Raw genomic sequence first — 51,078 nt, forward strand, 5'->3', positions numbered from 1 at the left:
ATCAGTCCACTGGCGGAGCCAGATTTGAAAGCACTGAAGCACGGCGGCATCGCGCTCAGAGAGCGATCCCATGCACAGAAATTCGATCCACCCTTGCATCACCATGAGGTAACGACGGTAACTGGTCACGTCACCCTCTTCCACCGTGCGCCCCAGTAGCCCTTTCGACGAGGCGTCGTAAGTTTCGATTAGCGAACCTCTGATCTGCTCGGCGACGTGAATTAGGGATGTCTCGTACAGCGCGCCCCGGAGCGTCAAATAGGCATCGTTGAGTTGCTGAGTAAGCCGTTCCGTTGCATCCCCACCCGACACAATGCCTCTAAACGACGCTACTGACTGCCGAAATGCATCCGCCGATTCAAGGATTGCTGGGTTTTTGAGAGCCTGACGCTTAAGCAGGATCCCACTTGAGATCGACAACTCCAATGAACGGATGGATACCATCGCATCGACACACAAGCCATCTTCAAGATCGTGCGCCAACGCGTCGAGGTAGGAGACGGTCTCGCCAAGTTCATAAACCGGCAGTCGCGTACATTCCATCCTGATGAAGGTAACGCTCTCGAGTATCAACACAGCGTTGTCGCGTCGACACGCCATTAGTTGCACGGCGGCTGAATCGAGTAGGCGACGCAACGTTTGCGGCGGTACCCAGGACATCGCCGCCTCACAATCGAGGAGTGCCATGACGATTCGAAGGTCGCCACTCGCGGACAATGTGCAGGTCATCGGCGACAACGCCGCAAGATTAGGCAGTCCGCGCTGTGGCAGTTCCTGTGACACTCGAACGGCACATTTGTAGAGGTTCGCAAATTCAGTCAGCGCGTAGCATTCGTCTGCATATCCCACATTTCGTGACCGCCAGATTGCCGCGAGCAGAGAGGGTGACTCCACTATGCCGTTAGCAAGCTGTATCCACCTCGTCGACATCGGTTGTTCGGTGCGTGCGAGCAGCCGGTCCTTGGCTTCTCTAGCGATCGGCAGGCGACGCAACTCGGAAAGAAGATCGACACAGCCTTGCTCCAGCGAGCCATCAGATACCAGCACTTCATCGGTGAATACAAGCGCGCAGTCATCGGGTAACACAAGCTCTCGGCGAAGTTCGCTCTGAATAGATCGCAGCATCGTGGAGTCGCCGAGAATGCACGTGCCACGGTCAAATACAACGCAGTCTGCTCCGGTCGGCATGCATCGCGTGTCCATGCGCACACAGGTAATTGCCTGCTGGCGGAACATGATACCCGCGTGTTCCTCCGCACTGCCTTCATCAACTATCACCACCGCCACAGTGGCCTGCTCCCACGCGTTGAGCGCAAGATACCGGCGCCAAGCGCCCATGAGATCCGGTGCCACTAATGCTCGGCCCGAGGATCGGGCGCCGAGCATCAACAAACCAGCTTCCACTGCCTCGTAGCGCCCGATCAACGTTTCACGGCACGCATTGGTCAACACATAACGGTCGCGAAAGGCTTCGTCCTGAGACGCAGGCCGCACCTGTAGTAGGTGCAACCTTAGGACCGTCGTCGCGCGCAGATGGCATCCCCGCCAGAGCCTGAGGTCGGAGCACGCCGGACGCAAGGCCAGGGTCGTCGCCTGCGGGCCGGTATTCTGAGCGCTGGAGAAACCGAAGCCAAGCGTATGTGCTACGTTCATCAATTGCAGGTTTCTCGGCATGACGGTAGTCACGGACACAAATCCAAGTGTCGTCTCAATGCCCCATTCGCAATCGATCGCTACGAAGTCGAACGTTTGCATCAGCTCGTTGCACACCGCCTCCATGTGATCAAGAACGGCCGTGTCCAGATATGGCGAATGACCGTGGTCGACATCGTCGCAGACATCGATCTCCAGCAAAGGCTGCACGAAGCATGGAATGGCCTCGACATTGTCGTAATACCCCGACAGGGCCAACTGGCGTCGTGCATGTTCGGTTGACCCACTCATGGCCACAGCGGCAATGCTTTTTATCAGCTCCTGTGCCCCGTGACATATCAGGCTTTCGTAGCCGCCGGCATTGACGTGATCCGTCAAGTCCTCGTTACCAGCACTTCGCACGATCCAGGGTGCGGGACCACAAACCTCCTCCACACTTTGCACCAGCCGCGGAAAAGTTTTGTTCAACTCGGCTGCATAGATCGATACCGCGTCATCCCTCTGTACCAGGCCACCCGCCACTGTCAACAATGGGGCGATCGGAAAGATGGGCAGGACAAGGTTCGCCAGGGACTCGATCTTGCGAATATGCAGCAGTCGTTCCACCTTGGGTCCATAGAGCTGTTCTTCGTTAGTAGTCATGGTTTAGCACGCAGGATTTGATGAATGGGGTGGTACAGCGTGGAAATGGGCTGAACGCGTTCAAAAAGCCGCGCACTTTCATTTGGGGTCACCCAGGAATCCGCTGCTCTGGTGAGCCCACAACCTCGCGTAAAGACCTCCTTGCGAAAGCAGAGTCGTATGGTCGCCCTGTTCGACGACACGCCCCTCATCAAGCACGATCAAACGGTCCATCGCCGCGATTGTGGACAGCCGGTGTGCAATCGCGATCACAGTCTTTCCTTCCATTAACCGGTAAAGGCTTTGCTGGATTACGGCTTCGACTTCGGAATCAAGTGCACTGGTGGCCTCGTCAAGCAGCAAGATCGGTGCGTCCTTCAGCATCACCCTCGCAATGGCAATACGCTGACGCTGTCCGCCCGAGAGCTTGACACCGCGCTCACCGACATGCGCCTCGTAACCGCATCGCTTACTTGCATCGCCGAGATTGCGGATAAAAATGTGAGCCTCTGCGCGCCGGGCCGCCGCCTCAATCTGTGCCGACGTCGCATCGGGTCTGCCGTAAGAAATATTGTCGGAAACCGACCGATGCAGCAGCGAGACGTCCTGCGTGACTATGCCGATTTGGCTGCGCAACGAATCCTGCGTAACGTTTGCGACGTTCTGCCCATCGATCAGGATGCGACCGTTTTCTAGATCATGGAAGCGCAGCAGCAAGTTCAATAACGTAGACTTGCCAGCCCCCGATCGACCAACCAGACCAATCTTTTCACCAGGCATGACCTTGAGGTCCAGATCGTCGATCACGCGTCGACCATTCTCAGCGTAGCGGAAACTCACTCGTTCAAAGCATACCTCTCCACACGTTGCTATAAGCTCGACGGAGTCAGGTGCATCGAGAACGGCAGGTGGAATCGACAGTGTCTTCATGCCGTCCTGCACTGTGCCAACGTTCTCGAATAGGCTGGTCATCTCCCACATAAGCCATTGCGACATGGACTGCAGGCGCAACGCCATTGCGGTGCCAGCGGCAACGGCGCCCACACCTACCACACCTTGCGACCATAACCATAACGCGGTTCCTGTCGTGCCAATCATCAGCCCTATGCTAAGGAGATGGTTGACAATCTCAAAGGCACTCACTAGCCGCATCTCGCCGTAACCAGTGCGCATGAATTCGCACATCGCCTCTTGCGCGAACCCTGCCTCACGCTGCGTGTGCGAGAACAGTTTGACTGTGGCGATGTTGGTATAGGCATCGGTCACGCGTCCAATCAATAGCGTGCGCGCGTCAGCCTGCTCCTTACCGAACTTACCAAGGCGAGGCACGAAATAGCACAACACAGCAACGAAGAGGATGAGCCACACCAAGAAAGGCCAAATCAATTGCACGTCAAGCACGCTAACCAGGATGACCATAGTCGTTACGTATACACTCATAGCGACCAAAACGTCCGCCAGTACGAAAATGGTTTCACGCACTGCAAGTGAAGTTTGCATTACCTTGGCGGTAAGACGACCTGCGAATTCATCCTGATAGAAGGATATGCTTTGCCCCAACATTAGCCTGTGGAAGTTCCACCGCAGCCGCATGGGTAAGTTCACCGTGAGTGTCTGATGTTTGACAACGGTCTGAAGTGCTACGACTGCGATGCTGGCCACCATAACCGCTACTAGCCATAGTAATGTTTCACCCCGCTCGGCCCACAGGCGCGATGGCACCTGGAGGCTGAGCCAGTCGACGATGCGTCCGAACATAGCAATCAGCAGTACATCTAACGCCGACATTATCATTGTGAGTACTGCCATAGCGGCGATCTTGCCGCGTACACCTTGCGTGCAAGCCCATAGAAAGGCGAAGAATCCCCGGGGTGGCGGTGATGGCTCAGTAGCAGGGAATGGGTAGAGTAATTTTTCAAAAAAACCGAGCAAAATATAGCCTCACTGACGGTCCACGACTGATGCCAAACTTCCGACCGAATGGCGGCCATTGCTGTGGCACAGAGGACAATGCAATAAATGCGTTGCTACGCGTCCGCTCAAGTACGCGGGTTGTTGCCTATCAACCTGGCTACCTTTTCGAAGGCAGCAGCCACATGTTCTATCGCGTTCGTATTGGCCAACAGCATGCGATGAGGTAAAGCGATGCAGGACTTGGAAAACTCTTGCGCTATGGGCAACTGATAACGGGATGGATCGACCGCATCGGTGAATGCCTTTCCCAGTCCGAACCGGTTTCGCGAGAAGGGCTTATAGAGTCGATTCTGGTTAAGCGCGCTGTACATCGCCTTACATGGCAACCTAATTTCCGCAGACAGCGCCGCGGCGAACTGCTCAGAGCCTTGTGCCTCGACAATCCATTGTGGCAATCGCACCACATAGGTGTAATACGATCGTTCCGTGGTGCGAGGGGCAGTAGCTTGTGGCAGGAAACCAAGAGAATCCAGGAAGCTGTCCAGAACTGCGGCATTACAACGCCTATGCGCCAATTGCTCGTCCAACGCCTCCAGTTGCGCCACCAAAATGGCGGCATGAAATTCCGAGAGACAATGGTTACTGCCCATGATCTCTGCACTCTCGACCAACGCCATCTCATCCATTCCAGGCGGTTTCGCCGAAATCGTTCGTCCGTCGGCCCGCAGATGTGCTAGACGGCGAGCGAGGATCACATCATCAGTAATCACCGCCCCACCCTCTCCACTCGTTAGCAGCTTGCTATGCTGCATCGAAAAGGTACCTGCCGCTCCGAAGCAACCAACATGACGTCCGGAATACCGGGCGCCATGTGCCTGAGCGCAATCTTCAATCAACGGAATGGAGTGCGCTTGGGCGATACCCACCAGGCGATCCAGATCTGCGACTGCTGATCCTAGATGAACCACAGTGATTGCGCGTGTACGCGATGTGATTGCGCGCTCTAGTGCCACTGGATCAAGGCACCCAGAATCGGGCTCTACATCGGTCAGGACCGGGATAGCATTGATTCCAAGTACTGCGGACGCTGATGCGACCCAGCTGACGCCTGGCACAATCACCTCGTCATACGCGCCAACCTCGCAAGCCTCCAACGCCATGCTCAAACTGGCGGTGCCAGTCGAGGTTGGAACGCAATATCCGGCGCCAGTGTAATCGGCAAACGCCTTTCCGAAACGCTCCTCCCAGGACGGCTGACCACGATATTGACCACTGATGGACCACCGGTGGCTACCTAGCACGGCATTGATATTGCGCCTGGTGTTTTCAGTGCACTGGGGCCAATTGGGCCAATTCCCGTCGTGGACCGTAGCCCCACCGTAAATCGCTAGTTTTTCCAACATAGATACCTCCATCAATCAGGACCAATTCAGCCTGTCCCAGAAAGCCACTGGATGATGCCAGCGGTTGTTCCGGATCAGTTCTTTCGCTAGAACGGATTCAATTTGTGCGACGCCATAGGCGCTCCGCATATCTTGTTGTGCCGGTGCCGACACGGCTGGCATGTAGCAACATCTCAGCAACGATGGATGCACTGGTCTGTGAACGGTAGCCCCACATGTCCTCGTACTTGCTTCTCAAAACAGGTTCGATATCAGCCGTAATGGCAGGCGTTAGACCTTGAACAGCAAGCTGTCTTTCGAGCTCGAGGAGCGGCAAGCTTGCGCTGTAGGGAACATCCTCGTAGTAAAGGACTTCGACGTGATGCAACGCATCTGCGGCAATTCGTACAATCTGATGATCGACATGTCCGCCAAGACCGCACGGAGCAAGCACAACTTGAGGCTCCCGAAACGCCACGGCGTTAAGAATCAGATTCACAACGTCGCCAGTCCTCGGATCATCGTTTGCTACCATGCTGAGTTCCGTCGCTTCGTCATATCCCATAACAAAGCTGTCCGGACAGGACAGTCTTTCGTAATCCATCCGCCGGCGGGCACAATAAGCACGATCCTCCCTCTCCCGATCTGTCGATATCGCCTCAGTGGATTTATCGCGCGAAGCCCAAGGTAGTGCCCATCCACTGAGGCTAAAGACGGTCATGAGACGGAGATCCGCTTGCATGGAAAGCCGCGCGACGATTCCACCTATGGAGTAAGCAACATCATCTGCGTGCGGTGATAGCAGCAAGATTCTCCTGCCCATCATCGACTCCGGAAATGGCAAGATCATCGCTCCTCCTTGATCCAACGAATCGCTTCCTCAAAGGGAACGACATCGTTGGCTCCGTCTATCATGCGGAACGACGCCTTGAAGCGCCGCTGGCGGCTAACCGACGCGCTCTCGTCCCTTCCGAACTGTCGCGACGTGTTAGTGAGCGCTACCTCGAAACGTTTGATCAGCTCGTCAAACACGTCGCTGGTCGCGAGTGAGACAGCTTGATTGTCCCCTTCATATAGAAGAAGGCCCGCCATGGCACAATTCGTGTACAGGGCGTGATCCAGGGCCTCGGAAGCACCCACGATTTGAAGCATTGGACCATCGCCGTAAATCATGATCGGCAACTCCCTGCTTCGCACGATATTACGCAGTTCCGCCGCCAGAGCGCCTCCACACTGGACCAATCGCTGATAGCCGTCGTGACGGTCCATGTAGTCCATAGTGGCTAACGCTGCAACGATCGGGATCGTGTCAAAGTAGGCGGTGTAGGTAAATTCCTTAGCCGCAGCCATCACATCTGATCGGCCCACCAGGCACGACAGTCGGTGGCCGTTTGCCAATCCTTTTGCGAAGGTGTACAGATCTGCATGGAAGCCGACCGTTCTTGGAAATTGCGAGGCTCGCACCGCACGGTAGCCCTGCTTAACGTCATCGCAGCACAGAAGTACCCCCTCATGCCTAGTGATCTGTGCTAGCCGACTAAGTGTCTCCGGTTGCAGGTGGACGTAGTCGGGCGACAAAATAACCAAGGCCATTTGTCCGCGATGCTGCTCAAGCACCTGCTCCAGAAGTTCCGGCACAAAGTAGAAGTCAATGACTCCACTCGCATTGGCTTCCAGCAAATTATTGCTTCTGGCCCAGTAGTCGCCCCAACCGTGATAACCCGCACTCGCTATGACGTGCCGTCCAGTGAATTGCCGCGCAACCTGCACGGCGGCCCGGCAAGCTTCTGTTCCGGTGCTGAACAGAGCAAGCCGTGCGTCCTCGATTCCGACGTCCTGGATAATCCGGTTTGTGAGCGCCTCATGTAGATTGCTCCAGCAGGTCACCGATGCCTGCCCGCTTTGTAAATGGTGCGTAATCGCTGAGTTCACTGCAGGGTGATGGTGTCCTAGCGTGACGCTACCTTTACCGTTCATCAGATCGATATACTGCTTGCCGTCCGAGAGCGTCACCGTCGCACCACTGGAGCAAACAGCACGCAGCCTGGGCTGTGCGGTATAGATGTCGGTAACGATGGAGTGAGGTCTGTCCATGTCATTTCCATTGAGGTGTGTCGATCTCGGCCAACTCGGAAGTCGTCCTTATCAATTGATGGAAATCTTCGTAGAGGGTGGCCCTTCCACGTGCGCTGAGTATTCTCACGCTGCGCACCCGAGCTTCGGCAATCATCAGCGCAGCTAGCGACAGACTCTCCCGAACGCTCGACCAATCAAGACCACACAGTGATGCGAGCTGCCCAGCGTCTTTGATCGCTAAGCGGTTTTCGAGAGCGAAAGCCGCCAACTCCAGCTCAGGAAAGCTGATGTCGCCCCAGTTCGTTTCCAGTTGAAAACGATGAAGACTTCCGTGTCGGTCAATCTGCCAATGCCACCCCCCACAGCTATAACGAAGTGATGAACGGAACACCCTGCCCGCCAATCCCGGCCAAGGTACCGGCTCCGATAAAAATGCACCCAGCGTCTTAGATATCACCTGTAGTGGATCGCAACCGCAGCACTGTCGCATGGTATCTATCATTGTCGACCAGCGCGGACCAAGGGCCATCACCACAGGGCTATGGTACGTAAGCGCGATGGTTTGCCTTGAATTGGCAACCAGCCAATTCGCCGCTTGAAGCAGTAAGTTGGCTCTTCTAGGCTGGCTCGCGGTATGAAAAAACTCCTGGAATGATCGTGTGGGTCCTAGATCGACCGTAATGGCATAACCGTCAACTAGCCAAGCCCTACGTGTGGAGCCAACCTTTCGCACGCGCTCGAATTCCGCACGACCGAATACACCTTCACCGATGAAACGAAGATGTAACAGCACATCACCATTAGGCCGAAGAATTTCGATTGGCGTCTTGCGTGGGTTAACCAATGGACGGCGCCCATTCAGGACTCGTGGATCATTCCATGGGAGCCAGCCATGACTGATCCCGTATCGCACTTCACCTTGTGGGCACCGAAACTGCAGTCGAGCTTCGGCAGGGAGCGAAGGTATGCCCTCTGTGTTCCGTAGTCGTGCGATGAATTCATGGTGTTCACCGGGTAGCAAGCATTCCCAAAGCCGCGGATCACAGGAATCGCGCATCAGGAACGTCGATGGGTATGACGGCGTCGGGGGCACCACGTAGCCTTGCCAAAGCTTTCCGACACTCGAAAACCATAGGTCGATGCCAGGGTCGCGCAAACTAGCCGCTACACGCTCCATCGTAGCCCCGGTATCCGGCCGATCGTCCACCACCAAAATTACAGGTGCGATACGGTGCTCCAACCATGTCCGAACGGTTTCCAAACCATCCAACGTTGCACATTGTTCTAGAGGTCGCACCGTACACCACTGCACATCGGTAACACCCAATCCGGTCAGTACAGCTTTCCAGAGTGGAGCGAGATATGTGCCACCAGTGCGGACTCCAACAATTAGAATGGCCCGATCAAGGCGCACCTGCTCGGTCAATCGACCAGCATCACCGGCGATCCTTTCGAGATCAGCAAGGTCGTAGCCGCAACACTCCGGCATCGGCAGGTGGAGGACTTTGCTCAGAAAGTCGGGCGAAGTGTTTACGTGGAGCGCGACATTGGTAGAAGCGTAGCGAACGATGGATTCGGACGTATTCGCTGTCCGCCCTAACGTCACCTGTGCGGCGCTATCGGCTTCGCATTCGGCTCGGCGAAGATTCTCTTCGAGTTCCTCCGTCGTCGTATCATCCCGCACACCGTTCAGCTTCCCCAGAGCGAGCAGGTCGGCCCAGAATTGCACACTGGCGCAGGCCACCAGATATCGATCCATGGTTTCGGGGGTCGCTGCGTCACGCAAGCGACTCAGTATTTGCCCAACGTCGATGCGTATTAGCCCCACAGGTCCCGCTTGGGTAGGCTGGCTAACAAGAAAGTTGTCCATAGTTATCGCTCGTACCGAGATCCATGGGCGCGTCGATTGCGAAATACCGACGTAGTTAGACTTTTCACTGACGATTTTCTTCGATGGCGATATCCTTGATCCCCGTTAAGCAATCTTCAATGCAAGACTGAATTAGCGAGCCGTCGACCAAAACTAAAGGTCTAACAACTGGTCCGGCTGGGACCCCCAGGCCATCAAGAAGGATCATGGCAACCTGGTCAGGACGAGCGCCAACATAACCTCGCTTGTTGTCCGTGCGCAGCAGCGCCATCACCGCGGAGATCGTAACCCCCGGCGGCAACTGAACCGTCAGTCCATTGCGTTTGAGTAGACGATGATGAAGACTACGGTCTGCTTCGCTCAGTCGCCCTAGACGACTTGCAACTTCCGCCGCCACAATCATTCCGAGGCCGACGGCTTCACCATGCGGAACCCTACCCTCCGCAGCAAGTTCGATTGCGTGGCCGACCGTGTGGCCATACTCGAATACAATGGCCTCTTTTCGCTCGCATTTGTCTGCCTTCATGACCTTTTGCTTTGCAAGCAAACCAGCCTCAACAATGGCCATGAGTTCACTATCGGTATAATTTGCGTCCGGTTTCAATCCTCTTTCGAGCAGGGGGATGTTCTCGACGGCCACGATCAATGCGTTTTTAATAATCTCGTACATGCCTGACCGGATTTGCGTCACCGGCAACGTCCGCAGAAAGTTTAAATCGATCAGAACAGATGTGGGTTTGTGAAAACAGCCCAGCAGATTTTTGCCTACAGTAAGATTTACTGCCTGCTTGAGCGAAGCTATTGAATCCGCCGCCGCAATCAACGTAGTAGGCACATGTACGAGGCGAATGCCGCGAAACAACAACGCGGCTGTCAGTCCCGCGAGATTCCCGATGACCCCGCCACCTACTGCGACAATCACGCTGGCCCGATCAATGCCCGCCTGGACCATTTCTTTAGCAAGATGTTCAACGGTTTCCAAGGATTTGAATGATTCACCGTTGTCGACGACCCAGAGGCTGGCAATGGCTTGAGTCGAAAGCTGCTCGCACAATGCACCTGCATGTAACTGACTAACTGTTCGATCCGTAATCAGGTGGTAGCTTGAGGCGTCGAGCTCAAGCAAGTTCGAGAGAATTTCATCCGAGCATCGAACGCCAATCCGCACGGGATAGCACTCATCTTCAAACTGCAGTCGTAAGTTTCGCATAAGGTTCTCCCAGCTAAATAAGTGCTTCGTCAGCAACATGGCGCACATGGGCACCAAGATACCCAACACGACCACAAAAAATACTTCAAATTCGCCCAACTATCGAACAAATGACATCACAGAGCGGCGAACTGCCGACCACATATAACTAAACGAGGCGCACATAAAAATAAGGCTTAATACAAAAACCTCAACGATTAAAATTCACCGAATTCAACATGCCACTGAACACTTAGGTCGAGCACGTAGTTTCGGTTGCTGCAACGTCAATAAAAGCGGCGATTGCGTGTTAGATTTCAGTAAATTTTCGGCTTGTGCAACATCTAAAAACCGCACAAAAAACTCAAAAGGAATAGTCCTACAGATTTTCTGGAAAAGTACTGCAGATCTATCTGATTAACAATAACACCTGAAGTTATCGTTTTTCTGCGCCGATTTTATCTGCTAGGGTCTTCTGTCTGCGCAAACAGCATGCTGAGCTTTCAAGGATCACTTCATTCCAAGTGCAATCATCTAGGAACTCAATGTTGGAGAGCCACAAAACTACAGTACTTGTTGTAAGTCGAGAATCATTCCCTCCATAGGGGTACGGAATATTTGCACATCTCCCTACTAACCACGCCAGAGGACGGTCCATAACAATGACATCTACATTAGAGCAGTACATTGAAGAGCGCCCGTTCGGCACATCTCATATGCATGGGCTGCGGTCAAATACCCTGCTAGATGATCCTTTCGATGTTGTAATCGTTGGTAGTGGGGCCGCTGGTGCAGTAGCTGCAGATACTTTCGTTCGAGCCGGGCTTCGTACCCTCATGCTGGAGGAAGGTTCGAGACTCAAAGCCAGTGCAAGGAATGCGGACGTTGATGCACAAGCCGAGCTCGCATTGGCTGGCAATACCGCGCAAGGATGGAGCACGGGGGGATGGCCATGGAGCACACGCAATCTTGGTGGAGGCACGGTTTTCTACGGTGGAGCCTCGTTCCGGTATACCGACTTCGATTTCGATCCCAGCGAGCGCATCCGTGTCGAGGGATTACCGGTGAAGTGGCCCATTGTAGCTTCCGATCTCGCGCCTTTTTACAGCGAGATGGAGTCTATTCTTTCCATCGACCACACAGGGTTCGAATGTAGGCGAAGACAGCCTCCGAACACGTTGAGCCTGCCCGCGGAACATCTTTGGGAAGGGGCGGTCCGGCTCGGTCTATCCCCCCGTCCGACTCCAATAGCGATCGACCGCAGCCGGTGCGACAACTGCTCCTTATGTATCACTGCACAGTGCACGCGCGGCGCCAAGCGCGATATGGTGGACTCCCTACTCGGTCCCTTGGCCAATATGCCCAACCTGTTGCTGCTGACCGGTGTGAAGGCCGTGGCGCTAACGCAGGAAAAGTGCAACTGCGCCAGCGCGGTAAACTGCCTAGACACGACCACGGGTCAGATTCGTTCAATCCGTGGGCACCGTTTTGTGCTGGCCTGCAATGCAATTCAAACGGCAGCGCTACTGCTGCGCTCGATCACACCTCACGCGCCAAGGGGACTTGGCAATGACCACGATATAGTCGGGCGAGGTCTTTGCATGAAACTCAGTGAGTATTCGCAAGGCGTGGTGCATACAAGCCGGCAGCGAATCGACGATCATCCAATAGGATATCGGGGGCCGTTCTCGACGGTCTGCACACTTGGCCACTATCTGGACGAGCGCTGTCCGACTGGTGTTGGAGGACTGATCTACGAAGCCAAGCACGACGACTGGAGTCTTCTGCAGGGCGATGGACTGATTTTACGTGTAGAAACCATTCTTGCTGACCATCCATCTCTCGGGAATCGGATCCGTCTCTCCAGTAGTACGGACTCTTGGGGCCTGCCGCGGCTGATGATCGATTACACGACAAACCCGCAGGACTTGGCACGCCTAGCCTATATGGTGGAGCGCTCAGCCGACTGGCTCAAGGCCGCCGGCGCGCGGGATATCCAACATGAAGCCTCAAATTTTGCAATGGGCAGCACTCACCTGCATGGCACCTGCCGCGCGGGTGACGACCCGCGAACGTCAGTGGTGGATCGGGATGGAAAAATCCACTCAATAGATAACGTCTACGTTGCGGATGGAAGCTATATGCCCTATCCCGGGGGGGTGAACCCCACTCTGACGATCCAGGCCAATGCCTTGAGGATTTCTCGACAGATCGCCCGCGACGCGACGTGTCATTCAAGCGCCTCGTGAAAGCTGCAACCCTCCGCTAATTCAAAACCAGGGAGCGACCAAACTCATGACACTCCATTTCATTCGCCAACTCGTCATTCACACGATCTGCAATGTGGTCGGTGAGACCCCGGAAGATGTAACGGCCCTAAACAAGGTTGAATTGAATACGCGCGACTGGGAGCAGGTATTTAGCCGGCTTGAAGCAACGCTCGATATCCAGACCGATAAGTTGGCTTCGACCGAGCGAACGATCTCCATCGGCACGTTGGCACGTGAGCTACACACCAAAATAACGGACGACATCGTCATTTGACTGATACCTGATCGGGTTCGCCGTGAGTCCTGATGCGCATGTCGCTTGCCGGTCCCTCTCCCCTGCTCCAATTCATTCAACAGAGGCCTTTTTCGTATGAAAGTCTTGAAGTTGACGCCCTTTTTCCATCATCCGGATGTTGAAGCGTGGCCAGCAGCGTACGACTCGGTAGGCGGCATGCAGGTTCAGACTTGGAGACAAGCAGTTTGGCTCGCTCAGGAAGGTATCCATCAACATGTTATGACCATCGGCTTCCCCGGACTGCCCAAGCTTCGACAATTACAGCCGTTTCTGTGGGTAGAGCGCATGCTATTACCCATGCCGAGGATACGATCCGAATTCAGCGGTTTGATAGGACTGACGCAGTCGTGGGCTGTAGCAACACTGTTTGCACTGTTCAAAAAAAGGCGCAAACATGATTTTGATGTGGTTCATACGCACCTTGACGGACAAATACCGGCGCTGTTGGTGGCTTGTTTAGCACCTCGACTGTTGAGACTGCCACTGATTCTGACGGTGCACTGCTCTCGCCTTGCGGTCTATACACCGCACTCCTGGCTGGACATGCTTCAACACCGTTTGGCTCGGTGGCTCGAACGCAAAGCCGTGAGCAAAGCTTTTGCGGTGATCGCCCTGACCAAACGAACTGCCTCCCAACTCTCTCGTGATGCTCGTCGTATTGAGATCATTCCTGACGTGGTCGATACCGCGCAGTTCGCGCGCCCCCCACAAGAAGGCATAACGGCATTCCGGAAACGTCATAATCTACGGCGGCAAACTGTCGGCTTTGTCGGCCGTATCGCGAAAGAAAAGGGATGGCAGCACCTCATTCCACTCGCTCAGGCATTGCGCGAGCAGGAATGCGAGTTGCTAATCGTTGGCGACGGGACACAACGGGAACGACTGCGGCACGCCATAAACAAGGCCGGACTGCAGGATTGGGTGACGGTTACAGGTTTCATCCCCAATCATGAAGTACCTTTGGCGATGGCGGCTTGCCGCCTGATCGTGATGCCTTCAGCGTATGAGGAGTTCGGGGGAGCCAGCATCGAAGCGCTGGCTACTGGTGTCCCGGTAGTCGCTTTTGCCGTAGGCGGCCTTCCGGAAATTCTACGCGGCATTACACCGGACCTACTGATTGCACCGGAGAACACGCCTGCGCTGATTGCACGAGCACAGGCTGTGCTGGCCGGGCACCATTCGCAGAGTATCGATTCGGCTCGATTACGAACCTACGTTGAACAACGTTATGCCCCATCCGCAATGGGTGCCAAAATCCTGAATCTATACAGGTCAGCGCTAATCAACTCTAAAAACCCCGTCAGACCGTCAGCCCCCTAATGCAGCACTGCCTGGTATCGATAAAGACTCACCAAACGAAAAAAACACGCACCACGGAGTACTCTCAATGTCGCTGATTCACCTTCCCAATACCGTTTCAGCACCGGAAGTAGTGCAGTGCTTGCGAAAGCACGGCTACGCCATCATTGACAAACTCGTGCCCGGCACCGCTATGGATCGAATTGCCGAGGAGCTCGAACCCTACACCGCAATGACGCCCTTCGGGCCGGACAGCATTCTCGGCAGAAGGACCAAACGCACTGGTGGCCTAATTGCGCGATCTGTTCGGGTGCGTGAGTTGATCCTTAATCCAACTATTATCGAGACGACACAACGCTTTCTCTCTCACGCTACAACATTCCAAATCCATTGCACGCAAGTCGTGTCCATTCACCCTGGGGCAAGCGCACAGACATTGCATCAAGATGAAGTGGCCTGGGACATGTTCCCCTTTCCCGACGACTATCACGTGCAATGCAACACACTATGGGCCATGACCGACTATTCCGAGAAGATGGGCGCCACTCGCATCGTCCCCGGCAGTCACCGAGCGGGGCGCAGCGTTGAGTTTGAGATTGCGGCCAGCTTTCCTGCGGAAATGGAAAAAGGCTCAGTACTCGTCTACGACGGAAAGGTTTACCACGGCGGCGGAGCCAATCGGTCCGACCGGGTCCGGTCAGCCATCAACCTGACTTACGCCCTTGGATGGCTTCGGCAAGAGGAGAACCAGTTCCTTTCTTGTCCGTTAGAGATCGCCCGTACTCTTCCGGACGAGTTGCTGCGACTTATGGGCTATCAGTGTGGAGCATTCGCCTTGGGCTACGTCCACGGGTTTGAGGATCCGATGACGGTGTTGGGACGTAGTCAACCTGGCAAACTCGTCGGCGCTGAATTGATGTTGAAATCCGAGCAGAACAAAGATCGCCAGTCTTTCCTGCGTAATGCAAAATTCGATTGAGGAACGCCAGGAAAGCAAATATTGGCGTCCGTAGTTGTGCTAATAGATTCAAATTCGTCCCGCGGGCGGATTACGCACAGCCATGCGCGTAGGGACAAGATTCTACGTCTTGAAGCTCCTATCGAGCAGGGAATGGTCACTGCCTCATTGATGCTATAAAAAATGCACGTCCGTAGCCGCTGGCGAAGCCTGCTGCTACAAGATTTGCGAGGCAACTACTCAAGGATTAACCTGATACCCCTTGCCCTGCAGGCAACTGGTGTAGGCAGTCGATGTTGTAGCAGCGTTTTCGTTGCGCTGTGCCCGACGCTCCTGACGCTGGCGTGACCCACCGACCACCATGCCCGCCGCAGCGGTCTGTTTGGCCCGGTCCTGGCGATAGTCCTGCTGCCGGTCGCTGTCCACGCGATCATAAATCTCATCGTGCTGATTGCCACGCACCTGCGCAGCCGTCGCCCCGGCGGCGGCACCGGCCACGGCGCCCTTGACCCGGCCACCCGAAGGCGTGGACGTCGAAGCCGTCTGACTGGCGGCGATGTTATTGCACTCGGAAATATCGGCTTGAGTCTGCTGCGAAGTCTGGCCCTTGAGCGGCACCACCGATTGGGCCCATCCCTGGGCGCTCAGAACCGACAAAACCAGGCACAGGCCGACGGGCGGAAACCTTTTCATGATGTCCTCCGAAATGAGCGTGATTCACCCTGAATCAGTGTAGTTCAGCCCTCCTCCCGAGCCTCCATCACCAGGCTGTTTCCGACCCGACGCACCGGCACGGTCTCAAGCTTCGCGCCCTTGCACGGCCCATCGACGCAATGCCCGTCCTCGAAACGGAACATCGCGCTGTGATGGGCGCACATCAACACCTTGCCGCGATAGGTGCAGAACTCCTGCGGACGAAAGTCCAGCGGCACGGAAAAATGCGGGCAACGGTTGATGTACACCCATGCCTGGTCACCCTGGCGCACCGCTACCAGCCCGGCGGGATGCAACTGCTGGTGTTGCGGCAAGCCCAGGGCGCCACCGTCGGCGATGTCGTCCAGTTGGCAGAGGGTAATCGTGCTCATGGTCAGCCACGCATTTCCGGGTTGCCCAGGCTCCAGTTCCACGGCCGAATCTGGATATTGGCGAACAATCCGGCCTGAACGTACGGATCGTCCTGAAGAAAGGCCTCCACCTCCGGCAGGCTGCCGGCCTCGATCACCAGCAAGGTGCCGTTCATCGCCACTGCGGCATCGTCCAGGGTCGGGCCGCCAAAGCGCACCACCACCCGATGGCTGTCATTGGCGCGCAAATGCGCCTGGTGGCTGGGGCGCAGACGCTGGCGCAGGCTCAACGAATCAGGGTGATCGGTGGCGAATACCGCAAAGTACTGGGCCATGATTCACGCCTTTTCCATGACGAATTCGTAGCACGCGCGCTTGAACGGCACATCCATGCCCAACCGGGCGGACACCTCGTCGTGGCGGGCACAGTCCTCGTAGATCACCTGCAGCGATTGCTTGACGCCAAACACCGCGTCCGACGCCAGATACGGGTCATCGTGGTTGAACAGGTGCGTGACCAGCTTGCGATAGCCCGGTACATCGATCATGAAATGCAGGTGCGCCGGCCGCCAGGCATGCCGGTTGGCCGCATCGAGCATGCGCCCCACCGGTCCGTCGGTGGGTATCGGGTAGGCCACCGGGACAATCGTGCGGATGGCGAAACAACCGTCGGCATCGGTGCGATACCGTCCGCGCAGGTTGCCGAACGGCTGTTCGGTGTCCTGGCCGGAATACATGCCGTTCTCGGCGGTCTGCCAGACGTCGAGCACCGCGCCGGCCAGGGCGTTGCCGTTGACGTCCACCACCCGTCCGCGCACCAGCGCCGTCTCGCCCGGGGTGAAGGCCATGTTCTCGCCGAATTCGCGATCCGGCATGCCGTCGATGTAGAACGGTCCGAACACCGTGGTTTCGGTGGCCGTGGCGCTGTGGCGATGGTTGATCGCATCGACCAGCATCGACACGCCCAAGGTATCGGACAGCAGGATGAATTCCTGGCGCACCAGGCCGTCACACGTGTGGCCGGTGTCGGTCAGAAAGCGGATGCCTTCGAACCACTCCTGCTCGGTCAGCTCCACTTCGCTGACGAACGCATGCAGATGCCGGGTCAGGCTCTGCATGATCTGTTTGTAGCGCGCATTCGGCGCGCCATCGAAGCTGTTCACGGCTTGCTCGGAAATCAGGGCTTCGGTGGCTTTGTCTTGATCGGTCATTGTTGTTATTCCGATAAAAGTTGTTGAGTGCGTCAGGCTGGTGCCTGGCCCTTCAACGCACGGTTGAGCAGTGCTTCGATCGGCGCCTGCTCGAACGGCCGCGGATTGTAGTACGGGCTGGCGCAGGCAATTTGAGCCGCTTCAGCCGGGCCGTTTGCAGGAAAACCAATATCCTCCAGTGCCAGGGGAATGCCCAGCTTCTGGTTCAGTGCATACAGCAAGGCGCCGACTTCACTGGCCTCGCTGCCGCCCAGCGCCCGCGCCGCCCGCTGCAAGGGGCCGGCTGCCGCCTCACGGTTGTAATGCGCGGCGTGGGGCAAGACGATCGCGTGGGCCTGGGCATGGGGCAGATTGAAGGTGCCGCCCAGGGTGTGGCACAGCTTGTGGTGCAAGGCCATGCCCACCGAACCCAGGCAGATGCCCGCCAGCCAGGCGCCGTACAGCGCCTGGGCGCGAGCGTCCGGGTCTTCGGGATTGTCGACCACCCCCGGCAACGACTGCGCCAGCGAACGGATCGACTCTTCGGCCATGAAGCCGATGATCGGGTTGGCGTCCTGGGCGTAGAGCGCCTCGACCGCGTGGGCCATGGCGTTCATGCCCGAACAGGCGGAAATCTGCGCCGGCAGGGTCAGGGTCAGTTGCGGGTCGTAGATCACGGTCTTGGGCAGAACCCGTGGATCGCGCCCGGTTTTCTTCAGGCGGTTCTCGGTCAGGCCATAGATCGGGGTCATTTCCGAACCGGCGTAGGTGGTCGGCACCGCGACGATCGGCAGGCCGGAATCCATGGCGATCGCCTTGCCCAGGCCAATGGTCGAACCGCCGCCGATGGCCACGCAGCAATCGGCATCCAGCCGCGCCGCTTCCACCCGGGCCGCCTGCGCCACTTCCAGCGGCACGTGCATCACCGCCTTGGGATAGATGCCCGCCGCTCGCTCACCCAGCAAGGCCGCGACCTGCTCGCCCAGGCCCTGTTGTTCCGGGGTGGTGAGGATCAGCGCACGCCGCGCGCCCAGGCGCTCGATCTCTTCGGCCAGTGCCGAAAGCTTGCCCCAGCCGAACACCACGCGGGTCGGCAGGCTCTGGTAGATAAACGGACTCATGGCAGACCTCAGCGCTTGAAGTGCGGCGGGATGTTGGCGTCGACGTTGACCCACACCGAGCGGGCCTCGGTGTAATCGTGGATCGCTTCAAAGCCCATTTCGCGACCGTAGCCGGACTGGCCGACACCGCCAAACGGGCTGCCGGGGCTGACGCGCTTGTAGCAGTTGATCCAGCACATGCCGGCGTGAATGGCATTGGCCATCTTGTGCGCGCGGGTCAGGTTCTGCGTCCACAGACCGCTGCCCAGGCCGTATTCGGTGCTGTTGGCGATGGCCAGGGCTTCTTCGTCTGTGCTGAAACGCACCACGGTGACGAACGGGCCGAAGACTTCCTCCTGGCAGACACGATCCTCAGGCTTGGCCTCGACGATGGTCGGCTCGACGTAGAAACCCTTGGCCAGGGCCTTGTCGTCCGGGGCCTTGCCGCCGGCGAGGATCTTGCCGCCCTGCTCGATGGCGATATCGATGTAGGCCATCACCCGGTCGCGGTGCAGCGCCGAGGTCAGCGGGCCCATTTCGGTCTCGGGGTTCATCGGGTCGCCCAGGCGAATGGACTTGGCCAGGGGGATGAAACGCTCGAGGAATTTGTCGGCGATGTCCTTGTGCAGGATCAGCCGGGAACCTGCGATGCAGGCCTGGCCCTGGTTGTGGAAGATCGCCCAGGCGGCGCCGTTGACTGCCGCGTCGAGATTGGCGTCCTCGAAGACGATGTTGGCGCCCTTGCCGCCCAGCTCCAGCTGGATGCGCTTGAGGTTGCTCTTCGACGCCTCGACGATGCGCCGTCCGGTGGCGGTGGAGCCGGTGAAGGCGATCTTGCCCACGTCCAGGTGTTCGGCCAGTGCCTGGCCTGCGGTGTGGCCGTAGCCCGGCACCACGTTGACCACGCCTTTGGGGAAGCCGACTTCGGTCATCAGCTCGGCGATGCGCAGAGTTGACAGCGGCGTGATTTCCGAAGGCTTGATGACGATGGTGTTGCCCGCCGCCAGGGCCGGGCCCATTTTCCAACTGGTGAACATCAGCGGGAAATTCCACGGCACGATCTGCGCCACCACGCCGATCGGCTTGCGCTGTACGTAGTTGAGAAAGCCCGCTTCCACCGGAATCACCGAGCCTTCGATCTTGTCGGCCATGCCGCCGAAGTAGCGGAAGCAGGCGGCGGTGCGCGGCACGTCGAGGCCACGGGAGTCGCGGATCGGGTGGCCGGTGTCCAGGGATTCGAGGCGGGCCAGCTCTTCGCCGCATTCTTCGATCTTGTCCGCCAGCTTCAGCAGCAGACGCCCGCGCTCGGCGGCGCCCAGTGCCGACCACGCGGGAAACGCGCGCTTGGCGGCGGCGACGGCCAAATCGACGTCGCCGGCTTCGGCGGCGGCGATGCGGGTGATCAACGAGCCGTCATGGGGCGAGACCACGTCGATGGTGCCGCCAGCGACCGCATCCACGAAGCGGCCATCGATATAGAGCTGATTTTGCATAATGGTTTCCTCGCACCGCGCCCCTGGCGCAGTGTCTGACTCAATTTCTGAAAGCCGGGCCCGGCGCGCTGCCGGGCGGGACGCGAGGTCTTAGAACTCGATCGGGTACGGCGTGAGTTCGCCGCTTTCGTAGCGTTGCGGCAGGTTAGGCGTGGCGTTTTCCCAGACCATCAGCATCGAGCGTTTGGTCGAGTAGCCCTGGTGACGGATGTCGGCGGGCATGGCGCAGATGTCGCCGGCACGCATGGTGATCCGCGCGCGTGGGTTGCCGTCGTCCTTGTCGCCCACGTCCCAGATAATTTCGTCGGACAGCTGCAGGAACCACTCGATGCGGTCGTTGCCGTGGAACACCGGCAGGATGAATTCTTCGGTGGTCGGGCAGAACAGGCTGGCCTTGCACACCGAGGTCACCGACGGGTTCCAGGTCACGTCCGAGCGCGACAGGTACTTGAACAGGCTGAACGCATGCAGTTGGCCTTCGAAACCTTCGGCCGGGTGGACTTCCGGCTCTTCCTGGGACACATCGATGAACTGGCGGTTGACCGGCAAATCGTTGCGCAGCGGCGAGTCATCCGGCAGGCCCGGCATGCGCTTGGTGGCGATGCGGAAGCGTTCGATGGCCTCGATGTTGTCGCCGTTCTTGCGACCGAAGGCGCTGCCGGTTTCTTCGGGCGCTGCGAACGGGTCGAAGGTGGCGTTGGTCCAGTCCCGCAGGATGGCCTTGAAGGTGGCCATGATCAGCGGCGTTTCGAAGTTTTCGGTGTAGTTGACCCCGGCTTCCTTGAGGGTGCCGTTGAAGGTGCCGGCGTACAGATCGACCTTGCCGTAGTAGTTGCGGGTGCCGATGACGTGGTCGAAGTTGACCCAGCCGTAGAAGAAGCCCCAGGCCACGTCGCGCATCATGGCGCGCAGGAAGGCGTCGACCGGGATCAGGTGCGAGCGGGTCTGGCCCTTGGCCGGCCAGGTGATGCGGGCGAAATACTCGTCGCGCGACAGCTCGAAGGCGCCCAGTTTGAATGAGCGATAACCGGTGACGGCATGGGGCGCGCTGGCCTGGACTTCGTCGTCGGCAAACAGGGCGGTTTCAGCAGCGGTTTCAAGCATGGCCATGGCGGGATTCCTTTTGTTGTTGTGGAGTGGACGGTCGGTGGCGGGTCACTTCAGGCAGATGTCTGCCCACTTCTCGACCGACAACGGGCCCTTGATGGTCTGTTGCAGAATCACGCCCGGACGGCTGGCTTCGAAGCGATACGCGGTGCCGACCGGCAGCAGGCACTGATGGCCGCGCTTGAGCAGCACGTAGCCCATGGGTTTGCCCGCTGGCAGGTCACCGGCCGCGTGAGTGCCCTCGCCGTCCTTGAGCGGGGCATCGAGCTTGAGGAAATCCACCCGCACTTCACCGTCCATGACGATGGCGAACTCGTCGTGGGCGCAGGTGTACCAGGGCGACTGGCCTTCGGCACGCAGGGTTTCGATGACGTAGCCCAGGTTGTAGCCGACGACGACTTTCTCGTAAGGAAGGGATTTGTCCGCCACTTCGAAGATGTTCGAAAAGGCGTAATGGCTGGCCTGGCCGCTGACGATTTCAACCGAGCCCTTGCTGTAATTGTCCAGCGAGCCGAAGACTGTTTCGATTGCTGCGCTACTCATGGTTCTCACCGTTTTGTTGTTTTAGTAACAGTGAGCAAACAGTACGACGCGACAGGTCCCGTAACAATTAGCTGACCGGCGACAACAGTGTTTGCAAAACGCGAACACTGGTACGCAGCTCCTACAGGATGGTGGGGTTTCAGCGAATCCAGCCGCGCTCCAGCAACGGCACGTCCCAGCAGGGCTCGGCGCCGAAATTGTCCACCAGGAAATCGATCAGGGTCCGCACCTTCAACGCCCGACGCTGGGTGGCGGGGTATACCGCGGAGAAACTGAACGACGACAACAGATAATCCGACAGCACCGGAATCAACCGTCCGCTGAGCAAATCCTCACTGGCCACCAGCGTCGGCAGGCAGACAATCCCCACCCCGGTCTGGGCGTAATCGCGCAGCAGATGCACGGAGTTGGAACGTACCTGCCCCGGCAGGCTCAGTTCGACCTGTTCGTCCCCACGATTGAACACCCAGCGATTGCGCGACGGATACCCCTCGTACAGAGCGATCTTGTGCTGCAGCAATTGCTGGGGATGGGTCGGGACGCCAAATTCGCTGGCGTAGTCCGGGGACATGCAGAACAGCCGGCGCACGGTGAACAGCTTTCGCTCGATCAACGTCTCAGCCATTGGCGGGAACATCTGGAACGCGACGTCGAAGCCTTCTTCGATGGGGTCCACCACCCGGTCGTTGACGATCACATCGACCTCGATGTCCGGGTACAGCCGGGTGAATTCCGCGAGCAGGTGACCGAAGTGGCTGATGGCAAACCCCGGCAACATCTGCACCCGCAGCTTGCCAGTAGGCTTGGCCCGCAGCTCGCGCATGTGTTCGGTCAGGGAATTGAACCCGGCGACCATGTCCGCGCATTCCTTGTAGTACGTCTCCCCCACTTCGGAGAGCCGCACATGGCGAGTGCTGCGGTGGAACAGCGGCGCGTTGATGAATTGTTCCAGTTGCTGGATACGATGGGTGATCACCGAACGGGTCACGCCCAGTTGCTGGGCAGCCTTGGCGAAGTTGCCGGTCTCGGCCACCCGCACGAAGGCTTCGACACTGAGTAAACGATCCATGGGGGCAGGTTCTCTGGAGGCTTTTTATTGTTGGCGTATGGCGAGGTTAGCCTTTCGCCGGCCTGCGCTCCATACCTGTGCAGGAGCTGCCGAAGGCTGCGATCTTTTGATCTTGCTCTTGAAAATCAAAAGATCGCAGCCTGCGACAGCTCCTACACGGGATTTGTGGTGTGCTCGCGATTACAGGTCCTGGTACCCCTTCAGGCGTCGTTGCATCGGAAACACCTGCCAACCCAATCGCTCGCTGATCAACCCCCACACCCCCTGCGGGGCTTTGAGCATCATCACCACCGCCACCACGCCGAGGATGATCATGTACACCGCGCCGTACTGCGCCAGGCAACCGCGCAGCACGAAGTAGATCAGCGTGCCGATCAAGGGCCCTTCCAGGGTGCCGATGCCGCCGATGATCACGATGAAGATCACCACCGCCGTCCAGTCCTGCAGGCTGAACGCCGCGTCCGGCGAAATCCGCAGCTTCTGCAGGAAGATCAGCGCCCCGACCACACCCGTACATCCGGCGGCCAGCACATAGACCATCAACTTGGTGCGCAAGGTATCCACCCCAAGGCTACCCGAGGCTGGTTCCGAATCGCGGATCGATGCCAGCGCCAGCCCCTGCCGCGAGCGCAGCAGGAAGAACACCACCGCCACCGCACCCATGGCGATGGCCAGGGCGGTGAAGTAGATCAAGGTTTCGCGCCCGTCCCGGTCATTGCCGATCTGCCTTACGATCGCCGCCGGCAGGCTCTGCCCCGACCCTCCGCCCAGGCTGCTCATCTGCGCCAGGCCCAGGCGGAATACCTCTGCCACCACCCAGGTGCCGATCGCGAAGTAAGCCCCGCGCAGGCGAAACACCACCAGCGCCGTGGGAATCGCCAGCACTGCCACCAGCACCCCCGAGAGCAGAACCGCGAACAATGGTGGCACGCCCAACTGGCTGGCCAGCATGAACAGCAGATACCCACCCAGGCCGACGAAGGCCTGCTGCCCCACCGACACCATGCCAGCGTAACCGGCCAGCAGATTCCACATTTGCGCCAGGGCCAGGTAATAGGCGAACTCCACCACCAGCCGCAGGCTGGCGCGATCGGCCCAGAGTGGCGCGGTCAGCAACACCAGCACACAGAGCCCCAGCAGTGACAGGCCAATAGTGCTGCTGGTGGTCGTGCGCTGTACGCGATAAACCGGCGCGGGATTGTTCAAGGCATTCATCAGTCGACACTCCGGGGAAACAGGCCACGCGGACGCACGACCAGGATCAGCAGAAACACAAGATGACCGGCGAGGATCTGCCAGCCGGGATCGATCTTCGCCCCCAGGGTCTGCGCGACGCCGAGGATCACCCCGCCCGCCAGCGTGCCCCACAGGCTGCCCAGGCCGCCGATGATCACCGCCTCGAAACCGTACAACAGTCGCGCCGGCCCCACGGTGGGATCGAAACTGGTGCGAATCGCCAGGAACACCCCTGCAATCGACACCACCGCCATCGCCAGCGCCATCGCCAGGCCGAAGATGTGCGCATTGTTCACGCCCATCAGTCGCGCGGTGTGCTGGTCATCGGAGGTGGCGCGGAACGCCCGGCCCAGCGAAGTCTTGTAGAACAACAGTTGCAGGCCGCCGATGATCAGCAACGCACTGCCGAACACGATCAGCGGCATCACCCCGACGCTCAGGCTGCCGATACCGACGCTGGCCACCTCAAGCTCACCCTGGGACAGTTTCTGGCTGTCGGCGCTGAAAAATTCCAGCAGCACGTTCTGCACGATGATCGAAAGTCCAAACGTCACCAGCAGCGGCGGCAGGATGTCGCTGCCCAAGGTGCGGTTGAGCAATAACCGCTGCAGCAGATAGCCGAAGACGAACATCAACGGCACCACCATCAGCAGACTGGCCAGCGGGCTGAAACCAAGATGGTTGACCACCACCAGCGCCAGGTACGACGCCAGCACGATGAAGTCGCCATGGGCGATGTTGACCAGACGCATGATGCCGAACATCAGCGACAGGCCCACCGCGAACATCGCGTACAGGCCACCGAGCAATACGCCTTGAAGCAAAGTATTTAGCCATTCCATCACTAGATCCCGAAATACGCGGCTTTGATTTGTGCCTTGTCCGCATCCCCTGGCCGCCCGGTCAGGGACACCCGCCCTTCCTGGAAGCAATAGAAACGGTCACTCACACTCAACGCCTGATTGATGTCCTGTTCGACGAGAATCACCGTGGTGCCATCGGCCTTGATCGAAGGCAGCGCGGCATAGATGTCCTTGATGGTGGTCGGTGCCAGGCCGAGGCTGATTTCGTCGCACAGCAGCAACTGCGGGTTGGCCATCAGCCCGCGACCGATCGCGACCATTTGCTGCTGGCCGCCGGACAGCGCAGTGCCGGGGCGCTTGCGCAGTTTTTCCAGCACCGGGAACAGCTGATAAATCCGCTTCAGGGTCCAGGGCCCCGGGCGTTTGCTGTAGGCGCCGATCAGCAGGTTTTCCTCGACGCTGAGCGAAGGAAACAGCTTGCGGCCCTCGGGCACCAAGGCGATGCCCTGCTCCAGCACCCGGTTGGCCGGCATGTCGCCGATGGCCTGGCCATTGAAACGAATGGCACCGGGCTGATTGCTGATCAACCCGGCCAGCGAGCGCAGGAAGGTCGATTTGCCGGCACCGTTGGAGCCGATGATCGCCACGGTCTCGCCGGCTTCCAGGTTCAGGCTGATGTCGAACAGCGCCTGGAAGTCGCCGTAGCCGGCGCAGAGTTTGTCGATAGATAAAAGACTGGTGCTCATGGCTCAGCTCCCGATGCCCATGTAAATGTCCTGGACCCTGGGGTCGGCCATGACGCTGTGGGGTTCACCTTCGGCCAGCTTGGCGCCGAAGTTGATCACGGTCAGGCGACTGACCACCGCCAGCAAGGCATGCACGATGTGTTCGATCCAGATGATGGCCACGCCCGACTTGTGGATGCCCTGGATGGTCTCTACCAGCGCCAGGCACTCCGGTTCCGTCAGGCCGCCGGCGATTTCGTCAAGCAACAGCAGGCGTGGTTGGGTCGACAGCGCCCGGGCCATTTCCAGGCGCTTGCGGTCGAGCAGCGTCAGGGAGCCGGCCAGCACGTTGGCCTTGCGCATCAGCCCGGTCAGTTCCAGGGTCTGCGCGCACCATTGGCTGGCTTCCTTGTCGCCCAGGCGCGCGCCGAACGTCGCCCCCACCAGCAGGTTCTCGAACACGGTCATTTTCACGAACGGATGCGGGATCTGGTGGGAACGGCCAATGCCTTGCTGGCAGCGCTTGAACACCGGTTCGCGGGTGACGTCACGGCCTTCGAAACGGATGCGGCCCTGATCCGCCGCGACGCCACCGGCGATCAGGTTGAACAGCGTGCTTTTACCGGCGCCGTTGGGGCCGATGATGCCCAGGGCTTCCCCCGGTTGCAGGTCCAGGCTCATGGCGTCCGTGACCTTCACTGAGCCGTAGCTCTTGTGCACGTCACTCAGTTGCAGAAGTGGTTGTTGCATGGTGCACCTGTGTCCCGTTGCCCGCTCAATAGGTAATCGCCTGCATCTCGCCGCCCAGAGGAATCGCCGGGGCGCTGGCATTGCTGGTGATCACCAGGTCGTATTTGCTGTCGCTGCCCAGGCGCCACTGGCCGCTGACCAGTGGCGTCTTGGCGACGTTCTTCACCGGCCCGCCGTTCCAGTTGATCGGCCCGACCACGGTGTTGAGGTTGGTCTTGAGCAAGGCATCGCGTACCGCATGGGCGTTGCCCACCTCTTCGGTGCGCTTGAGGATGTCCACCGCCAGCTCGAACAGCGCGTGGACGAAACCCAACGGCTGGGTCCATTGCTTGCCGGTGGCCTGGGTGAAACCCTGGGCGAGCTGGCCGGCGCTGGCACCGGTCAACGACGAGCTGAACGGGTGCGTGGGGCTCCACCAGATTTCCGTCGACAGGTTGTTGCCGGCCTTGCCCAGTGCCTCGACCGCCGTGGGGAACAGCAGCGCCTTGCCCACCGACACGGCCTTGGGCTTGAAGCCCTGCTGGCGCGCCTGGGTCCAGAAGGTGCTGAGGTCCGGCGGGATCACCACACCAGTGACCACCTCGACCTCGGCCTTTTTGAAGGCGGCAATCTGCGCGGAGAAATCGTCGGTCAGGCTCTGGAAGCGACCGGGGTCGACCAGTTGGAAACCCTTTTGCGCCAGCACCGGCGGGAAGCCGAGCTTCTGATCACCCCAGGCATTGCCGTCGCCATCGTTGGGAAACAGGCCGCCGACCACCTTGTTGGACGGCATCGCGCCCCACATCGCGGTGTAGGCGCCGATCACATCCTCCAGGCCCCAGAAGAAGTGGTAAGTCCACTCGAAACCCTGGTCCGGCTTGCCGCCACGGGTGAAGAACCACGGCTGCCACGGCGCGACCGTGGAGATGCAGGGGATCTCGTTGATCTCGCACTGGTCGGACACCGGGTTGGTGGTTTCCGGGGTCGAGGACACCAGCATCAGGTCGACCTGGTCCGACAGGATCAACTCGCTCGCCACCTCCGCCGCGCGGTTGGGGTTGGACTGGCTGTCCTTGACGATTACTTCCAGGCGATAGGCCTTGCCACCGATGTTGATGGAGTTCTTCAGCACCTGCTTGAGGGATTCGATGATGTAGTTATCGGCTGCGGCAAACGGCGCCAGCGGACCGGTCTGCGGGCTGACGTAGCCGAGCTTGATGACCCGTTCACCGCCGATGGCGAATCGCAACGGCAGGCTCGCCAGCGCCACGCCACCGGCGGCGACACCGGTGCCACGCAGGAATGCGCGACGGGAGAAATCGCGGCCAAACAGGTTTTTATCGTTGTTGTCAGTCATGTAAATACTCCAAAAGCCTGGACGAACGGGGTCGCCACGTGTGGCCGGGCCAGCACGCAGGGTCAGGGGTAATCGGGGGGAATCGGTTTAGAAGAACAGCGTGACGTCGAAGGACGCGACCACCTGCGAGTCCTTTTCCCCGTCGGCGTAGGCGTCGCGACCGGGGCCGGAGTGGATGTCGTAACGCAGTTCCGGACGCAGGCGCACGTTGGGTGACGGGGTCCAGGCCAGGTTGGTGGTGACGCCGTAGAAGCTGCCCCAGGTCGGGTCGGGGATGCCGGTGTTCGGGTCGATGTTGGCCATCATCACGTGCACCGGCGCGTCGGTGTAGAACCACTCGGCGCGGCTGTTCCACATGAGGTTTTCGCTGAGCTTGTGGTACCAGTTCAGATCGGTGCCGTACCAGGTGCCGTCCTGTTTGTTGGCGAACCCGGCGAAAGCGCCGTCCTTCTGCTTGCCGTAGTTCAGCTCCAGGGCCACGCGGTTGTTCGGATCGAGCACTTGCGACAGGGTCAGGTACGAGGCCAGACGCTTGAAATCGTCTTCCTTGGTGCCGGCCGGAATCGGCGAGCCGCAGCTGCATTCGGCAAAACTGTCGCCGGCGCCGTTGCCGTAGATGTTTTCCCAGTCGATCCAGGTGTTGAAATCCGCCGAGCGCCAGCGCAGGTTGGCGATTACGTCCGGGTCGTGGTTGGGATCCTGCAGGTTGTTCCAGCCCTGGACCACGCCCAGCTCGAAGCCGAGCATGCTTTCGCCAGGCGCCGATGGCAGTTTGAACGAGTACAGCGCACCGGCATGCTTGGCCGGGCCGTGCATGAAGGAATAGGTGTGGGAGTAGAAATCGGTGGGTGCCGGGGACGGCAAGGCGAAGCCGATTTCGTTTTCCAGCGGGGTGTGGAAGATGCCGATCATCAGGTCGGACCCGCCAAGCACCGGGAAGTAGAAATCGACGTAGGCCTGGGCGATGGTCAGCGCCGGGTCCTCAGGCTTGTTGTTGCGATTGGCGCTCAGGTCCTCGTCCCAGCCGTAGGTCTTGAAGTAGCGCGCGTCCTTGCCGTACAGCGTGGTCACGTTGAAACCCCAGTCGGCTTCCTGAGGCATCGGCCCCGGGAACGGCCCGACTCGCCCGACCACGTTGCTCTTGGGTTTCTTCTCCACGGCCAGGGCGAACTGATTGAGGTTCACGCCTTCGTCGGTATTGAAGAAACTCTGCTTGCTGACGTCATCCGTGCCGTTATTGTTATAGATCACACCCGCCTGGGCCCAACCATAGATCTTGATGCCGTGATCCCTTTCGAGGCTGTCGCCGAACACGCTGCGCACCAGCGACCCCATGGGATCGTCGGCCGCACCAGCCATCGAGGGAAACAAAACACCGGCACCCAGAACGGGGGCGAACAGGGTCGCTGCGCACACCCATGCACGAATATTCATATCTGCCTTCCTTATTTTTATTAGGCCGCCGAACACCATTCGATCGTTGGCAAATCGTGGTACTCGACGTGAAGGAGGCTACAAGCCAGCCCCTCCCCCAACAATTCCAATCTCGGCGACTTCAGTGTTTGCGTAATCAGAACAATGCGGGCGGGAATTACGTGCGTTGGATATCAAAAACTGTGGGAGCGGGCTTGCCCGCGATCACGGTAGGTCAGGCAAAGGAGATGTTGAAGCTGCTGGCCTCTTCGCAGGCAAGCCCGCTCCCACAGGGGACCTTCGGTGGATGCGGGATTTGCATTGAAACCCCGAAACCGTAGGAGCTGCCGAAGGCTGCGATCTTTTGATTCTGCTTTGAAAGATCAAAAGATCGCAGCCTCGTTTCACTCGACAGCTCCTGCAAAGGCTCAGGCCTTGGCAGGCAGTGGGTAGAGCTTGTCATCAAACTGCGACAACCTCGGAAAAACCAACGGCTGATCATCACTCAGATGCTGCAACCGCTGCGCGTAATCCTTGAGAAACGCCTGACGCGCTTCATCGCTGATATACGGCACATGCCAGGCCACGAACGGCTCCAGCACATCAAAACCGACATAGGCCAACGTCCCGCGCAGGATCGGGCGCAGCATGTCTTGCAGCGGGCCATGAATCGCGTCTTCGCCGAACATGTGCTCACGCCCGCCCAGGGTCACGGTTACCAGGGCCTTCTTGCCCGCCAGCCCGCCCTGATCGTAGAAGCGTTTGCCACCGTAGCAGATGCCCGAGACCAGTACACGGTCGATCCAGCCCTTGAGCATGGCAGGCGCCGAGAACCAGAAGATCGGGAAGTTGAGGATGACGAGGTCGGCCCAGAGCAGCTTGTCCAGTTCGCCCTGGATGTCTGCCGCCAGTGACTGGCTTTTCACGCCCAGGCGTTGTTCCAGCGCGTACACCAGGTAATCGGGGTTTTCCCGGGAGGAGAAGTCGGCGTCGCTGGCCACCGGGTTCCAGTTCATCTTGTACAGGTCACTGACCTGCACTTCGTGGCCCTGGGCTTCGAGGGTCGTCACGGCCTGGTCGCGCAGGGCTGCGGTGAAGGATTTTGGCTCGGGGTGAGCGTGGACGATCAGTACTTTCATGGTGATTCCTTAGACTTTTTCCAGCGTAGGGTTTGTATTCGTTGCGCGGCTGGCCAGCAGTTGGTCGAGCCAGTCCGGGTCCATTTGCGGTTCGGAGGAGAACAGCAGCCCGGTGTAATCCTGATGCGGCGGGGTGAAGATGGCGCTGCGCGAGCCGTGGTCCACCACCCTGCCCTTTTGCATCACCAGCACCTCATCGGCAATCGCCCGCACGGTGGCGACGTCGTGAGTGATGAACAGGTAAGCGACACCGAGTTGCTGCTGAATGCGGTTGAGCAGTTTCAATACGCCTTCGGCCACCAGTTGATCAAGGGCCGAGGTCACTTCGTCGCAGATGATCAGCTGCGGATCGGCCGCCAGTGCCCGGGCGATGCAGATCCGTTGTTTCTGTCCGCCGGACAATTCCCGGGGCTGGCGATCCATGTACTTCGCCGGGTCCAGCTCGATCATCTCCAGCAGCTCGGCCACCCGCGCACGCATCGCCTTGCCCTTGAGGCCCAGGTAGAACGTCAACGGCCGGCCGATGATATCGACGATGCGCTGGCGCGGATTGAGCGCGGTGTCGGGGATCTGGTAGATCATCTGGATGCGCCGCAATTGCTCCTTGCTGCGCTGACGAAAATCCGCCGGCAGCGGTTGGCCGTCGTACAGCACCTGGCCGTAGGTCGGCGGCAGCAGCCCGGTGATCAGCCGCGCCGTGGAGCTCTTGCCGCTGCCGGACTCGCCGATCACTGCCAGTGTCTGGCCGCGATAGAGCTTGAGCGAGACATCGTGCAGCACCGGTTGATCGCCGTAGCTGGCGCAGCTTTGACGCAGTTCCAGCAGCGGTTTTTCCTGCTGCGGGCACGGCTTGGGTTCGGTGCGGAAACTGCGCACCGCCCACAGCGACTTGGTGTAGTCCTCCTGGGGATCGCCGAGCATCTTGCGGGTCTCGGCCTCTTCCACCAGTTTGCCGTGGCGCAGGACCATGATGCGGTCGGCCATCTGCGCCACCACCGCCAGGTCGTGGCTGATGTAGATCGCGGCGCTGCCGTAGGTCGCCACGGCATCGCGGATCGCCGCCAGCACTTCGATCTGGGTGGTGACGTCCAGCGCAGTGGTCGGTTCGTCGAAGATGATCAAATCCGGGTGACAGGCCATGGCCATGGCGGTCATCACCCGTTGCAACTGCCCGCCGGAGACCTGATGCGGATACCGCTGACCGATCTTCTCGGGGTTGGGCAGACGCAGTACCCGATAAAGCTCTACCGCCTCGGCCATCGCCTGCTCGCGGCTCATGCCGCCGTTCTTCACCGCGGTTTCCACGTGCTGGTCGATCAGCCGATGGGCCGGGTTGAACGACGCCGCGGCACTTTGCGCAACGTAGGCGATGCGCAAGCCACGTAGCTGACGCAGGGCTTCAGGTTTGGCGTTGAGCAGGTCGATGCCGTCGAAATGCACAGAGCCGCCAGTGATGCGGCAACCGTCGCGGGTGTAGCCCATGGCCGACAGGCCGAGGGTCGACTTGCCCGCCCCGGACTCGCCGATCAGCCCCAGCACCTCGCCGCGCTGCAGGGTCAGGTCGATGCCCTTGATCAGCGGATGCCAGGCGTCCTCGTAGTGACCTTCGATGTGCAGGTTGCGGATTTCCAGCAAAGGTTTGGTCGTCATGTTCAGCACTCCTTGAGGCCGCTGGATTTGTGCAGCATCCAGTCGACGACGAAATTGACGCTCACGGTGATCAGGGCCACGGCCAGCGCCGGCAGCAGCGGGCTGATGTCGCCGAAGGTGATCAGCACGGCGTTGTCGCGCACCATGCTGCCCCAGTCGGCGGTCGGCGGTTGAATGCCCAGGCCGAGGAACGACAGCGCACTGATGAACAGGAACACGAAGCAGAAACGCAGGCCGAACTCGGCAATCAACGGCGCCGCGGCGTTGGGCAACACTTCGCGGGTGACCAGCCACCACAGGCCTTCACCGCGCAGGCGCGCGGCTTCGACGAAGTCCTGCACCACCACAGTCATCGCCACCGCCCTCGAAAGGCGAAACACCCGGGTCGCGTCCAGCAGCGCGATCACCAGCACCAGGGACACGGCGTTGGTGCCCACCACGCTGAGGATCAGCAAGGCGAAGATCAGTTGCGGAATCGCCATCAGGATGTCCACCACCCGCGACAGGCCCTGATCGATCGCGCCGCCCTTGATCGCCGCGATCAGGCCACTGAGGCCACCGAGCAGGAACGCCAGCAGTGTGGTCAGGAAGGCAATGCCCAGGGTGTTGCGCGCGCCGTAGACCAGACGGCTGAACATGTCGCGCCCCAGGTTGTCGGTGCCCAGCAAGAACTGCCCGCCCCACGGCGCGAAGCCCTCGCCCACCACCTGGGTTTCGCCGAACGGCGCCAGCACCGGCGCGAACACGGCCACCAGGATGTACAGCAGAATCACCAGCAGCCCGAATTTGGCGCTCAGCGGCGCCCGCAATAGTTGTTTGAACAGGCTCATGGCTTACCCCTTCGGATGCATCAGGCGCGGGTTGCTGGCAATCGACAGCACGTCGGCACTGGTATTGAGCAGGATGTAGGTCGCGGCGAAGATCAGGCTGCAGGCCTGCACCACCGGGATGTCGCGCTTGGCCACCGAGTCCACCAGCAACTGGCCCAGGCCCGGATAGACGAACACCACCTCGACCACCACCACGCCGACCACCAGGTACGCCAGGTTCAGCGCCACCACGTTGACGATGGGCGCCAGGGCGTTGGGCAAGGCGTGGCGGAAGATGATCCGCGATTGGCTGATGCCCTTGAGCCGGGCCATTTCGATGTACGGGCTGGCCAGCAGGTTGATCAGGGAGGCGCGGGTCATGCGCATCATCTGGGCGATCACCACCAGGCTGAGGGTGGCGACGGGCAGCACCGAGCGCTGCAGCACCTCACCGAGGGACGCGTCCGGCGACAGGTTGGAAATGCTCGGGAACCAGTTGAGTTTTACGGCGAACACCAGGATCAGGATGTAGGCGACGAAGAACTCGGGGAACGACACCGCACTCAGGGCCGAGGTGTTGAGCAGGCGATCGAACCAGCTGTTGCGATACAGCGCCGCGAGCATCCCCAGCAGCAAAGCCAGCGGCACCGAGATCAGCGCGGCGAGCAGCGCCAGGCTGAAGGTGTTGCCCAGCCGCGTACCGACCAGTTCGGCGATGGGCCGCTGGTTGGCCAGCGACATGCCCAGGTCACCGTGCAACAGTTGCCAGATCCAGTGCCCGAAGCGGGTCAGCGGCGGCAGGTCCAGGCCCAGTTGCGCCCGGTAGGCGGCCACGGTTTCCGGGGTGGCGGCCTGGCCGAGCATGGCTTGGGCGATATCGCCCGGGAGCATGCCGACCGCGAGAAAAATGATCACTGACACCGCGAAAAGCGATAACAGCCCCAATGCCAGACGTTGAAGTAGCAGCTTGAAAATACTGTTCACTGCGTAGTTCCTTAAATGGGCACATCTTTGAAGACTGCAATTCCCTACTGTGGGAGTAAGCTTTCCCTCATGCCAGTCAGCCAAGCCGAACACAAATGTGTCACTTACTGGCTGGCATAAGCTCCCACAGGGATCTTCATCGTTTTTTACTGAGGCTTACGCCTGCCACCAACGCTCGATCACCCGCAACCCGTCCAGCTCGCCATACGGCGCGGTCTGGCCGCCGTGGGCGACGCGGTTGGAGCGTGCGGCCACGGAGCTGGCGAACAGCGGCACGATCGCGCCGCCGTCATCCCGGCACAGGGCCTGCATTTCGTTGTACATCTCGCGGCGCAGCGGGTCGTTCATTTCGCCGCGGGCGGCGTTGAGCAGCTGGTTGAAGCGCGGGTTGTCCCAGTGGGTTTCGTTCCAGGCCGCGCCCTTGGCGTAGCCGATGCTGAACATGCGGTCGGCGGTCAGGCTGCTGTACCAGAACGAGGTGGTGAACGGCTGCTTCATCCAGACGTTGGAGAAGAACCCGTCCGCCGGTTCGCGCACCACCTCGATGTCGATCCCGGCGGCGCGGGCCTGCTCCTTGAACAGCACCGAGGCGTCCACCGCGCCGGTGTACGCCGCATCGGACGCCTGCAGGCGCACCTTGAGGGAATCCAGGCCGGCCTGTTTCAGGTAGAAACGCGACTTGTCCGGATCGTAGGTGCGCTGCTCCAGCGCCGTGTTGATGAAGCGGCTGCCCGGCTGGATCGGGTGGTCGTTGCCCACCAGGCCGTAGCCGTGCAGCACCGAGGCCAGCAGGGTTTCTCGGTTGATCGCGTGCTTCATCGCCAGGCGCACGTCGTTGTTGGCGAACACCTGGCTGTCGGTGAGCATCGGGAAGGTGTAGTGCTGGGCGCCCTTGGTTTCTTCGATCGCCAGGTTCGGGTTTCGCTTGAGCAGCGCCACGGTCTTGAGGTCGACCTTGTTGATCACATCCACTTGCCCGGTGACCAGCGCGTTGACCCGCGCGGCGCCGTCGGCGATGGCGATCAGCTCGGCGCTGGCGAAGTGCGCACGCCCGGGCTTCCAGTAGTCCGGGCTGCGTTCCAGGGTCATGCGCACGCCCGGCTCGAAGTCCTTGAGACGATAGCCACCGGTGCCGACGCCGGCCTGCCAGTCCGGGGTGCCGTCCTTGCCTGGCATGATCACCAGATGGTAATCGGCGACCACATAGGAGAAGTCGGCGTTGCCCGAATGCAGTTCGAACACCACGCTGTCGCTGCCATTGGCGCTAACCTTGGCCACATCGCCCAGCACGGTTTTCGCCGCCGAGGTGGATTTTTCCCCCAGGTGATGCTGGATCGAAGCCACCACGTCACCGGCGTCCAGGGTCTTGCCGTTGTGGAAGGTCACGCCCTGACGCAGCTTGAAGGTCCAGACCCGCGCGTCCGGCGTCGAGGTCCAGCTTTCAGCCAGTTCGGGAATCGCAGTGCCGTCGACGGCGATTTCGGTGAGGGTGTTATAGACCGCCGAGAAGCCGACAAAGGTGAAGGTGTCGGCCCAGGAACCCGGGTCCTTGGAGTCGGTGGTGCTGCCCCCAGCCAGACCCAGGCGCAATACGCCGCCAGCCTTGGGCGTGGCTTCCTGGGCGAAAGCGCCCAGCGGCAGGCCCATGGAAAATGCGCCGGCCACTGCCGCCGCCGCCGCGCTGTACTTGAGGAAATCCCGACGCGGGAAGCCCAGTTCGTGGTTCGCTTGAGTAATCTTGTTTTTGTTATCGCTCATTGCCTTGCCCCTGATAGATCGCTAATGGAATTCCAGTTCTGCAGCTTTATCAAAACCACGCAAAGCACCGGGCCTGGGCCCGGTGCGTTCCAACCTTGAATCGCCAGACGTCACACCTGAATCGCCTTCACTTCGACGAATTCGTTGAGTCCCTCTTCCCCCCACTCCCGACCGTTGCCGGACTGTTTGTAGCCGCCGAACGGCGCCTGATAGTTGAACGCCGCGCCATTGAGGAAGCACTGGCCGGCCCGCAACTGACGACCCAATTGCAAGGCCCGCTCGGTGCTGCCGGCCCAGACGCCGCTGGACAGACCAAACGGCGAGTCGTTGGCGATCTCGATGGCCTGGGCCTCATCCTCGTAAGGGATCAGGCACAGCACCGGGCCGAAGATCTCTTCCTGGGCGATGCGCATGCTGTTGTCGACGTCGGCGAACAGCGTCGGGCTGACGTAGTAGCCTCGTTCGAAGTCAGCCGTCGACTCGCCGCCGCACAGCAGGCGTGCGCCCTCTTCCTGACCGATCCGGATGTAGTCGAGCACGGTGCGGCGCTGCCCTTCGGAACACATCGGGCCGAGGAAACTCTGCGGGTCCAGCGGATCGCCCATCTTCAGGCTCAGGGTTTCTTGCAGCGCAATCTCCACCGCCTCGGCGTAACGACTGGCCGGCAGCAGCATGCGGGTCAGCGCGGTGCAGGTCTGCCCGGAGTTGATCATCACGTCCTGCACGCCATAGCGCACGGCGGCGTCCAGATCGGCGTCCTCGGCAATCAGCAGCGCCGACTTGCCGCCCAATTCCAGGCACACGCGCTTGACCGAAGGCGCCGCAGCCTGGGAGACCCGCACCCCGGCACCGGTGGAGCCGGTGAACGACACCATGTCCACGTCCGGGTGTTTGGCCAGGGCTTCGCCGACTTTCGAGCCCGGTCCGCTGACCAGGTTGAACACCCCGGCAGGCAGCCCGATGTCTTCGATCATCTGCGCCAGCAGGAACGCGTGCAGCGGCGTGTCCTGGCTCGGCTTGACCACCACCGTGCAACCGGCCGCCAATGCCGGGGCGAGCTTGCCGATCAGTTGATGCAGCGGGTAGTTCCACGGATTGATGAACGCGCAGACGCCCACCGCTTCGCGAATCACCAGCGAGTTGCCGACTTCGCGCACTTCGTCCATCACGCCGGCCAGTTCGATGTATTGCTCAAGGCCGACAATGGGCCCGTCGACCTGCACCGAACGCGACCACTGCACCGGCATGCCCAGTTCGCTGGTGATCACCGCGGCCATTTCATCGGCGCGGGTTTTCAGTTGTTCAGCCAAGGCGCGGATGTAGCCGGCACGCACGCTGGACGGCGTGCGCGACCACGAGGCGAACGCCTTGCGCGCTGCCGCCACGGCGTTGTCGACGTCGCGTTCATCACCCAGCGGCACGCTGCCGGCCACTTCTTCGGTGGCCGGGTTGATCACCTGGGCGACACCTTTGCCCGACGGGGTTTGCCAGCGACCATCGATATACAGAGCGGTGTAATCAAGCATCTACCACAGCCTCCATCAATTCTTCAGCACAACGGGCGATGCGCTGGCAGGCGTCGCGCAACGGCGCGGCCCCCACCACCAGCCCGAGTCGGATATGACCGGCCGCGCTCGGCCCGAAGGCTTCGCCGGCCAACACGGAAACACCGTGGCGATCGAGCAGGCGGTCGGCGAACGCCTGGGCGCTGAGCCCGGTTTCGCGGATATCGACCATCACGAACATGCCGCCATCGGGCTTGAGGGCACGGATTGCTGGGCAATCGGCCAGGCTTTCGCAGACCAGATCGCGGCGCTGGCGATAGGCTTCGCGCATGGCGTCCAGTTCCGGCAGATTGCTTTCCAGCGCGACCACGGCGGCGTCCTGGACGAAGTCCGGCGAGCCATAGAGCATGCACAGCGCCAGGTTTTCCAGGTGCGCGGCCAACGACGGCGGCGCCACCACCCAGCCGACGCGCCAGCCGGTCATGGCGTGGGATTTGGACAGGCTGTTGAGGGTCGCGGTGCGCTCGGCCATGCCCGGCAGGCTCGCCGGACTCACGTGCTCGCCTTCGAACAGCAGCTCGCTGTAGACCTCATCGGAAATCAGCCACAGGTCATGGGCGATGCACAGTTCTGCCAAGGCCTGCCAGGTGCTGCGCGGCAGGCTCGCGCCGGACGGGTTGTGCGGGCTGTTCAGGGCCAGGGCGCGAGTACGCGGGGTGATGCGCGCGGCGACGTCTTCGGGCATGACCCGAAAGCCGTTTTCCGAACGCACCGGCACCGGAACCACCACGGCACCGCAGGCACCGAAAACCGCTTCGTAGGTGACGTACATCGGCTCGGCGACGATCACTTCATCGCCCGGGTTGAGCACGCACTGGGCCACGCTGAACAGCGCGCATTGTGCGCCGGCCAGTACGGTCACCTCATCCGCCGAAACCTGTTGCCCACTGCGCTGGGAATGGCGCTTGGCGATGGCCTCGCGCAAGGCACGCTTGCCGCGCACCTCGGCGTAATGAGTGTTGCCGGACAACAGGCTGTCGATAGCGCCCTGCACGATCGGTTGCGGGGTGTCGAAATCCGGGTCGCCCACGGACAGCAACAGGATGTCCTCGCCCTGCTCGCGCTTGGCCAGCGCGCGGTAGTGAATATCCCAGGCCGCGGCGCCGTCACCGGCGATACGCTGGGTCAGATCGGAAAAACGCATGGTCTATTCCCCCTTCACTGCGCGCAGGCGTGCTTGAGTTCGATCAGGGTCACACCGTTGCGCTTGAAGCCGTTGCGCAGGTCGGTTTGCAGCTCGGCCAGGCTTTGCGGCTGGGTCACGGTGCAACCGAAGGCACGGGCCAGGCCGGCGAAGTCCGGGTTGCGCGGCAGCACGCCGATGGGCTCGATATCCAGGCCGAGCATGTCGTCGCGGATCTGCCCCAGGGCATCGTTGTTCCACAGCAGCACCACCAGCGGGCTGTCCAGTTCTTCGACGGCGGTTGCCAGTTCCTGCGCGGTGTAGAGGAAACCGCCGTCCCCCACCAGCACCAGGCCCGGACGCTGCGGCGCGCCGAACTTGGCGCCGATGCCGGCTGGCAGACCGTAGCCCAGGGTGCCGTAGCCGGTCGGGTGCAGCCAGCTGCGTGGCGCCAGCGAATCGAAGGCATAGTTGCCGGTGTAGGCCAGCTGGGTCATGTCGGTGCTGATGAAGGCATCGGCCGGCAGTTCGGCGGCGATGCGCGAAAGAATCGCCTGATGGATCGACTGCAACGGGCCGTGACCGCTCTTCACCGCGTCACGCAGGGCCGCAACCCTGGCGACTGCCGCGCTGGCGTCGCGCACCTCTGGCGACAGGCGCTCGAGCAAGGCGGCCAGGGTCTGTTGCGCATCGCCTTGCAGGGCAACGGCGCATGGGTAGAAGTCGTTGAACTTGCGCGAGTCGATGTCCACCCGCAGCACTTCACCATTGACTGGTAGACGCTCGCGCCAGAAATCGGTGTCGGCCATTTCGGTACCGACCGCCAGCACCACATCGGCTTCGGCGATCAGGTTCCAGCCGGGCTCGACGCACAGGGACGAACCGGCGTTCAGCGGCGCGTCCGGCGGCAGCAGGCCCTTGCCGGCGACGCTGGTGAACAGCGGCGCAGCCAGACGAGTGCTGAGCTCCTGCAACTGCGCAGCGGCATTCAGCGCGCCACCACCGGCGATGATCATCGGGCGTTTGGCGGCGTGCAGCCTGGCAACGGCTTCGTCCAACACAGAGGCAGCAGGCGTACCGCGCCCCGGACGACGCACCACTTCATTGCTCCAGTCACGGGCCACCGGCGCCGCCAGTACGTCCAGCGGCACGGAAATGTGCACCGGACGCGGACGCTCGCTGTCGAACACCGCGTAGGCACGGGCGATCAGCTCAGGCAGATCTTCCGCCGTCAGGGCCACCGCCGAGAACGCGGTGATCGGCGCGGTCATGGCGCGCTGGTCCTGGCATTCGTGCAGGATGCCCCAGCCCTTGCCCAGGCTGGCGGTGTGGTTGACGCTGGAAATCACCAGCATCGGGATCGAGTCGGCGTAGGCCTGGCCGATGCCGGTGGCGGCGTTGGTCACGCCGGGACCGGTGATGACGAAGCACACGCCGGGCTTGCCGCTGACCCGGGCATAGCCGTCGGCCATGAAGCTGGCGCCCTGCTCGTGACGGGTCAGTACGTGGCGAATGCCGCTGCCGGGCAAGCCGCGATAGAGCTCCAGGGTATGCACGCCGGGAATGCCGAACACGGTGTCGACGCCGTAGTTGGCCAGCAGACGCACCAGCGCCTGGCCACCGGTCAAGGTTTTGTTTTGCATGTTCAGGTCCTCACGCATGGCCGAGGCGAATCAACGCATCGACCGCGGTCGTGCCTTCGGCACCGACCAACAATGGGTTCACATCCAGTTCCAGCAACTGCGCGGCGTTTTCGCAGGCGTAGTCGGCGACCGCACGAATCGCGCTCACCAGCGAATCGAGATCCGCTGCTTCGCGCCCACGGAAACCTTGCAGCAGCGCGGCGCTGCGCAGGCTCAGCAAGGCCTGGCGGATGGCGCCGTCGGTGGTCGGCAGCAGCAGGCTGCGACTGTCCTTGAGCAACTCCACCAGAATGCCGCCGGCGCCGATCACCAGGGCCAGGCCGAAATCGTTTTCACGCTTGATGCCGACAATCAGCTCGGCCAGCGGTGGCTTGGCCATCGGCTCCAGCAGCAGTTGATCGAAGGCCACGTCCGGCGCGTAGGCCTTGATGCTGGCGCGCATTTTTTCCAGCGCGGCAGTCAGCGCGGCGTCGTCCTTGAGGTTCAGCGCCACGGCGCCGGCTTCGGTCTTGTGCGGCAACTGTGCGCTGACCGCCTTGAGCACCAGCGGGTAGCCGAGCTTTTGCGCATCCTTCAATGCATGGGCCGGACTGCTCAGCACACCGTTTGGCGTCGGCAGGCCGAACTCGCGCAGGGCCTGTTTCGAATCCCATTCGTTAAGCAACTCGCCTTCGCCTGCAAGCGCTTGCGGGCAGAGCGGCACCAGTGCCGATTCACCCAGCGCCAACAGCGCCTGACGCTTGCGCTGGTAACCGGCGATGCGGCCCCAGGCAGCCAGGCCGTCCTCGACACCCTGCAAGGCCGCGACGCCCTGGACGTGCAGACGCTCACGGGCATGCGGTGGCAGCAGTTCCGGGAAGGCCGAGGTGACGAAACCGGTTTTGCCATGGCGCTCCAGCGCCTTGCAGTACAGGTCCAGCAGCAGGTCGCATTCCTTGCGCTCGCCGGTGAACTGCGCCGGGTAGTCGAGCACCAGCATCGCCGCGTCGGCTTCGGTGCGCAGGGCGGTGTCGAGCATGGTGTTCAACGCTTCGCCGTCGCCCCAGATCGCTGTGGTGAAGTCCAGCGGGTTGACCAGGTTGGCGTAGCTCGGCAGCACGGTTGCAAGCTCAGCGACCTGTCCGTTGTCCAGCTTGGGCAGCGTCAGGCCGTTGCGTTCGCAATAGTCGGCAATCAGCCCGGCGTCGCCACCGGAACAGGCCAGCGCGATCAGGCTGTCACCCGCCGGCAGGTTGCCGCAGGCCGCCGCTTTCAGGGTTTCGACGAAGCTCACCGGGCCGCTGACGCGGATCACTCCGAGGCGGTCGAACAGCGCGTCGTACAAGGCATCGGAACCGGACAGCGAACTGGTGTGACTCAGGGCCAGTTCGGCGCCGATCTGCGAGACGCCGGTTTTCAGGGCGATGATCGGGATGCCCTTCTCCAGCGCCTTGTGCGCGGCGCGGGCGAAACCCGGCACGTTCTTCAAGCCTTCCATGTGCAGGCCGATGGCGGTGACCCGTGGCTCATCGAGCAACACGTCCATCAGTTCCGCCACGCCCAGTTGCGCCTGATTGCCCACCGACGCCATGTAGGCCACCGGCAGCGAACGGTCGCTCATGGACAGGTTGTAGGCGAAGTTGCCGCTCTGGGTCAGTACCGCCACGCCCTTCTCCACCGCCTTGCCGCCATGCGCCACCGGCCACAACGCGGAGCTGTGCAGGTAGTCCAGCAAGCCGTAGCAGTTGGGGCCGAGCAAGGCCATGTCGCCGGCCGCATCCAGCAGCTGGCGTTGCAGGGCCTGGCCCTCGGCGCCGACTTCGGCGAAACCGGAGGCGTAGCAGATGGCGCCGCCGGTGCCGATGGCGGCCAGTTCGGCGACGCAGGTCAGGGTCAGCTCACGGTTGGTGGCAATGAACACCGCGTCCGGCCCGCAAGGCAAGTCGGCGATGTTGCGCACGCACGGCACGCCTTCGAGGCTGTCGTGCTGCGGATTGACCAGCCACATTTGCCCCTGGTAGCCACCCTCGGCACAGCGTTTGAGGGCGCGGGCCATGCTGCGGCCGCCGACGAACGCCACGTGCTGGGGCGCGAGCATGCGTTTGAGGTTGTCACGAATCGATTGCGACATGGGAATTCTCCGGACGGATCAGCGCAGCAGCGGCCGCAGCAGTTCGCGGGAAATGATGTGGCGCTGGATTTCCGAGGTGCCTTCCCAGATCCGCTCGATCCGCGCGTTACGCCAGATGCGCTCCACCGGACCTTCGTCCATCAGGCCCATGCCGCCGAAGATCTGCACCGCCTCATCGGCCGCGCGACCCAGCACTTCACTGGCGAACAGCTTGGCCATACCGGCCTCGCCGTCGGTCATGGTGCCCTGATCCATTTTCCAGGCGGTGTGCAGGGTCAGCAGCTCGGCGGCGCGAATCTGCGTGGCCATGTCGGCCAGCTTGAACGACACGCCCTGGTAGCTGCCGATGGGCTGGCCGAACTGCTTGCGGTCGGCGGCCCATTGCAGCGACACGTCCAGCGCCCGTTGCGCCTGGCCGACGCAGTTGGCGGCGACCATCACCCGGCCGGCGGTCAGCCAGGCGTTGGCCACTTCCCAACCCTTGTCGACTTCGCCCAGCACCTTGGAGGCCGGTACGCGGCAGTCGTCGAAGAACATTTCGAAGGTGTGGTAGCCACGGTTGCTCACGCACTTCGGCCCACGGCGGATGGTCATACCCGGGGTGTTGCGATCGACCAGGAACGAGGTCACGGCGTTGCGTTTGCGGCCGTTGTGCTCGTAGGTGTCGGTCACGGCGAAGACGATGGCGAAATCGGCGTGGCCGGCATGGCTGATGAAGTGCTTGCTGCCGTTGAGAATGAAGTCGTCACCGTCACGCACGGCGCGGGTCTTGATCGCGTTGGCATCGGAACCGGCGCCCGGTTCGGTGAGGGCGAAGCAGTCGATTTTCTCGCCCTGGATGCACGGCAGCAGGTAGTCGTTGATCTGGTCGCCCTTGCAGGCCATGAGAATTTTCGAAGGGCGTGCGACGAACACGTGCAGCGCCCAGGAAACCTTGGACAGCTCACGCTCGATAAGCGCCTGGGACAGATAGTCCAGACCGCCACCGCCCACTTCTTCGGGCATGTTGAAGGCGTAGAAACCGGCGGCGATGGCCTTGCCGCGAATCTGCGCCGCCAGTTCCGGGGAGACTTCGTCGGCACGGTCGACTTCATCTTCATAGGGCAGCAGTTCTTTTTCGACAAAACTGCGTACCGAGTCCACCAACATTTCTTGTTCTTGGGTCAGTTGGAAATTCATGGTGCTACCTGTTGTTCGTGTGCTGATGGAGGGATGTCGCTGGATTAGCGGCCGATGAAGCGCGGCGCGCGTTTTTCCATGGCGGCGCGCAGGGCTTCGTTGCCGTCTTCGCTACGACCGCACAACAGGCCGGCGGCGAGTTCAGCCTTCAGTTGTTCCGGCAGACTGCGGTCGGCGCCTTCGCGCATGAGTTTCTTGGTCTGGGCAAAGGCGAAGGTCGGGCCGGCGGCCAGGCGTGTGGCCAGTTCGCTGGCGACGCTGTGCAGTTGCTCGTCGGCGCAGACTTCGCTGACCAGGCCGGCGGCCAGGGCACGATCGGCGCCCCACAGTTCGTCGAGGAACAGCAGCCGCTTGGCGTGTTCGCTGCCGATCAGGCGTGGCAGGTGCCAGCTGGCGCCGGCGTCCGGCGAGTAGCCCATGCTGGTGTAGCCGGCCTTGAAGCGCGCCGATTGCGCGGCGATGCGCAGGTCGCAGCACAAGGTCAGGTCCATACCCCCGCCGACGGCGGTGCCGTTGATGGCGGCGATGGTCGGTTTGTCCAGGCTGTGCAATCGGGTCATCAGGGCGTGGGCGGTTTCGGTCCAGCCATAGCTCTCCAGCGCGCCCCGGGCTTGGGCAGCGGCCCACTCGTCCAGGTCCGCACCGGCACAGAAGCTGCGTCCACTGCCGGTCAGCACCACGACGCGAACCGCTGGGTCGGCGTTATAGGCATCGAGCAGTTCGTGGATTTTTTTAAGCGTCGGAATGTCCAGCGCATTGCGCTGGGCGGTGCGATTAAGGGTGATCCAGGCAACGCCTGCTTCGACCTGACTGAGCAGAGAATCGTGAGTAGTCATGCGAGTCCTCGAATTATTTTGATTGGTCTGAGGTGTTGCGACTTGAGGCCATACTAAACGAGTGTTCAGCAAGACGGCAATTGGGGGATGAAATAGCCTGTAACAGGCACAGAAATTGTTTATGTGATTGTTTTATATGGAATATTTTTTGATATTCGGGAGGGCTTCGTTGGCGCTGTTACAACTTCGAACAACTGCCGACAGACGGGCGCATGACCTGCAGGAGCAAGGCTTGCCCGCGAAGGCGATTTCGAAGACGTCTTCGCGGGCAAGCCTTGCTCCTACGGGGTTTTGTGGACGACAGAGAAACAAATGTGGGAGCTGCCGAAGGCTGCGATCTTTTGATCTTGCTTTTAAAAGATCGCAGCCTCGTTTCACTCGACAGCTCCTACACAGGGGGACTGTTTGGAGGAGCAATTCAGGCGCTCGGCAAGCTCGGCGCCAACACCGCTTCGCGTTTGCGATGGAACAGGAAGTACACGCCATAGCACAGCGCAATAAACCCAAAGCCCCAATACAACGAAGGCCGTTGCGTCTCATCCAGCGCCAGGAACACGAACAGCGAACAGCACAGTGCAATGCACGTCAACGGCAACACCGGGAACCACGGGGCGCGGTATTTCAGGTCGCTGAGTTTGCCGCCATCACGCAGGTACGCCTTGCGGAATTTGTACTGCGCCAGGGCGATGACAATCCAGGTCACGGTGCCGGCCATGCCGCTCACCGCCATCAGCACCATGAACAGGGTGTCCGCCGCAACAAAGCTGGTCAGCAGCGACACCAGGGCAAAGCACAGGGTGATGCTCAGGGCACGCAACGGCACGCCGCGCTTGCTCAATGGCGACAGGCTTTTCGGCGCCATGCCGGTTTTCGACATCGCCCACAGGATGCGGGTCGAGGCGTAGAGGCCGGAGTTGCCCACGGACAGGATCGCCGTGAGGATCACGAAGTTCATCAGGTCCGCGGCGTAAGGAATGCCGACCATGTCGAACACCTGCACGAACGGACTCTCCATCAGCCCCGCCTGCTGCCACGGCACGATCGCCGACAGCACGACAATCGCCAACACGTAGAAAATCAGCACGCGGAACACCACGTTGCGCACGGCACGCGGAATGCTCTTTTCCGGCTGATCGGTTTCACCGGCCGCCACGCCCATGATCTCGCAGCCCTGGAAGGCGTAGACCACGGTCATCATCACCGCGAACACCGCCGACAACCCGTTGGGGAACAGCGAATCACCAATCAGGTTGTCGGCCATCGGCGCCGGCGCGCCACTGGTCAACGGCATCACCCCGAAGATCACCAGCACCCCCACCACGATAAACCCGAGAATCGCCGCCACCTTGATCCCCGAGAACCAGTATTCGGCCTCGCCGAACGCGCGGGTCGCCAGGGCATTGAGGCCGAACAGCACCACCACGAAGAACGCCGACCAGTACCAGATCGGCACCGTCGGAAACCAGCGGGTCATCAGCATTCCGGCGGCGGTGAACTCGAGACCCACAGTGGTGGCCCAGCTCATCCAGTACACCCAGCCGATCATGAAGCCGGTGGCCGGGCCGATGAATTTGGTGGCGTGGGTCTGGAACGAACCGGATACCGGCATCTGCACCGACAGTTCGCCCAGGCAGACCATCACCAGGTACATCAGCAAACCGGCGACCAGATAGGCCAGGACCGCCCCCAGCGGGCCGCCCTGATTGATGGTCACGCCCGAGCCCATGAACAGCCCGGTGCCGATGACGCCACCCAGAGACAGCATGAAAATGTGCCGGCTTTTCAGGGCGCGGGTCAGGTGGATGCCTTTGCGATCAGTGTTGTCGTTCATGTCGGCACCTCAACATTCAGAGAGGTGCGAGGCGCATGACAGGAGGTCACGGCGCAGGGAAGGAGCAGCTTTACGGCGGATCATTATTATTATCTCCAATAAGCTTCGAAGACCGCGCTGCGGCGGTTGCGTCGATTATTGGAAAGCCATGTAAGTTGCCGTTGAACGTAAAGTTCGCAGTTGTAGAAGGTTGTAACAAAAATGTATTTCAGCGTTGCAGCAGGTCTTCGAGGATTTGCAACGCCCGCTGGATCTGCGCCTGAACGGTCGGCGCCAACCCACGGATTGCCGGCCCATCGTTGCCCAGTGCCGCGCTTTCCAGCCTTCTCAACACCTCAGCCAGCCCGCGAAAGCCAAGGGAATCGCCACTGCCGGCCAGCCGGTGCGCCAGTTGCGCAACTTCCGTGCAATCGTCAGCCTCGATCGCCTCGTTCAGTGCCTCGCGGTGCTGCAGGATCGAGTCTCGCAACACCGTCAGCAGCCCTTGCACTTTCTGTTCGCCGAGCAAGGTGCGATGGGTTTGCAGCAGCTGCCAGTCCATGGTCCCGCCCGCTTGCAGGGGCTCCTTGACCGTGGCCTGCCCCGCCAGCACCTGGCGCAGGCTTTCCAGCTTCAACGGCTTGGCGAGAATGCCGTCCATGCCGGCGTCCAGATAACCGCGCACCAGCGCCGGCTGGACACTGGCGGTCAGCGCGATCATCGGTGTCTGGCGATTCGGCCCAACGCTTGCGCGTAACCGGCGGCACAACTCGACACCACTCATGCCCGGCAAGTGCACATCCAGCAGAATCAGGTCGAACACCTGAGCGGCGCACTGCTGCAACGCCTGTTCCGCGTCTTCGGCCAGCCACACCCGATGCCCCTCCCGTTGCAACAGCCCCTCGGCCACTTCGCGATTGAGCGCCACATCCTCGACCACCAGAATGTCCAGCGCCCCGCCCGCCGTACTGACCGGTGTCTGCTCGATGACCTCGCCCGCCGGTTGCAACGTCAATTCGAACCAGAAACAACTGCCGCGCCCGACCTCGCTGCTGACGCCGATGCTGCCGCCCATGTACTCCACCAGGTGTTTGCAGATCGCCAACCCCAGGCCGGTGCCGCCAAAGCGCTGGGCGATTTCTTCGCTGGCCTGGGTGAAGCGCTCGAAAATCTTCGCCTGCATCTCAGGGGTAATGCCGATGCCGTTGTCCGTAACACTGACCCGCAAATGCTGCCCTTCAGATTGCGCGAGCAAAGCCACTTCGACACTGACTTCGCCGTCCTGGGTGAACTTGATCGCATTGGCCAACAGGTTGCTGAGGATCTGCCGCAGAAATTGCTCGGCGCCGTGATGACGCGCCGCCACCCGCTCATCGACGCGGCACAGCAGGATGGTGTCGTTGGTGAGCGCCTTGGGCTCGAGCAGGGTCAGCACTTCGTCGAGCAACTGGCGAAGCGAGAAGTCCACCGGCTCGGGCAGGCTCGCGCCCTCCTCCAGTTTCGCGAAAAACAGCACTTCGTTGAGGATGCTCAGCAGCCCTTCGCCGGCCTTGTGCAAGGCGTCCAGACGCTTGCTGTCCTGCGGGTTCAAACTGGCGCCGCGCAGTAATTCGGCCATGCCGAGAATGCCGTTGAGCGGCGTGCGCAACTCGTGGCTCATGGTCGCCAGGAACCGTGATTTGGCGTGGTTGGCCGCTTCGGCTTCCTCCTTGGCACGCATCAGGCTGGCGGTGCGTCGCTCGACCATCCGTTGCAGTTCGTCGCGGTTGTCCTGCAAGGCCAGGCGATCGCATTCCCGGCGGTCGATGTCGCTGAGGATCGCCCGGCGCATGTCGTCCAGAGCGTGGGCCACGGTGTCAATTTCGTCTTTATGTGCGCTGCGTCGCTTGTCCAGAATCAATGGTTCATGCCATTGACCGACTGCAATGCGCCGGGCGAATTCGGCCATGACTTTCAGATGACGGGTGACCAGACGATAGAACAGCCCCGACAGCGCCACCGCCAGGCCACAGAGAAACGCGCCCATCCACAACAGGCTGGTCAGGCCGCTGGCGTACAGGCGTTGATGGACCGCACCCAGATCGGTGCTGACCTCCAGCTCGCCAAGTTGGCGCAACGGCCCGGATGGCGGCTGGTAATCCAGGGCAAAGCGCTCGATGCGCAACGGCCCGATGGGGGCCGGATTGCCTTGCACCAGATCGTAATCGGCGCTGGTCAGGTGCACCCGCGCCACATCGGAAAAATCCACCAGGCCGCGCAACTGCACGTTCAACTGCTCCTGGTTCAGATCCCACAGGCTGCGTTCCAGGCTCGCCAGATAGCCGGCGCGGATCAGCTCCATGCGCGAGTCGATGTCGCGCATTTCCCGGCGATATTCGATGTACAGCTGCACGCTGCTGGCGAGCACGGTGAAGCACAGGCTGAACAACAGAATGAACAGCAGCAGGCGCCGCAGCAGACCACCGGGACGGGCGCGGATCATCGTTCGTTCGCCGGCAGGTTGATCATGTCGCGATAGGTCACTTCGCTTTCATCGAGCTGGCGCTCGATGTCACCGGCGTCCGCCATGCGCTGCAATTGCGCGTTGATCTGCGGCATGTGCGCGGCCAGCGGCGAAAGACGGGAAACCGCAACTCGCAGATAGTCGACGCTCAGGGCATTGGGCAAGGCGACGATGTCCTGGGCACCGGGCAGGTTTTCCACGTACAGCTGGCCGGTGCGGCGTTCCTGGGTGATGAAGTCGATGCGTCCGCGGATCAGCTTGCCGAAGTTCTGCCGACTGTCCGAGACCCATTCGATGTTGTTGTTCTGCGCCACCATGCGATCGAACTCCGGGCCGTAGCTTTCACCGAACAACAGGCCGCCGCGGTAATGGGCCAGGTCTTCGAGTTTCTCGAATTTCACCGGGCGCTGGCGATTGATGAACAACGCCACTTCCTCGCGGAGCACCGGCACCGTGGAAAACAGCATGCTGCGCTCGCGCTCCGGACTGCTGTAGGCCAGCACTACGTCGACCCGGCCTTCGGCGGCATCGAGCAGGCAGCGTTTCCAGTTGCCCAGCACCACGATCTCGACCTCGTAGCCCAATTCGCCGAACAGTTTCTTCACCACGCTCGGCGCCAGGCCACGAACCTGCTTGCCGTCGCTCCAGGAAATCGGCGGGTAGACCGGATAATCGCAGTAGCGCACTTTCTCTGCCGCAACGGCGCATTGGCTGGCGACCAGCGCCAGCAGCAGCCAGAGCAGTCGCCGCACCGCCATCACGCCGCCAGGCTGGCCGTGAACAGGTAGCCGGCGCCGTGGATGGTGATGATCAATTGCGGTTCGGCGGGATCGTCGTGCAGCTTGCGGCGCAAGCGGCCCACCAGCACGTCGATGGAGCGGTCGTTGGGCACCCATTCGCGGTTGCGGATCTGGTCCATCAACTGATCGCGGCTGAGGGTGTGGCCACTGTTGCGCAGGAACACGCTGAGCAGCTGGTACTCGCCGTGGGTCAGCAGGGTTTCGCCGCCGGCCGGATCGATCAGGCGGCGGCGATCGGTGTCCAGCGCCCAGTCGGCGAACTGCTTGACCGGTTTGGCGACCGTGGCCACCGGTTGCGGCGATTGCGCGTGGCGCACCCGGCGAATCAGGTTCTTCGCCCGGGACACCAGTTCACGGGGATTGAGGGGTTTGATCACGTAGTCGTCGGCACCGCATTCCAGGCCGACGATGCGGTCGATTTCATCGTTGCGCCCGGTGATCAGGATGATCCCCACTTCCGAACGCACCCGCAGTTCGCGGGTCAGGGTCAGTCCGTCCTTGCCCGGCAGGCGGATGTCGAGCATGACCAGGTCCACGGCCTGGCTGGCCAGGAAGGTTTCGGCCAGTTCCGCCGTTGCGGCGCAATGAACGTCGTAACCTTCCTGGGAAAGGTAGGCGTGCAACAGATCGCGAATCAGCGGATCGTCGTCGACGATCAGTACCCGAGGAGTCATTGCTGGGTGTCCTGCACAGGCCCGAAGGCGTATTTCTTATTAGAGTGTTTTGCTGCATCAAGGATTGAGAGTATCGATAGCTGAACAGTCGATCAACAGCTGCTCGTCTGCACGCAGAAACGCTGGCGGCCGCCGGCCTGCAAACCATCGACCCAGGCTTCGCAAATCTGGATGCCCTGCTCCGGGGTGAAGGTGCCGGGGTTCAGGCCCAGCTCCAGCCACAGGCCGTCGAGCAAGGCGCTGAGGCTGATCGCGGCGAGATCGGCATCGAAGTTTTCCCAGTCCTCTTCCGCTGCCAGGTCCTTCAGCACCTTGCTCAAGATGTCGCGGTATTCGCCGTAGGAATCATCGTGGGCCTTGTTGATCGCCTCGGCGGTTTTCACCGCGCCCCAGAACGCCAGCCAGGCGTCGATCAGCTGCGGATCGAGCAGTTCGGCGGAGAAGGAACCGCGGAAAAACGCCGACAGGCGCTCGCGGGCATTGGGTGCGGCCTGCTCCATGGCGTCGCGCAGCAGGGTCATGACCCGGCTGGTGATCGACATGTAGGCCTCGGCCACCAGTTCGTCCTTGCCGGAATAGTGATGACTGATCAGCCCCACCGACACCCCGGCCTCGGCGGAAATCTTGCGAATCGAAGCGCCCTGGAAGCCATGCCGCTTGAGACACACCAGCGTCGCCTCGATCAGATTGGCCTTGCGCAACTCCGGTTCCATGCGGGAAAAACGGGCTTCCTGATTCATGGCGACATGCTCCTGGGTTCAGTCGTTGGGCTCGGGATTTCATGGCGAGCTGAACGACTGTACAGCAAGAGTGAACATCGAGTACACCCGAGCACAGTGGTTGTCTGAAACACCGCCTTCGCGGGCAAGCCTCGCTCCTACGGGATTGGCGATTGAACACCGATCCCCTGTAGGAGCTGCCGAAGGCTGCTCCTACAGGGGGATTGGGTTAGTTTCGGTAATCGGGGGCTACTCGGTCCAGCAACCGCAACATCGCCGCCCAGGCCAATTGCATCGCATCCGGATCACTCAGCTCACCGTCATCCAACGGCCGGCCCGGATCATTGAACTGCCGCTCGGTGTGTTCACACACCTCAGCCGGCGGCAGCACCAACTCCCCGGCAGCCTGCGCGGCCAGCT

The 51,078-nt window shown here is 60.8% G+C and carries 42 protein-coding genes and 1 pseudogene (1 of these 43 cut by a window edge); 4 read left to right on the forward strand and 39 right to left on the reverse strand.

The features are described 5' to 3' along the window. The 7 genes from HNO86_RS20390 to HNO86_RS20420 all read right to left on the reverse strand — a co-directional run. Positions 1–2,295, reverse strand: partial view of a hypothetical protein gene (locus HNO86_RS20390; RefSeq protein WP_175378734.1) — the 5' portion only. Its footprint begins 1,356 nt before the window's first position; the window shows 2,295 of its 3,651 coding nt (coding positions 1–2,295); its start codon is at positions 2,293–2,295; its stop codon lies off the left edge, out of view. A 78-nt stretch (positions 2,296–2,373) separates the two neighbouring features. Beyond that, positions 2,374–4,206 (reverse strand): ABC transporter ATP-binding protein, encoded by a 1,833-nt coding sequence (locus HNO86_RS20395; protein WP_178131289.1) that lies wholly within the window; start codon positions 4,204–4,206, stop codon positions 2,374–2,376. A gap of 107 nt (positions 4,207–4,313) precedes the next feature. Beyond that, entirely contained in the window at positions 4,314–5,603 is a 1,290-nt protein-coding gene (locus HNO86_RS20400) for a DegT/DnrJ/EryC1/StrS family aminotransferase (protein WP_306167732.1), read from the reverse strand. Between the two features lie 85 nt (positions 5,604–5,688). Further along, the gene (locus HNO86_RS20405; RefSeq protein ID WP_175378736.1) at positions 5,689–6,420 is read right to left on the reverse strand and encodes a PIG-L deacetylase family protein; all 732 of its coding nucleotides are present in this window, start codon (positions 6,418–6,420) and stop codon (positions 5,689–5,691) included. After that, complete coding sequence (locus HNO86_RS20410; protein ID WP_175378737.1) at positions 6,417–7,664, reverse strand: aminotransferase class III-fold pyridoxal phosphate-dependent enzyme; 1,248 nt, start codon at positions 7,662–7,664, stop codon at positions 6,417–6,419. The genes HNO86_RS20405 and HNO86_RS20410 overlap by 4 nt, the downstream gene beginning before the upstream one ends. Position 7,665: 1 nt before the next feature. Continuing rightward, positions 7,666–9,516, reverse strand: coding sequence for a hypothetical protein (locus HNO86_RS20415; RefSeq protein ID WP_175378738.1), 1,851 nt, complete (start codon positions 9,514–9,516; stop codon positions 7,666–7,668). A 64-nt stretch (positions 9,517–9,580) separates the two neighbouring features. Further along, a complete protein-coding gene (locus HNO86_RS20420; protein WP_175378739.1) occupies positions 9,581–10,825 on the reverse strand; it encodes a 2-deoxy-scyllo-inosose synthase in 1,245 nt (414 codons plus the stop codon). A 542-nt stretch (positions 10,826–11,367) separates the two neighbouring features. Between HNO86_RS20420 and HNO86_RS20425 the strand changes: the two genes are divergently transcribed. The 4 genes from HNO86_RS20425 to HNO86_RS20440 all read left to right on the forward strand — a co-directional run bounded on the left by HNO86_RS20425 (position 11,368) and on the right by HNO86_RS20440 (position 15,548). Further along, complete coding sequence (locus tag HNO86_RS20425; RefSeq protein ID WP_175378740.1) at positions 11,368–12,954, forward strand: GMC oxidoreductase; 1,587 nt, start codon at positions 11,368–11,370, stop codon at positions 12,952–12,954. A gap of 46 nt (positions 12,955–13,000) precedes the next feature. Then, entirely contained in the window at positions 13,001–13,249 is a 249-nt protein-coding gene (locus HNO86_RS20430; protein WP_175378741.1) for a DUF6137 domain-containing protein, read from the forward strand. A 96-nt stretch (positions 13,250–13,345) separates the two neighbouring features. After that, on the forward strand, positions 13,346–14,590 hold the full coding sequence (locus HNO86_RS20435; RefSeq protein WP_175378742.1) for a glycosyltransferase: 1,245 nt from the start codon (positions 13,346–13,348) through the stop codon (positions 14,588–14,590). 67 nt (positions 14,591–14,657) lie between these two features. Continuing rightward, a complete protein-coding gene (locus HNO86_RS20440; RefSeq protein ID WP_175378743.1) occupies positions 14,658–15,548 on the forward strand; it encodes a phytanoyl-CoA dioxygenase family protein in 891 nt (296 codons plus the stop codon). A 219-nt stretch (positions 15,549–15,767) separates the two neighbouring features. On the opposite strand, the gene HNO86_RS20445 is transcribed toward HNO86_RS20440, so the two are convergent. The 32 genes and pseudogenes from HNO86_RS20445 to HNO86_RS20600 all read right to left on the reverse strand — a co-directional run. Further along, complete coding sequence (locus HNO86_RS20445) at positions 15,768–16,220, reverse strand: YMGG-like glycine zipper-containing protein (RefSeq protein ID WP_175378744.1); 453 nt, start codon at positions 16,218–16,220, stop codon at positions 15,768–15,770. A gap of 44 nt (positions 16,221–16,264) precedes the next feature. After that, entirely contained in the window at positions 16,265–16,612 is a 348-nt protein-coding gene (locus tag HNO86_RS20450; RefSeq protein WP_175378745.1) for a Rieske 2Fe-2S domain-containing protein, read from the reverse strand. Positions 16,613–16,614: 2 nt separating this feature from the next. Further along, positions 16,615–16,926, reverse strand: a complete 312-nt coding sequence (locus HNO86_RS20455; RefSeq protein ID WP_175378746.1) for a YciI family protein — start codon at positions 16,924–16,926, stop codon at positions 16,615–16,617. Between the two features lie 3 nt (positions 16,927–16,929). After that, entirely contained in the window at positions 16,930–17,802 is an 873-nt protein-coding gene (locus HNO86_RS20460; RefSeq protein WP_175378747.1) for a dioxygenase, read from the reverse strand. A gap of 32 nt (positions 17,803–17,834) precedes the next feature. Then, positions 17,835–18,902: a maleylacetate reductase gene (locus tag HNO86_RS20465; RefSeq protein WP_175378748.1), complete on the reverse strand. Its 1,068-nt coding sequence runs from the start codon at positions 18,900–18,902 to the stop codon at positions 17,835–17,837. A gap of 8 nt (positions 18,903–18,910) precedes the next feature. Continuing rightward, a complete protein-coding gene (locus tag HNO86_RS20470) occupies positions 18,911–20,374 on the reverse strand; it encodes an aldehyde dehydrogenase family protein (RefSeq protein ID WP_175378749.1) in 1,464 nt (487 codons plus the stop codon). A 90-nt stretch (positions 20,375–20,464) separates the two neighbouring features. After that, complete coding sequence (locus HNO86_RS20475) at positions 20,465–21,484, reverse strand: hydroxyquinol 1,2-dioxygenase (protein ID WP_175378750.1); 1,020 nt, start codon at positions 21,482–21,484, stop codon at positions 20,465–20,467. Between the two features lie 45 nt (positions 21,485–21,529). Then, complete coding sequence (locus HNO86_RS20480) at positions 21,530–22,024, reverse strand: hydroxyquinol 1,2-dioxygenase (RefSeq protein WP_175378751.1); 495 nt, start codon at positions 22,022–22,024, stop codon at positions 21,530–21,532. Positions 22,025–22,163: 139 nt separating this feature from the next. Continuing rightward, a complete protein-coding gene (locus HNO86_RS20485) occupies positions 22,164–23,093 on the reverse strand; it encodes a LysR family transcriptional regulator (RefSeq protein ID WP_175378752.1) in 930 nt (309 codons plus the stop codon). A 180-nt stretch (positions 23,094–23,273) separates the two neighbouring features. Beyond that, a complete protein-coding gene (locus tag HNO86_RS20490; protein WP_175378753.1) occupies positions 23,274–24,308 on the reverse strand; it encodes a branched-chain amino acid ABC transporter permease in 1,035 nt (344 codons plus the stop codon). Further along, positions 24,308–25,171 (reverse strand): branched-chain amino acid ABC transporter permease, encoded by an 864-nt coding sequence (locus HNO86_RS20495; protein ID WP_175378754.1) that lies wholly within the window; start codon positions 25,169–25,171, stop codon positions 24,308–24,310. The genes HNO86_RS20490 and HNO86_RS20495 overlap by 1 nt, the downstream gene beginning before the upstream one ends. Before the next feature lie 2 nt (positions 25,172–25,173). Then, the gene (locus tag HNO86_RS20500) at positions 25,174–25,878 is read right to left on the reverse strand and encodes an ABC transporter ATP-binding protein (RefSeq protein ID WP_175378755.1); all 705 of its coding nucleotides are present in this window, start codon (positions 25,876–25,878) and stop codon (positions 25,174–25,176) included. A 3-nt stretch (positions 25,879–25,881) separates the two neighbouring features. Continuing rightward, positions 25,882–26,607, reverse strand: coding sequence for an ABC transporter ATP-binding protein (locus HNO86_RS20505; protein WP_175378756.1), 726 nt, complete (start codon positions 26,605–26,607; stop codon positions 25,882–25,884). A 25-nt stretch (positions 26,608–26,632) separates the two neighbouring features. Continuing rightward, positions 26,633–27,943 (reverse strand): ABC transporter substrate-binding protein, encoded by a 1,311-nt coding sequence (locus HNO86_RS20510; RefSeq protein ID WP_175378757.1) that lies wholly within the window; start codon positions 27,941–27,943, stop codon positions 26,633–26,635. An 87-nt stretch (positions 27,944–28,030) separates the two neighbouring features. Further along, positions 28,031–29,377, reverse strand: coding sequence for an outer membrane beta-barrel protein (locus tag HNO86_RS20515; protein ID WP_175378758.1), 1,347 nt, complete (start codon positions 29,375–29,377; stop codon positions 28,031–28,033). A gap of 407 nt (positions 29,378–29,784) precedes the next feature. Continuing rightward, complete coding sequence (locus HNO86_RS20520) at positions 29,785–30,495, reverse strand: NAD(P)H-dependent oxidoreductase (RefSeq protein ID WP_175378759.1); 711 nt, start codon at positions 30,493–30,495, stop codon at positions 29,785–29,787. Between the two features lie 9 nt (positions 30,496–30,504). Then, complete coding sequence (locus tag HNO86_RS20525) at positions 30,505–32,145, reverse strand: ABC transporter ATP-binding protein (protein ID WP_175378760.1); 1,641 nt, start codon at positions 32,143–32,145, stop codon at positions 30,505–30,507. 2 nt (positions 32,146–32,147) lie between these two features. Next, on the reverse strand, positions 32,148–32,975 hold the full coding sequence (locus tag HNO86_RS20530) for an ABC transporter permease (protein ID WP_175378761.1): 828 nt from the start codon (positions 32,973–32,975) through the stop codon (positions 32,148–32,150). A gap of 3 nt (positions 32,976–32,978) precedes the next feature. After that, on the reverse strand, positions 32,979–33,938 hold the full coding sequence (locus HNO86_RS20535) for an ABC transporter permease subunit (RefSeq protein ID WP_175378762.1): 960 nt from the start codon (positions 33,936–33,938) through the stop codon (positions 32,979–32,981). Positions 33,939–34,094: 156 nt separating this feature from the next. After that, on the reverse strand, positions 34,095–35,696 hold the full coding sequence (locus tag HNO86_RS20540; RefSeq protein ID WP_175378763.1) for an ABC transporter substrate-binding protein: 1,602 nt from the start codon (positions 35,694–35,696) through the stop codon (positions 34,095–34,097). A 110-nt stretch (positions 35,697–35,806) separates the two neighbouring features. After that, positions 35,807–37,222, reverse strand: a complete 1,416-nt coding sequence (locus tag HNO86_RS20545; RefSeq protein ID WP_175378764.1) for an aldehyde dehydrogenase family protein — start codon at positions 37,220–37,222, stop codon at positions 35,807–35,809. Further along, complete coding sequence (locus HNO86_RS20550) at positions 37,215–38,405, reverse strand: pyridoxal phosphate-dependent aminotransferase (RefSeq protein WP_175378765.1); 1,191 nt, start codon at positions 38,403–38,405, stop codon at positions 37,215–37,217. Before HNO86_RS20550 ends, HNO86_RS20545 begins: the two co-directional genes overlap by 8 nt. A gap of 14 nt (positions 38,406–38,419) precedes the next feature. Next, positions 38,420–40,027 carry a 5-guanidino-2-oxopentanoate decarboxylase gene (locus tag HNO86_RS20555; RefSeq protein WP_175378766.1) on the reverse strand — a complete coding sequence of 536 codons (1,608 nt, stop codon included), beginning with the start codon at positions 40,025–40,027 and terminating at the stop codon, positions 38,420–38,422. Positions 40,028–40,037: 10 nt separating this feature from the next. Continuing rightward, a complete protein-coding gene (locus tag HNO86_RS20560) occupies positions 40,038–42,137 on the reverse strand; it encodes an acetate--CoA ligase family protein (RefSeq protein ID WP_175378767.1) in 2,100 nt (699 codons plus the stop codon). 18 nt (positions 42,138–42,155) lie between these two features. Next, the gene (locus tag HNO86_RS20565; RefSeq protein ID WP_175378768.1) at positions 42,156–43,316 is read right to left on the reverse strand and encodes an acyl-CoA dehydrogenase family protein; all 1,161 of its coding nucleotides are present in this window, start codon (positions 43,314–43,316) and stop codon (positions 42,156–42,158) included. A 44-nt stretch (positions 43,317–43,360) separates the two neighbouring features. After that, positions 43,361–44,152, reverse strand: coding sequence for an enoyl-CoA hydratase/isomerase family protein (locus tag HNO86_RS20570; protein ID WP_175378769.1), 792 nt, complete (start codon positions 44,150–44,152; stop codon positions 43,361–43,363). A 418-nt stretch (positions 44,153–44,570) separates the two neighbouring features. After that, positions 44,571–45,983 (reverse strand): amino acid permease, encoded by a 1,413-nt coding sequence (locus HNO86_RS20575; protein ID WP_175378770.1) that lies wholly within the window; start codon positions 45,981–45,983, stop codon positions 44,571–44,573. A 208-nt stretch (positions 45,984–46,191) separates the two neighbouring features. Next, positions 46,192–48,444: an ATP-binding protein gene (locus HNO86_RS20580; protein WP_175378771.1), complete on the reverse strand. Its 2,253-nt coding sequence runs from the start codon at positions 48,442–48,444 to the stop codon at positions 46,192–46,194. Next, a complete protein-coding gene (locus tag HNO86_RS20585; protein ID WP_175378772.1) occupies positions 48,441–49,223 on the reverse strand; it encodes an ABC transporter substrate-binding protein in 783 nt (260 codons plus the stop codon). The genes HNO86_RS20580 and HNO86_RS20585 overlap by 4 nt, the downstream gene beginning before the upstream one ends. Continuing rightward, a complete protein-coding gene (locus HNO86_RS20590) occupies positions 49,223–49,939 on the reverse strand; it encodes a response regulator (protein ID WP_175378773.1) in 717 nt (238 codons plus the stop codon). Before HNO86_RS20590 ends, HNO86_RS20585 begins: the two co-directional genes overlap by 1 nt. 92 nt (positions 49,940–50,031) lie before the next feature. Further along, positions 50,032–50,679 carry a TetR family transcriptional regulator C-terminal domain-containing protein gene (locus tag HNO86_RS20595; RefSeq protein WP_175378774.1) on the reverse strand — a complete coding sequence of 216 codons (648 nt, stop codon included), beginning with the start codon at positions 50,677–50,679 and terminating at the stop codon, positions 50,032–50,034. Between the two features lie 208 nt (positions 50,680–50,887). Further along, positions 50,888–51,078 (reverse strand): annotated as a pseudogene (locus tag HNO86_RS20600) (class II aldolase/adducin family protein); the annotation flags it as partial.

It is taken from the genome of Pseudomonas sp. C1C7 (assembly GCF_013359595.1).
Lineage (GTDB): Bacteria > Pseudomonadota > Gammaproteobacteria > Pseudomonadales > Pseudomonadaceae > Aquipseudomonas.

Excerpts from the sequence above, each read along its gene's own strand:
- HNO86_RS20485 (WP_175378752.1), bottom strand. The coding sequence starts at position 23,093 with ATGGATCGTTTACTCAGTGTCGAAGCCTTCGTGCGGGTGGCCGAGACC.
- HNO86_RS20470 (WP_175378749.1), bottom strand. The coding sequence starts at position 20,374 with ATGCAAAATCAGCTCTATATCGATGGCCGCTTCGTGGATGCGGTCGCT.
- HNO86_RS20405 (WP_175378736.1), bottom strand. The coding sequence starts at position 6,420 with ATGATCTTGCCATTTCCGGAGTCGATGATGGGCAGGAGAATCTTGCTG.
- HNO86_RS20525 (WP_175378760.1), bottom strand. The coding sequence starts at position 32,145 with ATGACGACCAAACCTTTGCTGGAAATCCGCAACCTGCACATCGAAGGT.
- HNO86_RS20475 (WP_175378750.1), bottom strand. The coding sequence starts at position 21,484 with ATGGCCATGCTTGAAACCGCTGCTGAAACCGCCCTGTTTGCCGACGAC.
- HNO86_RS20400 (WP_306167732.1), bottom strand. The coding sequence starts at position 5,603 with ATGGAGGTATCTATGTTGGAAAAACTAGCGATTTACGGTGGGGCTACG.
- HNO86_RS20570 (WP_175378769.1), bottom strand. The coding sequence starts at position 44,152 with ATGACTACTCACGATTCTCTGCTCAGTCAGGTCGAAGCAGGCGTTGCC.
- HNO86_RS20500 (WP_175378755.1), bottom strand. The coding sequence starts at position 25,878 with ATGAGCACCAGTCTTTTATCTATCGACAAACTCTGCGCCGGCTACGGC.
- HNO86_RS20555 (WP_175378766.1), bottom strand. The coding sequence starts at position 40,027 with ATGCAAAACAAAACCTTGACCGGTGGCCAGGCGCTGGTGCGTCTGCTG.
- HNO86_RS20585 (WP_175378772.1), bottom strand. The coding sequence starts at position 49,223 with ATGGCGGTGCGGCGACTGCTCTGGCTGCTGCTGGCGCTGGTCGCCAGC.
- HNO86_RS20495 (WP_175378754.1), bottom strand. The coding sequence starts at position 25,171 with ATGGAATGGCTAAATACTTTGCTTCAAGGCGTATTGCTCGGTGGCCTG.
- HNO86_RS20425 (WP_175378740.1), top strand. The coding sequence starts at position 11,368 with ATGACATCTACATTAGAGCAGTACATTGAAGAGCGCCCGTTCGGCACA.
- HNO86_RS20560 (WP_175378767.1), bottom strand. The coding sequence starts at position 42,137 with ATGTCGCAATCGATTCGTGACAACCTCAAACGCATGCTCGCGCCCCAG.
- HNO86_RS20440 (WP_175378743.1), top strand. The coding sequence starts at position 14,658 with ATGTCGCTGATTCACCTTCCCAATACCGTTTCAGCACCGGAAGTAGTG.
- HNO86_RS20430 (WP_175378741.1), top strand. The coding sequence starts at position 13,001 with ATGACACTCCATTTCATTCGCCAACTCGTCATTCACACGATCTGCAAT.
- HNO86_RS20435 (WP_175378742.1), top strand. The coding sequence starts at position 13,346 with ATGAAAGTCTTGAAGTTGACGCCCTTTTTCCATCATCCGGATGTTGAA.
- HNO86_RS20460 (WP_175378747.1), bottom strand. The coding sequence starts at position 17,802 with ATGACCGATCAAGACAAAGCCACCGAAGCCCTGATTTCCGAGCAAGCC.
- HNO86_RS20520 (WP_175378759.1), bottom strand. The coding sequence starts at position 30,495 with ATGAAAGTACTGATCGTCCACGCTCACCCCGAGCCAAAATCCTTCACC.
- HNO86_RS20490 (WP_175378753.1), bottom strand. The coding sequence starts at position 24,308 with ATGAATGCCTTGAACAATCCCGCGCCGGTTTATCGCGTACAGCGCACG.
- HNO86_RS20410 (WP_175378737.1), bottom strand. The coding sequence starts at position 7,664 with ATGGACAGACCTCACTCCATCGTTACCGACATCTATACCGCACAGCCC.
- HNO86_RS20465 (WP_175378748.1), bottom strand. The coding sequence starts at position 18,902 with ATGAGTCCGTTTATCTACCAGAGCCTGCCGACCCGCGTGGTGTTCGGC.
- HNO86_RS20540 (WP_175378763.1), bottom strand. The coding sequence starts at position 35,696 with ATGAGCGATAACAAAAACAAGATTACTCAAGCGAACCACGAACTGGGC.
- HNO86_RS20595 (WP_175378774.1), bottom strand. The coding sequence starts at position 50,679 with ATGAATCAGGAAGCCCGTTTTTCCCGCATGGAACCGGAGTTGCGCAAG.
- HNO86_RS20550 (WP_175378765.1), bottom strand. The coding sequence starts at position 38,405 with ATGCGTTTTTCCGATCTGACCCAGCGTATCGCCGGTGACGGCGCCGCG.
- HNO86_RS20445 (WP_175378744.1), bottom strand. The coding sequence starts at position 16,220 with ATGAAAAGGTTTCCGCCCGTCGGCCTGTGCCTGGTTTTGTCGGTTCTG.
- HNO86_RS20515 (WP_175378758.1), bottom strand. The coding sequence starts at position 29,377 with ATGAATATTCGTGCATGGGTGTGCGCAGCGACCCTGTTCGCCCCCGTT.
- HNO86_RS20455 (WP_175378746.1), bottom strand. The coding sequence starts at position 16,926 with ATGGCCCAGTACTTTGCGGTATTCGCCACCGATCACCCTGATTCGTTG.
- HNO86_RS20580 (WP_175378771.1), bottom strand. The coding sequence starts at position 48,444 with ATGATCCGCGCCCGTCCCGGTGGTCTGCTGCGGCGCCTGCTGCTGTTC.
- HNO86_RS20505 (WP_175378756.1), bottom strand. The coding sequence starts at position 26,607 with ATGCAACAACCACTTCTGCAACTGAGTGACGTGCACAAGAGCTACGGC.
- HNO86_RS20530 (WP_175378761.1), bottom strand. The coding sequence starts at position 32,975 with ATGAGCCTGTTCAAACAACTATTGCGGGCGCCGCTGAGCGCCAAATTC.
- HNO86_RS20590 (WP_175378773.1), bottom strand. The coding sequence starts at position 49,939 with ATGACTCCTCGGGTACTGATCGTCGACGACGATCCGCTGATTCGCGAT.
- HNO86_RS20510 (WP_175378757.1), bottom strand. The coding sequence starts at position 27,943 with ATGACTGACAACAACGATAAAAACCTGTTTGGCCGCGATTTCTCCCGT.
- HNO86_RS20545 (WP_175378764.1), bottom strand. The coding sequence starts at position 37,222 with ATGCTTGATTACACCGCTCTGTATATCGATGGTCGCTGGCAAACCCCG.
- HNO86_RS20450 (WP_175378745.1), bottom strand. The coding sequence starts at position 16,612 with ATGAGCACGATTACCCTCTGCCAACTGGACGACATCGCCGACGGTGGC.
- HNO86_RS20415 (WP_175378738.1), bottom strand. The coding sequence starts at position 9,516 with ATGGACAACTTTCTTGTTAGCCAGCCTACCCAAGCGGGACCTGTGGGG.
- HNO86_RS20565 (WP_175378768.1), bottom strand. The coding sequence starts at position 43,316 with ATGAATTTCCAACTGACCCAAGAACAAGAAATGTTGGTGGACTCGGTA.
- HNO86_RS20480 (WP_175378751.1), bottom strand. The coding sequence starts at position 22,024 with ATGAGTAGCGCAGCAATCGAAACAGTCTTCGGCTCGCTGGACAATTAC.
- HNO86_RS20575 (WP_175378770.1), bottom strand. The coding sequence starts at position 45,983 with ATGAACGACAACACTGATCGCAAAGGCATCCACCTGACCCGCGCCCTG.